The following is a 57671-nucleotide window of genomic DNA, read 5'->3' on the forward strand; positions in this document are numbered from 1 at the left end:
CGCGTCAGGGCGACGGCCACCAGCACTTGCACCAAAAGGGCGATACCAAGGGTAACGAACACGGGCCGCAACAGACGGCTTTGTAACAGTGAGAGAACGGCTGACACTGTGAATCCCTCTACTTCTGACGCCATTAATTTGATGGCACTCTTGTAGGCAGAATCACAGCAAAGGTCATGCCGTCCAACAGGCATAAACGACAAAGGCCCCGATGAAGGGGCCTTTGTGTTTTTACATCAACGACTTATCAAGCGAACGGATGACGCAGAACGATGGTTTCGTTGCGGTCCGGGCCCGTCGAAATAATGTCGATCGGCGCGCCGATCAACTCTTCAACGCGTTTGATGTAGGCACGAGCGTTAGCCGGCAGCTCTTCCAGGGTCTTGGCACCCACGGTCGATTCGGTCCAGCCCGGCACTTCTTCGTACACAGGCTGCAGACCTACGTAGCTGTCAGCGTCAGTCGGAGCAACGGCGTTGCCTTGCGCGTCTTTGTAGCCGGTGCAGATGTTGATGGTTTCCAGGCCGTCGAGTACATCCAGCTTGGTCAGGCAGATGCCGGAGATGCTGTTCACATCGATAGCGCGACGCAGGATAACGGCGTCGAACCAGCCGCAACGACGGGCACGGCCGGTGGTAGCGCCGAACTCGTGACCTTGCTTGGCCAGGTGCGCACCGACTTCGTCGAACAGCTCGGTCGGGAACGGGCCCGAACCCACGCGAGTGGTGTAAGCCTTGGTGATGCCCAGGATGTAGTCCAGGAACATCGGGCCAACGCCCGAACCGGTCGCCACGCCACCCGCAGTGGTGTTGGAGCTGGTCACGTACGGGTAGGTGCCGTGGTCGATGTCGAGCAACGAGCCCTGGGCGCCTTCAAACATGATGTCTTTGCCGGCGCGACGCAGCTCGTGCAGCTCGGCAGTCACGTCCAGCATCAGCGGCTTGAGCAGCTCGGCGTATTCCTTGCACTCGGCCAGAGTCTTTTCGTACTCGATGGCAGGCTCTTTGTAGTAACCGACCAGCATGAAGTTGTGGTAGTCCACCAGCTCACGCAGCTTGTCTTCAAAGCGCGGCATGTTGAGCAGGTCGCCAACACGCAGGCCGCGACGTGCAACCTTGTCTTCGTAAGCCGGGCCGATGCCGCGACCGGTCGTACCGATCTTCAGCTCGCCGCGGGCCTTTTCACGGGCCTGGTCCAGCGCCACGTGGAAGGACAGGATCAGCGGACAGGAAGGGCTGATGCGCAGGCGCTCGCGCACCGGTACGCCTTTCTCTTCCAGCTTGGTGATCTCGCGCAGCAGGGCGTCAGGTGCAACCACCACGCCGTTGCCGATCAGGCACTGCACGCCTTCGCGCAGCACGCCCGACGGGATCAGGTGCAGGACGGTTTTTTCACCGTCGATCACCAGTGTGTGGCCAGCGTTGTGGCCACCTTGGTAGCGCACTACGGCGGCAGCATGTTCGGTCAGCAGATCAACGATCTTGCCTTTGCCCTCATCACCCCATTGGGTGCCCAGGACTACGACATTCTTACCCATAACACTTGTCCTCATTCGCGCAAACTTGGTGCCGGCGTCAGCCGGCAGGAAAACTCAAGAAGCCAGTGGCGATACTTGCCAAAGCCCGTTCTGCTGGATCAATTGCCGGTCGCAGTCCGCATCACGGGCGGCGGCCAAAGGTTGTCCAGGCAATGCCTGAACGACACGCTGACCCTCACTGCGCAACTGGCAAACCTGCTGCCAGAGTGCCGCGTCCGTACTGTCAGGCATCCAGATACCGCCAGACGGTAGCTCGATCTCAGCACGCCCCAGGGTCACCAGGGTTTTCAAATCGGTGGAGAAGCCGGTGGCCGGACGGGCGCGACCGAAGTCGGCGCCGATGTCGTCGTATCGACCGCCCTGGGCGATGGACTGACCAACACCCGGCACGAATACCGCGAACACCACACCGGTGTGGTAGTGATAACCGCGCAGCTCGCCCAGGTCGAAATACAGCGGCAGCTCCGGGAAACGCACCGACAGACGCTCGGCGATCGCCAGCAAATCTTCCAGCGCCGCCAGTACCGGGGCCGGCGCATTGGCCAGGCGCTCGCGGGCAGCGGTCAGGACTTCACGGCCACCGCACAGATCGACCAGCGCACGCAACATGCCGGACAGATCGGCCGGCAGGCCTTCGGTCAAGGTAATGACCTCGTCGATGGCCTTGCGTTGCAACGCATCGAACAGTTGCTGCTCGACTTCACCCGACAGACCGGCCGCCTGGGCCAGACCGCGGTAGATGCCGACATGTCCCAGGTCCATGTGCACGTCCGGCACATCGGCCAGTTGCAGCATGGCCAGCATCAGGCTGATGACTTCAACGTCGCTGCTCGGGCTCGCATCACCGTACAACTCGGCGCCCAACTGGATCGGGCTGCGCGAGGACGACAAGGCACGCGGCTGGGCATGCAGCACGCTGCCGGCGTAGCACAGACGGCTCGGGCCTTCGCGACGCAGGGTGTGCGCATCGATGCGCGCCACTTGCGGCGTGATGTCAGCACGGAAACCCATCTGCCGGCCCGATTGCGGGTCGATGACCTTGAAGGTACGCAGATCCAGGTCCTGGCCCGCGCCGGTCAGCAGGGATTCCAGGTACTCGATATGGGGAGTCACGACAAACTCGTAACCCCAGCTCTGGAACAGATCCAACACCTGACGACGCGCGACTTCAATGCGCGCCGCTTCCGGTGGCAGTACTTCTTCGATGCCATCTGGCAGCAGCCAGCGGTCTACCGTTGCCATTACGCCATTCCCCTTAGATCCGGGCGGCCTGCCCGAGGGCGAGCCTTGAGTGAAGCAGAAAATGACCGGTCCGTTCAAAACGCACGCGCATGAACGACACGGCGAAAGGCCTGTTACCGGCTTCGCCCGTCACTTTCCTCGAAAAACTGTCGGGCCATTCAACCCGATCCTCTGCAACAAAAACAGCAATCAAACGTGCAGACGCAAAAAAGCCGGGAATTTCCCGGCTGCCGCATCATACACACGTTTTCCCAAAGGATCACCCCGCCCGAGGTTTTAGCCGCCGGGCGGAATGATTCAGGTCAACGTGATATCAAGGCTTGGACTTTTCCAGGTAACGGAAGAAATCGCTGCTTGGGTCGAGGACCAGGACGTCGGATTTGTTCGCGAAGCTTTCACGGTAGGCACGCAGGCTACGGTAGAAACCGTAAAACTCCTGATCCTGGCCGTAGGCCTTGGAGTAGATCGCAGCGGCCTGGGCGTCGCCGTCACCGCGAATCTCTTCGGATTCACGATAGGCTTCAGCCAGCAACACGCGGCGTTGACGATCAGCGTCGGCACGGATGCCTTCGGCCAGCTCGTTACCCTTGGCGCGGTGCTCGCGAGCTTCACGCTCACGCTCGGTGCTCATACGCTCGAACACGCTACGGTTCACTTCTTTCGGCAGATCGATAGCCTTGACCCGGACATCGACCACTTCGATACCCAGCTCTTTTTCCGCCATCTTGTTCAGCGACGCGGTGATGTCAGCCATCAGCGCATCACGCTCACCGGACACTACCTCGTGCAAAGTGCGCTTACCGAACTGGTCACGCAGGCCCGATTCCAGACGACGGGACAGACGCTCGTCGGCAATCTGCTTGAGGCCGGACGTTGCGGTGTAGAAGCGCTCGGCATCTTTCACGCGCCACTTGGCGTAGGCATCGACCATCACGGCTTTCTTTTCCAGCGTCAGGAAGCGTTGTGTCGGTGCATCCAGCGTCATCAGACGTGCGTCGAATTTACGCACCTGGTTAACGTAAGGAACCTTCACATGCAGACCCGGCTGAACGTCAGCCTGAACCACGCGACCGAATTGCAGCAACACCGCGCGCTCGGTCTGAGCAACGATGTAGAAGCAGTTCCAGCCAACCAGTACCACAACAACGCCAACGATCAGGGCGATCAGCGATTTATTGCTCATCAGCGGGTCTCCCTTGTACGCGACTGCGGCAGGTCAGTGACATGCGGCGTGACGTCCGTGTTGTTGCTGGCGGCAGCCGAACCGGTGACCGGCGCATTGCTGCCCGAACTGTTCTGAATCATCTTGTCCAACGGCAGGTAAAGCAGGTTGCTCTGGCCGTTCTTGTTGCCGGTCACGAGTACCTTGCTGGTGCTGCTGAAGACTTCCTGCATGGTGTCCAGGTACAGACGCTGACGAGTGACCTCGGGCGCCTTGCGATACTCGGCAACCAGCTTGGTGAAGCGATCCGCCTCACCCTTGGCGCGCGAGACCGTTTCGTCACGGTAGCCATTGGCATCTTCAAGGATACGTTGGGCCTGACCACGGGCTTCCGGCACCACGCCGTTGGCGTAGGTTTCAGCCTGGTTGCGCGAACGCTGCTCGTCTTCACGGGCACGGATCACGTCATCGAAGGCTTCCTGCACTTCACGCGGTGCCGCTGCGCTCTGTACGTTGACCTGGGTGACGGTGATACCGGTGCGATAGGTATCGAGGAAGCGTTGCAGACGCTCCTTGATCTCGCTGGCCATCAGCTCACGACCTTCGGTCAGCACCTGGTCCATCGCGGTGGAACCCACCACATGGCGCAGCGCACTGTCGGTCGCATGTTGCAGGCTGATTTCCGGCTGGTCGACGTTCAGCACGAAGTCCTGCAGGTTGCTGATCTTGTACTGCACGGTCAGCGGCACTTCGACGATGTTCTCGTCTTCGGTCAGCATCTGGCCCTGCTTGGTGTAGGCACGCTCACGCGTGACGTTCTCCATGTACTTCTTGTCGATCGGCGGGAAGTAGATGTTCAGGCCGGGACCGACAGTCTCGTAGTACTTGCCGAAGCGCAGCACCACGGCTTGCTCCTGCTCGTCCACGACGTAGACCGCGCTGTACAGCCAGACGGCCGCCAGCACGACAAGGCCGATGCCGAGCAGGCCGCCGAAGCCGCCGCTCTTGCCCGAGCCACCACCGTCATCACCGCGTTTTTTTCCACCACCGAACAACCCGTTCAGGCTTTCCTGCAGCTTTCGGAAGGCCTCGTCGAGATCCGGCGGTCCCTTGCGGTCGCCGTTGTTGCGACGCTTGCCACCCCAAGGATCCTGATTGTTCGAGTTGCCACCCGGCTCATTCCAAGCCATAGCGCTCTCCATCTGATAAAGCAAAGACGCACCCACGGCGCGCCGACCAATGCTACAGAATGCCTGCCGTTGCGGCACAACCGCTTTGCCAGGCTTTTATTGCAAAGTGTGTTGCTCGATGAACTCCGTCGGCACAACGCCTTCACGACTGACCAGTCGATTGAGCTCCGAGCGTGGCAATCGAACGGCCAGCAAGCTGACCCCTTCTTCGTCGTGTTCTTCTTTCTGCACCGCGCCCAGTTCGAAGAACTGCGCACGCAGACGCGCGAACCGCTGAGGCAGGCGCAGGGTTCCCACGAACAGGTCACTGCCCAACAACTCGGCAATCGCCTGCTCGAGCAATTCCAGACCGGTGCCATCACGCGCCGACAGCCAGACCCGCTGGGGCTTGCCGTTTTCATCGCGCTGGATTTGTGGCTCAACGCCTTCAAGCAAATCGAGTTTGTTATAGACCTCGAGGATCGGCAAGTCCTGGGCACCGATCTCGCCCAGCACCACCATCACCTGCTCGATCTGCAACATGCGATCCGGTTCGGCCGCATCGATCACGTGCAGCAGCAGATCGGAGTTGCTCGACTCTTCGAGCGTAGACCGAAATGCCTCGACCAGTTTGTGCGGCAAGTGGCGGATGAAACCCACCGTGTCGGCCAGGACAATCGGCCCCAGGTCGTCCAGATCCAGACGGCGCAGGGTCGGGTCGAGCGTGGCGAACAGCTGGTCGGCCGCGTACACCTCGGACTTGGTCACGTTATTGAACAGCGTGGACTTGCCGGCGTTGGTGTATCCCACCAGAGACACAGTTGGGATATCCGCACGCGAGCGGCCGCGACGCGACTGTTCACGCTGGCTGCGCACTTTTTCCAGCCGGCCCTTGATCTGACGTAGGCGAACCCGCAGCAGTCGCCGGTCGGTTTCGAGCTGGGTTTCACCCGGGCCGCGCATGCCGATGCCGCCACCCTGACGCTCAAGGTGAGTCCAGCCGCGAACCAGCCGGGTGCTCATGTGGTCAAGCTGGGCCAGTTCTACCTGGAGCTTGCCCTCATGGGTACGGGCGCGTTGGGCGAAAATATCGAGAATCAGACCGGTACGGTCAATCACGCGACACTCGAAAACACGTTCGAGGTTACGTTCCTGACTGGGCGTAAGGGTGTGATTGAAAATGACCAGATCGGCTTCTTCGGCGTGGACCAGGTCGCGCAGTTCCTCGACCTTGCCGCTGCCAATCAGGTATTTGGCGGTTGGCCGATGACGCGGCACGTTAAAAAACGCAACGGTCTCGGCGCCAGCCGAATTTGCCAGTTCCTGAAACTCCTGCGGATCTTCGCGCGCCTCAGGGTCCTGTCCATCCAAGTGAACGAGGATGACTCGTTCACCACCACCGTGGCGCTCAAAGAACAAAGGAGACTCCTATCAGGCGTTACCTGGCTCAGCGTCACCTGCTTCGGATTCGGTTGCGCTTGGCAGACGAATTGGACGAACCGGCACGACTGTAGAGATAGCGTGTTTGTAAACCATCTGGCTGACGGTGTTCTTCAGCAGGATAACGAACTGGTCGAACGACTCGATCGTGCCTTGCAGTTTGATCCCGTTCACCAGGTAGATGGAAACCCCCACTTTCTCTTTACGTAAAGTATTCAAGTAAGGGTCTTGTAGCGAATGCCCTTTTGACATGTGCCGCACTCCTTTAAGGATTCAATATAAAAAATAGGTAAACAGATGGCTTTTGCCGCCACACCCCCAAGGATAGACGGCAATTGCAAGGACTCAGCTCAATATGGAGATCGTCCCAAGGTATTTCAAGGCGCGTGGCAGATTGTCGCAATCCAGACTGTCGAGCCAGTGTAAATCTTTCCAGCTGCGCAGCCAGGTGAACTGGCGTTTGGCCAATTGGCGCGTGGCGATGATGCCCCGTTCCTGCATCTCGGCCGACGTCAGCTTGCCATCCAGGAAGTCCCAGACCTGGCGGTAGCCTACCGCACGTATAGACGGCAACCCGGCATGCAGGTCACTTCTATTACGCAGGGCTACGACCTCGTCGATGAATCCCTGTTCCAGCATATTTGTGAATCTTTGTTTAATGCGCTCGTGCAGTACCTGCCGATTAGTTGGAGCAATCGCCAGGTTCGCGACAGTATAGGGCAATTGTTGCAGTCCCGATGCGGCCGCTTCAGCACTTTGCGCAGATTGTTGCAGGCGCAGCGCAGTCATGCTCTGACCGCTGACCCGGTAAACTTCCAGCGCACGACTCAGTCGTTGTGGATCGTTCGGATGGATGCGTGCCGCCGACTCCGGATCGATGACCGCCAGTTGCTCGTGCAGGGCTTGCCAGCCAAGGCGTGCAGCCTCTTCTTCAATCTGCGCGCGAACCTCGGGATCGGCCGCCGGCATGTCCGCCAGACCTTCGATCAAAGCCTTGTAATAGAGCATCGTGCCGCCCACCAGCAGCGGAATTTTTCCGCGTGCGGTGATCTCGGCCATGGCCTCCAGCGCATCGCGACGGAAATCTGCGGCCGAATAGGCTTCGGCCGGGTCGAGAATGTCGATCAGCCGGTGGGGAAACTCGGCCAGCAGCTCTTTGGACGGTTTGGCGGTGCCGATGTCCATGCCGCGATAGACCAGCGCCGAATCGACGCTGATCAGCTCGCACGGCAGCACCTTGGTCAGCTCGATGGCCAGGTCGGTCTTGCCCGCAGCGGTCGGGCCCATCAGGAAAATCGCTGGAGGAAGCTGGCTCATCAACGACCGCGCAGGAACAGTTTGTCCAGATCGTCCAGGCCCAGTTGGGTCCAGGTCGGTCGGCCATGGTTGCATTGACCGCTGCGCTCGGTGTTTTCCATGTCACGCAGCAGGCCGTTCATTTCCGGCAGGGCCAGGCGCCGGTTGGCGCGGATCGCGCCGTGGCAGGCCATGGTGCCGAGCAGTTCGTTCAGATGCGCCTGGATCCGGTCGCTGGTGCCGTATTCCATCAAATCCGACAGGACATCGCCCACCAGACGGTTGGCTTCGGCCTGCTTGAGCAGGGCCGGGATCTGCCGGATGGCCAGGGTTTCCGGGCCAAGGCGCTGCAATTCAAAACCGAGGCGCTGGAACCACGCCGCATGTTCTTCGGCGCAATCGGCCTCGCGCTGACTGACCGCCAGCGATTCCGGCACCAGCAGCGGCTGACCGCTCAGGCCTTCGCTGGCCATAGCGATCTTCAAACGTTCATACATGATCCGCTCGTGCGCGGCGTGCATGTCCACCAAAACCAGGCCCTGGGCGTTCTCGGACAGAATGTAGATTCCCTTGAGCTGCGCCAGCGCGTAACCCAGCGGCGGAATGTCTTCCTGACCGGCCGGCAGCGCGTTGGCATTCGCTTCAGGCAGCGGTGCGAAAAACTCGCGGTACGCGGCCTGTGCCTCGGCAACTGGTACGGTAGATTGCGGACGCGGCGTGTATTGATACTGATAAGCGCCGCCAGCGCTGGCACCCGACGAGGTATTGAAGGCCGGTTGCGCCTGCGGTTGTTCCAGTAACGCGTTGGCCGCCAGACGCATTTCGCCCTGCGGCCCGAACTCACCGGCTTCAAGACCGGTTGGCCGGACGATCGCGGTAGTGACCGAACCGGCAAGCTGATCTTCCGGCCGCACATCGCCGAGGGCACGGTGCAAGGTGCCATACAGGAAGTCATGCACCATACGCCCGTCACGGAAGCGCACTTCGTGTTTGGTCGGATGCACGTTGACGTCGACCGCTGCCGGATCGACCTCGAAAAACAGCGCGAACGTCGGGTGCCGGCCATTGAACAGCACATCGCGATAAGCCTGACGCACCGCGTGGGCCACCAGTTTGTCGCGCACCGCACGGCCGTTGACGAAGAAATACTGCAAGTCCGCCTGACTGCGGTTGAAGGTCGGCAGACCGACCCAGCCCCACAAATGCAGGCCATTGCGCTCGATTTCGATCGGCAGCGCCTGCTCAAGGAAGCCCGAACCGCAAATCGCCGCCACACGCCGGGCACGGGCCGCATCATCGTGGGCTTCGTGCAGACTGAGGATGGTCTTGCCGTTGTGGCGCAAGTGGAAGGCCACGTCGAAACGCGCCAGTGCCAGACGCTTGATCACTTCCTGCAGGTGATCGAATTCGGTTTTTTCGGTCTTGAGGAATTTGCGTCGCGCCGGGGTGTTGAAGAACAGGTCACGGACTTCCACCGAAGTGCCGACCGGGTGCGCCGCTGGCTGCACGCGGGGCGCCATGTCACGGCCTTCGGTCTCGACCTGCCAGGCCTGATCGGCGTCGCGGGTACGCGAGGTCAGGGTCAGACGCGCCACGGAGCTGATCGAAGCCAAAGCCTCGCCCCGGAAACCCAGGCTCATCACCTGTTCGAGGTCTTCCAGATTACGGATCTTGCTGGTGGCGTGACGAGCCAGTGCCAGCGGCAGATCATCGGCAGAGATGCCGCTGCCATCGTCGCGCACCCGCAGCAGTTTGACGCCGCCCTGCTCGACATCGACGTCGATACGTCTGGCGCCGGAGTCGAGGCTGTTTTCCAGCAACTCCTTGATCACCGAAGCCGGGCGTTCGACCACCTCACCGGCGGCAATCTGGTTCGCCAGCCGCGGGCTGAGCAGTTCGATGCGGGCAGCGTTCAGGACCTGATTCATTCTTTGGACGCCAGTTCGGTGCCAGGAATGGTCAGGTGCTGACCGACCTTCAGATCATCGCTTTTCAGATTGTTGGCGCTGCGCAGCGTGGCCGGCGAAATCTGATACCGCACGGCAATCATCGCCACGGTTTCACCCGGGCCGACCCGGTGATCACGCGGTCCTTGAGCGATCTTGCCCGAATCACGCAGCCAGGCGATGTAGGTGCCCGGTGGCGGATTCTGCTGGAAGAACTGGCGTACGCCACTGCTGATCGAGCGCGCCAGCGCCTGCTGGTGGCTCGCGGCCGAGAGCTTGTTCGCTTCGTTGGCGTTGGAGATGAAGCCGGTTTCCACCAGGATCGACGGGATGTCTGGCGATTTCAGCACCATGAACCCGGCCTGTTCCACGCGCTGTTTGTGCAGCGGGGTGACCCGGCCAATGTTGGTCAGGACTTTCTGACCGACGTTGAGGCTGGAGGTCAGCGAGGCGGTCATCGACAGGTCGAGCAGAACGCCGGCCAGCATGCGGTCCTTGTCGTCGAGGCTGACGTTGCCGGCACCGCCGATCAGGTCGGAACGGTTTTCGCTGTCGGCCAGCCAACGGGCGGTTTCCGAAGTGGCACCACGGTCGGACAGGGCGAATACCGACGCCCCGAATGCCGCCGCAGACGGCGCGGCGTCGGCGTGGATCGAGACGAACAGGTCGGCGCCCTTCTTGCGGGCGATTTCGGTACGGCCACGCAGCGGGATGAAGTAGTCGCCGGTACGGGTCAGTTCGGCGCGGAAGCCTTTCATGCCGTTGACCTGACGCTGCAACTCGCGGGCGATCTGCAGTACCACGTCTTTTTCGCGCTGACCGCGAGAACCCGATGCACCCGGGTCTTCACCGCCGTGACCGGCGTCGATCACCACGATGATGTCGCGCTTGCCGGCTGGAGCCGGAGGCAACTTGATCGCAGGTTCGGCCGGGGTGACCGGTACCGCAGGAACGGTCGCAACCGTCGGGGTCGGGGCAGGTGTAGGCGGCGCGGCGTCAGCCGGGTTGTCGAACAGGTCGACCACCAGACGGTTGCCGTACTGCGCATTCGGCGCCAGCGAGAAGCTTTTCGGGGTGACGGCTTTTTTCAGGTCGATGACCACCCGCAGGTCGGTCGGCGTGCGCTGAGCCGAGCGCATGGCGGTGATCGGCGTGTTGGCGGTTTGCACGTTCAGCGGCGCGCCCAGAGTGGCGCCGTTGATATCGATCACCAGACGATCCGGCGCGGTCAGCGTGAAGACGCTGTGCTGCACCGGGCCTGTCAGGTCGAACACCAGTCGCGTGTTGTCCGGCGCCCGCCACAGGCGCACGCTGTTGACCTTCGTCTCGGCCACAGCGTTGACGGTTACTGCCATCAACATCAGTCCAGCGGCAGCCACCAACGCGCGAAAGCGCATACCTAACCCCATCATTCAATTGGTTTCCAATGCCAAAGCGGCACACCAGGCCTCGCCGCGCGAGCCCTGGGATAAAATGGTCAGCGAACGTCCGCTGTCTTGCGGGCTAATGGTAATGGTCAGGTCAGGCTTTGGCAAAAAGCCTGCACCTTTATCGGGCCATTCGATCAGGCACAGGGCGTCGTCTTCGAAATAGTCGCGAATCCCGAGAAACTCCAGCTCCTCCGGATCGACCAGGCGATACAGGTCGAAGTGAAACGCCCGGACGTCACCGATCTCGTAGGGCTCGACCAGCGTGAAGGTAGGACTTTTCACCGCCCCGACGTGCCCCAGACCGCGGATGATGCCCCGCGACAGCGTGGTTTTGCCCATCCCGAGGTTGCCTTCGAGAAAGATCAGGCCATGGCCCTGGGTGATACGGGCGATGCGTGCGCCAAAGTCGCTCATGGCCTGTTCATCGGCCAGGTACAGGGTTACTTCAGACACGGTGCATGCTCCTCCAACAACTGACGAATGGCTGGAATCAGATCACTGGCCGCCAGCCCACGGCCGAATTTACCTTGTTGCAGACCGGCGTTGGCGTGCAGCCAGACCGCCAGACACGCGGCATCAAAACCGCTCATGCCCTGAGCCAGCATCGCGCCGATCAGACCGGCCAATACATCGCCGAGACCGGCAGTGGCCATGGCCGGATGGCCTTGATGACACAGCGCCAGACGCCCGTCGGGATGGGCGATCAGACTGCCTGCGCCCTTGAGCACCACTACCGCTGTATATTTTTTGCTCAATGCCAGCGCCGCCGCCGGACGATCGGCCTGTACCTCGGCGGTGCTGATCCCCAGCAAACGCGCCGCCTCCCCCGGATGCGGCGTCATCACGCAATCCTTGGGCAGACAGACGAAACCGCAGGCCAACAGGTTCAACGCGTCGGCATCCCACACCTGCGGCAGCGAGGCATTGGCAGCAGCCGACAACAGCGCCCGCCCCCAACTCGCCTGCCCAAGCCCCGGCCCGACCACCAGCACGGACACCTTTTCCAGCAGCCCCATCAATTGATTGGCCGAAGAAGTGCCCAGCACCATAGCTTCCGGCACCCGGCTCAACGCCGCCGGCACATGTTCCGGCCGGGTCGCGACCGAGACCATCCCGGCACCACTGCGCAACGCGCTTTCGGTACTGAGCAGAATCGCCCCGCCAAAGCCGTGATCGCCGCCGAGCAGCAGCACATGGCCGAAACGCCCCTTGTGCGCAGCCGGCGCGCGGGCCGCCAGACGCGGCAGGTTAACCGCGTCGAGCCGTTGAGCGGCGGCAGGAATGTCAGTGAAGTTTTCGGCCGAGGCCTGCAGATCGTTAAACAGCAGTTCGCCGACATGATCCGCCGCCGCGCCCGTGAACAGCCCGAGTTTCAGGCCGATGAAGGTTACAGTGAGGTCGGCGTGCACCGCCTCACCCAGCGCATGACCGGTGTCGGCGCACAACCCGGAAGGGATATCGACCGCCACCACCGGCAGTCCGCTGGCATTGATCGCCGCAATCGCAGCGGCGTAAGGCTCACGCACTTCGCCGCTCAGGCCGGTGCCGAGCAACGCGTCAACGACGATACCGCGCAACTCGCAGGACAGATCCCATGGGGCAATCGAGACACCATCGGCCACGGCTTCGGCGTGCGCCACGGCGGCATCGCCCTTCAAACGCTGCGGGTCGCGGACAGCCAGCACCTGAACCTGCCAACCCGCCCGATGCGCGAGCGCCGCCACCAGATAACCATCGCCAGCGTTGTTGCCGTGTCCGGCCAGCACCGTCATTTCATTGGCAGCCGGCCATTGGCGCACCAGCGCGCGCCACGTGGCATGGGCGGCACGCTGCATCAATTCGAAGCCCGGCGTGCCGGCGGCGATCAGCCGTGCGTCGAGTTCGCGCACCTGCGCGGCACGGTACAGCGCGTCGGGTAATTGATCTTTAGTGTGCGGCATGCGTCTTCGGGCTCCGATGTCTGGCAGAATTATACGCACCTCAGCTCCGGTTTCTCTCGCCTCATGTCCGCCATCACCACAGATCTGCCTGCCCTCGCCCAATCCATCAAGGACTGGGGCCGCGAGCTGGGCTTCCAGCAAGTCGGCATCAGCGGTCTGGACCTGGCCGAGCACGAGCAGCACCTGCAACGCTGGCTCGAGGCCGGCTACCACGGCGAAATGGATTACATGGGCGCCCATGGCAGCAAACGCTCGCACCCCGAAGAGCTGGTACCGGGCACCTTGCGCGTGGTGTCGCTGCGCATGGACTACTTGCCGGGCGACACGCAAATGGCGCAATTGCTGGCGAAACCGGAAAAGGCCTACATCTCGCGTTATGCCTTGGGCCGCGATTATCACAAGTTGATCCGTAAACGCGTTCAACAATTGGCGGACAAGATTCAATCCGAAATCGGCCCCTTCGGCTTCCGCGCCTTCGTCGATAGCGCCCCGGTGCTGGAAAAAGCCATTGCCGAACAGGCGGGCCTGGGCTGGATCGGCAAAAATACCCTGGTGCTGAACCGCAAGGCCGGCAGTTATTTCTTTCTCAGCGAACTGTTCGTCGACCTGCCATTGCCGGTGGATGCCCCCCACAGCACCGAACATTGCGGACGCTGCACCGCGTGCCTCGACATCTGCCCGACCAACGCTTTCGTCGGCCCGTATGTGCTGGACGCGCGACGCTGCATTTCCTACCTGACCATCGAACTGAAGAACGCCATCCCCGAAGACCTGCGACCGCTGATCGGCAACCGGGTGTTCGGCTGCGACGATTGCCAGATCTGCTGCCCGTGGAACCGCTTCGCCCGCCCGTCCGGTGAAAGCGACTTCAAGCCACGGCACAATCTGGACAACGCCGAACTGGCCGAACTGTTTTTGTGGGACGAAGACAAGTTTTTAAGCAGCACCGAGGGTTCGCCGTTGCGCCGGGCAGGTTACGAGCGCTGGCTGCGCAACTTGGCAGTAGGACTGGGGAATGCACCTTCAACGATTCCGGTGCTGGAAGCGTTGAAGGCGCGACGGGATTATCCGTCAGAGCTGGTTAGAGAGCATGTGGAGTGGGCGTTGAACCGGCATTCAGAGCGCGCAAAACTGAACCCGGAGTAACCCGCCTCATGCGCCCTCATTGCCTCAGTTACCACGCAGGGTCGTGCGCCCCTACCTGCTTGATGATGACATGCCGGGTGTCCTTGTTTGTCAGGAAGAACACACGATGTTCCTGTGTCAAACGCAGGTGAGCATGCTCGTAGTCCTTATAGTGCTTGGCATTGGCATAGTTCGGATAAGGGTCGTACTTGCTCCCGGGATAATTTCTCGCGGCGTCGATTGGCGATTTATTGTTCGTCGCGATGTCGGTTCTGAACTCCTGGTATTTACCCCTTGAAACATTGCCCAGCTTGCCGTTGGGTAGGTAATCGTTCGCAACGAAATCCTCGGTCAAGGACCAGGCTGGAGGTGGCGCCGTGTCCTGAGCCGCCATTGCCTTGGCTGCCTTTTTTGCGCCCTTGCCGGCAAGCCCCGGCCGGAATGCCGACTCGAGTTGTCGTCCGGCCTTAATCGCTGCCTTTGCCCCGGCAGCGAGCCCGGCGCCCAGTGACGCGATCCCCAGCCCAAGACTCACCCAGCCAAGTATTGATCCCGCTTCAGATTGGGGCGCCAACTCATTGGCCAGTTCACTGCCGATGGCAGCCACTCCCGAAGTAATGCCCAACCCCATGGCAAACAGCGCCAACGGTGTGGCCGCACCCAAGGTCACGATGCTGGCGACAATCCCGATAAACCCCAATGCAATCCCGGCAATCGGCTGCCAGGAAACATGCCCCGTAGGATCAACGCGATTGACCGGATCGCCAATGCAGTAAGCGTATGTATTCAAACCGCCCTCACCGAACGGGCTCATGCTGTCGGGGCTGGTGAACCGCATCAGGGTCGGACTGTAGGCTCGGTAGCCATTGCCCAGCAGGTACAGGCCAGTGACGGCATCCAGTTGCTCGCCGTTGAAGCCCGCCAGGCTGAAGAAACCGCCTTCGACCGGGCGATGACCGTAGGGACTGTAAGCGCTGTTTCCCCACTGCTCGCCATGCGGTTGAGTCAACACACTTTGCTGCTGATCCGTGCCGAAGATCCGGCTGCCTGTATCGGCGCCTGATTGTTGCTGCCCCAACACCAGACCGCCGTTGCGCACAATACTGCGTGAATCCTGATCGCGGATTTCGTTGCTGACTCTGGCGTTGTGATAGTAGCGCTGCACATCCAGCATCCTTGGCTGCGAAAGCTCGACCAGCCGATCAAAGCCGTCGTAATGGTAACCACGCACCACCTCGCCTTGTGCATTGCTCACCTGAATAAGGCGTCCGAAGGCGTCATACGCCAGCGTGCGCGCCTGATCATCCTTGATCATCCGGCCGTCGGCGTCGTACTCCAGCGTAACCGGCGCGGGATAGTCGGCATGGGAATGAGTAACCCCGACGAGCTGCGCCGGATCGATCAGGCTGAAACTGAAGGTCGTTACGTTGACACCCTGCGGGAAGGTGGTTTGCAGGGAGAGAATGTTGTCCAGCGCATCGAAGGTGAACTTTTGCTGAACGATCTCTTTGCCGTAAGGATCCTTCGGCCGTTGGCTGCCGTCGCAGTCGTACTGACTGAGTCGCCCGCGCACGTCGTAGGTGAATCGTTCATCGCGCAGCACGAAACTGCCACGCTTCAGGACTTTCTGCGCCAGTTTGCCGGCCACGGTGTAGCTGGAGGTCAGTGTCTGGGTGGGTAAACCATTGGTCTCGTAACTGCGGGAAACTTCACGCCCGATATCGTCGTAGGCCAGGTGCGTCGTCAACAGGCGTCCGGAGGAGGTATCGCGAGTTTCGATTTTTTCCAGCAAACCGCGCCTGTCATAGAAAAATCCAGCCTGCACCGAACCCTGCCTGAACGAGGTTCTGCGCCCCCACGTGTCGTACTCGGTCGTGTGCTTTGTGCCCAGCACATCCACGTACGTCAGAGGCAGGCCTGCGAAAGAATAGGTATGGGAAACGGTCTTGCGTTTTTCGCCATATCGGGTGGTTTCCGACTTCAGGCGCCCGGAAGGAAAGTATTCGAAATGACGCTCGCGACCTTGTCCGATGCAGCTTTTGGTTTTCCCGTTCAGGCCATCGTAGGTGAAGCGGCTGACCAAACCTTCGTCGTCTCCCTTGGTCACGGCTTTTCGCTCAGTCAGTTGCCCCCCCTGTTCAGGCGCATGGATGAACTCGATCTCCTGACCTGCTGGGTTCGTGTGTGATTTGGGCTGACTGCGTCCCGCGTCGTAACGGATGACCGATTTACGTCCTCCCACTGAACTCTCGATCACACGGTTCAAACCATCGAACACCTGCTGCCCCAGTGACAGGCCGGCCACTATGATTTCCACAGCCAGCTCATCGGTGCTGTGAGCCGCAAATTCAGTCTCCACGACATGGCCGTCCGGCAGAGTAGAGCGAACCATGCGGTCGAAAACATCGTATTCATAACGGGTCGTGTTGCCTGCCGGATCGGTTTGACTGAGAGCACGACCCAACCCGTCATATTCATTGACGGTCTTGCCCAGGCTCTGATCTTTCAGATCGAATAACTCGGCGCTGTCAGGCTTGCCGAAAGCATTGACGACCGTGACGGTTTTACCCATGCCCTGCAGCCAGCTCTTTTGCTGGCGACTGATCGGATCAAATTCGCTGTGCTCGATTCGCCCGTCGCCATGGCGGGTTTCCTTGACCTGTCCCCAGTCATCGTAAATAAATTCCGATTTGACCTCCCGCGCAGTCCCTTCCCACCAGTCGCGGTAAATCTCCTCAAACGGCCGACCCGTGTTGTCATGAGCGGTGGTATAGATGGCGCGCATCGGACATTCACCCTGAGAGTCCGGATTGTCACAGTCTTTTTCCTGAACCTCGGTGATACGCCCCAGTGCGTCGTAAGTAATTTTTTGCATACCGCCTGACGAATCTGACGTGTTCACCGTCGCTGGATCGTTCCCCTTGGCGGCCTCATAACTCCAATGAGTAGAGGAGGCATGCGCCGTACCGGGCGCAAGGGTCTTGCGCAGACGTCGGGCAAGCTTGTCGTATTCGTATTCGATAACACCGTCGTCTGCATCGCGCTCGGACAGCATCAATCCGTTCAAGGTCGAGAGCGTTTGCTCGGACGAACGGGTCGTACCGTCAAAACCGTGCACGGTTTTCTTCAGCACCCGCGTGTGGGCGCCAAGCACATACACGTATTCGATGCGTGTCGCCTTGCCATTTCGGGTGACGCTTTGCTGTTTTAAAAGGCCGTGCGTGGAAGGGTCTCCGGGAGTATCCAGGTAGGTCAGATCAACCTTTGAACGCAAGACCTCACTGCTCTCAACCTGCTCGAAAAAACTTTCCTGGACAGGCACAACGCTGGCCAGCGTTGCACCTTCGAGGGCGGGGTGAAGTGCATAGCGATAGCGTGTGATGGTGGAAGCACCACCGCCATCCGCTGGCACCACGGTTTTACTTTTCAAAAAGCGTACAAAACCCAAAGGATCCTTCGGGCAGTCCACTGAAGCGATGTCTGGATAATATTCATACTGCGTGGTAACTCCACTGGTTTGCACCTGCTTCACCAGATTGCCGGCGGAATCGAACTCAGTAGTGGACATTTCAGTGCGCTTGTTCTTGCTGACGCTGTTTCCATAACTGCGAGTCTGAGCTTTCGGCATCTGGAATTGCGCCGGCTGTTCAGTAAATGGCTTGTTGACGTCACCATGGTACTCACTGGAAACCGAAGTCACCGACTCACCGCTGATGGTCACTTCAGAAATCAACAGATGAAATTTGTTGTAAGTGCGTTCGATCCGCGTATGCGTTTTCTCTCCCACAATCAATCGCTCGGTGGACTTGTACTGATAGCTCCCGGGTGCGCGATAAAGCGGGTCACCGTCATCAACGGGATCTGACGGCACGCCATGCCCCAAGTAATTGTGGTCTGAATACGCGTAGGTCTTGACGACCTTCGGTTGCCCTTGCCTGGCGAAAATATCGTGGGCTATCACATATGGCAGACTCTTTAAGCCCTCAAGTGAGGGAAGCAGATGTCCGACCTGTTTATAGCGAATGATTTCCACCGCGCCGAGTGGCGAATCCACTCGCTTCAGATAGCTGATGCCATCAATGACTTCGTACTGCAGATCCCAGCCCCTGCCGATCGGCAAACCTATAGCAGTGACTCGATCGTTCTTGAACGTCATCGAGAACTCGGCACTGGATGGGGTGCCCGGATTCTGAGTCATCGTGAGACGACCCACCGTACGACTGACGTTGAGCAGAACTCTTTTTGCATCCGCGATTTCAATCAGCATGGGTTGCTCATTGAACGTAGCGTACTTCAGGGTAATGCTCGCCCCGTTTGCCGCGATGATCCGTATGGGCACTGCGACATTGGTGGCACCGTGAACTTTAAGCTCTTCTCGCCGACCATCTTTGTAACGGACTTCATAATGCCCGGTACCGACCTTCAGGACTTTGGCACTCTCCAGCTTCATTTCCCTGAACAACAGAGCACTGCCGGTTTCAGAAGCCTTGTAGATTTCACCGGTGGCCAAGGTCATGAATTTGCTGCGCAAGTCATAGCGACTGGTAGATAACGACCATCCGGTACCGTAGCCGGCGTTACGTGTATTGAGTGGATTGAAGCCAAGTGAAAGATTGAATGAAGGCCCATTGAGTTCCGCGGACCGAACAGCTCCAAGTGTCAAGGCACAGGTATACACGCCTGTTCGAGGGTCCACTCCACCGGAAACAAAATCACTAAAATTGAATGCGTTGGAGCTCACGAAATTCAGTGCTTTATAACTCATGAAATAATATCCAGAGATCTGCTAAACAAAATATGAAATGGAGGACTCCGCTGACTTGACCGGGAGAGCAAGCACAGCAATGCCCCCCCAAAAAACTCGCATTAATTTATTTTATAAGAGCGATTGGCAACGTCAGGACTGACAAGAACCCTATGTTCTGTACCGAACTCATCAAAAACCTGCAAATTCACCTGTTCCGCTCGTTTGGGCCTGTCAGGATATTCAGCTGTTAAATGGCTGAGTATCGATATTGTTCCGGGTTCTTGAGGAACGGTTCGATAGCCTTGAGGGGTTCGCGCCGTCACTTGCGCACCATAAATCGGGGCAATGTAGCCGACATAGCTTCTTAGCCCTTCCGAGACCTTTGTGGCATCACCAGAAGAAAAGAATTCGGTTGCATAATCTGCGTCATGTTTAACCTGCAGACTTTTCCAATCAAGCAGATTGATCTGCCGTCCTTCACCAAACAAGAACAGACTGTATTGCTCTACCTTTTCAAAGAGGCTGGGCAAATCCAAGGTTCTGATTCTGTTCAGCATGAAATTTGCTTTCGGATACAGCTTGGGTGCAATCGCCTGCAGCGAAATGCTGCTGTCATGGCCTCCGAACCCATTGCTACGATATTTTTTACCTTCAAGGATGACTTCAGCGGCAATCTGGATCGAGCCCGGGCGGCGGCAAGTTACCCAGAACTCGAAAACCTGAACACTTTCCGAGGGATCGGAAAGTCGATTGCCGACTTCAGGTACCAACGGCGTAATGCGAGCCGTTCCTCCTGCCATGTCGTGGGCATAACGGTTTTCCTGTGCGTCGACGCTCCAGTCACCGCTGAGCGGAGCAGAGGTGTTATAGCTGATCAACTTCAACGTCTGCAGGGCGGGATGCCCGTAGAGCGAAACCTCCTCTGCCTGAGCGTTTTCTCCCGAAACCAGCACCAGCACCCGAACTTGCATGCGGCCGTTGGCATAAAGTACTTTTTGGCGTTCGGTGGATGAGTCAAATTTCACCTCGAGGCGCTGAACACTCAGATCACTCTCAAACATATAAACATTCTCCGGGACAAATAGTTGGGCAAGCGCTTTATCGCATCGACCAATTAGTACATATCCCAGAGACAGAAAAACAGAACTACCCTATATCAAAATATGATCAAACGAGAGCAGATGTTAAACACTGAAAAATCTGAAGAACTAACAACTCCCAACCATTGAAACCCTCACCAAAAAGCACTTCAGCCCTTTGGAAACAAACTTTCACCCCCCTCAATCAAGACACATTTTTTCACCCACAAAAAAGCCACCTTCACACACTCGCCTGAAAACGAGGGAACAGGTGGCCATAACAAAAACCGCTCACCAGGCAAAAAGTCACATCACTCGCAACGCCCCAAAGCCATCAATCACTTTCAGACTCCACACCACTATCAGACGACTCGGAAAGATCTGAAACATCATCAAACACAGGTTCCCGGGTTCTAATAACGATCTTGCAATCCATACTCGCATTCTGAAGATATTCGTTGATACGAAACCTGGCAGATTCCCCCAGTGGGTTATCGATCAAATTGACAAACAAATTCTGCGTATCCGGAATTTCAAACAGTTCCTCCCCGACATCGACAATATTGTTATCGTGCAAATCAAGCAGCTTCAGGCTTTCCAGTTGCTCCACTCCGGAAGGAATACGGACAAGGCCGGTATCACTCAAGTAAACCTCTTCCAACTGGCGCATGAATCCCAGATGAGGAACAGCACCCAACGGATTTTCGTCAAGCCTCAATAGTGTCAGGGTTTCAATTCTGGCCAGACCTTGCACGTCGTTGTCAGACAGCCGAAGTGAACAATCCCTCAGAACCAGATGCCGCAGGTTGCGCATCTGAAAAATACCCGGAGCGAATTCCTCCATCCGCACCTTCTCAAGGATCAGGTAGCGAACGTTGGGAAAGCTGTCGAGCAACCTGCCCAGGTTTACATACGGGTTGCGCGCCTCCAGTACCAGCTCTGTCACGTACTCAAATCTGGCGGCGATGTGCGGCAGTTCGCCATTGAAGTCGATGAACGCCGAAAAGCTTTCACCATCGGAGTCAAAGGCTGCTATCGGGTTTCGTTGCCAGATGGCTTGCAGATTTTCACTGAACTTTTGGCGCAACTGCTGTTGATCGACCCATGCCTCGCCCCCCCATTGCAGCCCCTCTCCAGGAGGTGGGACTGCATCGGCGCACCATACTTTCAAATCCTGGCGCAACGTTTCGAACTCTTTTTCCAGTCGGGTCAACACCCCACCTGGATCACTCTTCAAACGATCGTTGATAAATGCCGTCTGCTCCCCATCCGAGAGCTCCGGATAAAGCTCTCGTACGCGGTCTGCAACCGACTTTGCCAACATCGGGTTGTTATCGCCCCCCCCTCGCAGCCCTCCCGCCTGTCTATATTGCACGGCGGCGGGATCGACAGAAACCGGAAGTGATGCCAGCCCCAACGCTTCACTCACAGCCTGGCGCGATGGCAACGGTTGCGCACGAATCAGATGCTGCAGCGCTTGTCCTTCCCCATCCGTCACACCGAGCGTCTGGCGCTGTTCGGGCAGCAACAGCCACCAGACTGTCGAATACAGATCGCCCTGCCCCATTGACGACAAGCCCTCCGGGCTGTGGATGACATAGCCTGCGTCCTGGCGAATCAGGACATGATGGAGTGCAGTCCCGAAATCGCCGATATCAGCAGCTCCCCAACCCTGTCGGATCTCGATACGAACGTTTTGTGGCCACTTCGACAGACGCACGATCATATGCAACGCCAGTCGGTCACTGTCCAGGCTGGATACCGAATCCAGATACAGACCTTCACAGGCTCTGGCCAGACGAAAATCGCGCAGGGCCACCAGCGCGTCCTTTGCCATTTGCCGCGGCATTCCCCATTTGTGATACATGTGTAGACGATCGGCTGCGCTTGCATCGCGCCACAACGCCTGGGCCAATGCCTTGGGCAAGTCAGGAAAAACCCGCCGCATCTGCAACGTATTTTCATCACAGTCGAGTTCGAATGCGTGCTCATGATCCCGAAAGAGGGCTACCTGGTCTCGGCGGGCGTTTCGTGCGAGAGGATCGCCTTCGCGCAACCGCACAAGAGCCTGAAGTTGCGGATCGATCTGGGCGCGCACCAAAAGATCGGGGTGTTGTATATGTGTGAAGCGTGTCCGGATTGTTTGATCGAGGCTGAAGCGCCTCACGGTGTCATGCAACAAGTCCAGTGACCAGGGATACATGCGGGGATCGCGTGCCAGCGCTTCACTCATTCCACTTACTGCAAGGATGCGTGCAATCGTGACATCGAAAAAGTCGTCGACGGGATGTCCCATGGAGCGAAACAGTTCAGCCGTTCGCCCCCGCACCGAATTGAGCCTCGCCACGTGATCACGCGAATCGCTGTTGTCCAGCGGATGCCATAGCCGGCCTTCGCTGTCCGGTTTCAGTAGTGGGCCGGAAGGGTTGAATTCTCTGGCGAGTGTGGCGCGAAAAAGGCCACTCTCGGTATCGAGTGCCACTTGCACAAAATGGACATCGTCGACAGCGACATACTGACGCTGCCTGAACGTGCGGATGCCCCGTGCATCAGCCTCGCTGAGGTTTTTGGGTGTGGGTATCCAATAATCTGCCAGCGAGGGCGCAGCATGAGGCACTCCAATCCCGTCGATGACAGAAAACATCGGGCTCACCTTCACATCGATCGACGGTATCAGTGTGCTCGGCACGGTCGCACGGTTGAACGGTTGCAATGATTCCAGGTGATGCGACAGGGGTAGCTGCGGCTTCAATGGAAGGGGAGACGGTGGCCGATATGAGCCCACCGTGCTGGAGTCGGATGTTTTGTTTGGGTCGGGTACAGGTTTGACCTTCGGCGGTTTGCCAGCCATGAATGTTCATCCTTGAAGTACAGTAGCGCAGACCCTGCATGATTGAAGGGTCAACGCCAGAAAGAGGTAATAACACTTCCATGCGATTACCGGACGATTGAACATTTACAGCTTATTGGCAGACGCCGGTAAAACAGCATAGATATCTACTACATTCACAGACGTGTATCAGCGAAGCCTGGAATCAGCCTCGCTCCAGATAAATATTGCGCTCGTAGAAGTTCATGCGAATTGCCAGCCTGTGTTCCGTACCGTGTTGATCAATGGCTCGAAAGTGAAACACATCGCCGTACCTGGCTGCTGGCGCAAGTGACGAATACTCGGACAGTGCTTGCACGGCGGTCAGTTCTCCGTCGTGATCATTGACTCTGACTGAGTAATGCTTGTCTTGGCTTGTAATAGCGTCAGAATAAAAAGCGAATGCAACTGAATCGCCATTGAAGGGCAATTTAACTCTCAGCGCACTTCGTTCTGGCCGGACAAGCGTGGCTTGTATGTAGTTGGTTTTTGATTCATGAAGTTTATTACCCCCTGCAAAATCATGGTCAGCGCCAGCTTCTACTCCATCGGCGACCCAATCGACCAATTTGATCTGCTGCCCCTGCGGATATAGCCCAAGGTAATAGTTCAAGATGCGATTGCCGGGCTCCTCATTGCCGCGCCGGGTTTGATACCAGCGGAATTGTTCAATGGCGTAGGTCTGAGGCAATTGTGCTTCGAGAGTGACACTGCTGTCATGGACGCTGGACAACGTGGTGCCGTTACTCAGAACCCGCTGCCCGTTCAGATTAAGGCGCGCGGCGATCTGGGTCGTTCCGGCGACCGACGAAGATACCCAGAAGGTGCGCACCTGCGGATGGGCGCTGTCAGCTTCCACATCGTCGTCATTAACGTCTACGGTTGTGAGCGAAGTTTTTGCCTCAAGGGTATACCGCCCTTGTTCAGTACTCGCGGCCCAGCCATCGCGCAACGTTTTTCCAGTGCCGTAATGAATAAGCTCGATGCTGTCCATCACTTCCGCCGGTACGTGCATGGTGTTTCCGGTGGCGTCTACCCCGGAAACCAGAATTTGCACTTTCACCTGCATGCGGCTATTACCGTACAACGACTTACTGCGGGTGCTATCGCTGGCATCAAACTTTACTTTGAAACTCGCAAGACCCTGGAGGGCGGGAGGAATAGTTTGCTGACTCGGCGTTGCTTCCATGTTTTCACTCATGATGCATATCCTTTGAAGAGCTTTTTAATTGAAGATGGACATCGAACATTCCTTCAACAAAACAAATAACATGCCCTTCAAAAAACCGGCAAAGCGAAATATGTAAGAAACATACACTTGCAAGTCCTAAGCGACTTACAAACCCGTTACCCAACAAACAAATACCTGAACACAACAAATATCAATGTTCATCGTTATACACAAACTTCGGCATTTCCCAGTGAAAACGGATCGCCAGCAGACGCAAAAGGAAACCACCGAACAGCGTGATCAGTATCGCCTGCTCACTCGGCACGTTCAGGAACAGACAGAGCATGTAGCACCACGCGGCAGCGAACGAGACGCTGGCGTACAGCTCACGGCGGAAGATCAGCGGGATGTCGTTGCAGAAGATGTCACGCAGGATGCCGCCGAATACCCCGGTGATCACGCCGCTGACCGAGGCCACCAGCATGCCGTGGCCCATTTCCAGGGCGGTCATGCAGCCGATCAGGGTGAATGCCACCAGACCGACCGCATCGAGCACCAGAAACAGCGAACGCAGGTGACGCATCCAGCGTGCGGTGAACACGGTAATCATCGCCGCAACCGTCGTCAGCACCAGATATTCCGGATGTTTGACCCAGGTCAGCGGGTAATGCCCGAGCAGCACGTCGCGCACCGAACCGCCACCCAAGGCCGTGACGCAGGCGATCAGCACCACGCCGAACCAGTCCATGCCGCGACGGCCCGCAGACAGCGCGCCGGTCATGGCTTCGGCAGTAATGGCAACGAGGTAGAGCATCAGCAACATGGTGGCGATCCTGGCAGGAAGGCGCGCAGTCTACTCACTTCGCCGAGGCACCAAAAGAGGGCGCCTCGGCGTGGGTGCCGATCTCAGAACTTGATGAAATGCTTGCGGTAGTGCTGCAGTTCCGCGATGGATTCGCGGATGTCGTCCAGCGCCAGGTGAGTGCTGCCTTTCTTGAAGCTGTCCCGCACGTCCGGCGCCCAGCGCGCGGCCAGTTCCTTGAGCGTGGAGACGTCGAGGTTGCGGTAGTGGAAGTAGCTTTCCAGCGACTTCATGTGGGTATAAAGGAAGCGGCGATCCTGGCAGATGCTGTTGCCACAGATCGGCGACTTGCCCTTCGGCACCCACTTTTCAAGGAAGGCGATGGTTTCGGCTTCAGCCTCGGCCATGCTTACGCGGCTGTCGCGCACGCGCTGGGTCAGGCCGGAGTTGCCGTGAGTGCGAGTGTTCCACTCGTCCATGCGGGCGAGGACTTCGTCGCTGTGGTGAATGGCGATCACCGGGCCTTCGGCCAAGGTGTTCAGGTCACTGTCGGTGACGATGGTGGCCATTTCGATGATGACGTCGTTTTCCGGATCCAGACCGGTCATTTCGAGGTCGATCCAGATCAGATTCTGCGGGTTTTGCATATTTCGGCTCCTGAGCAATGCTGCGCAGTTTAGCCTAGGCAGCCTGCCGGGCGTGCTAAACTCGCGGCCGTTTTACCTAATCGCTGCATTCTTCAGACGGAACACCCATGGCCAAACGCCAACTCAATCGTCGTCAAAACTGGCGCATCGAAAAGATTCAGGGCGAGCGCGCCGCCCGCGCCGCCAAACGCGAGTCCTCGGCTGTCGAGGCGCTCGAAGGCGGCGATCTGGGCCCCGAACAGCACGGCCTGGTGATCGCCCACTTCGGTGTGCAGGTCGAGGTCGAGGCCGTCGACGGCGAGCTGGCCGGCCAGGTTTTCCGCTGCCACTTGCGGGCCAACCTGCCCGCGCTGGTGACGGGCGACCAGGTGGTCTGGCGCGCCGGCAACCAGGGCATCGGCGTGATCGTCGCGCAACTGCCGCGCACCACCGAGCTGTGCCGTCCGGACAGCCGTGGCCAGCTCAAACCGGTGGCCGCCAACGTCGACATGATCGTCATTGTCTTCGCCCCGCTGCCCGAGCCCCATGCGAACCTGATCGACCGCTATCTGGTCGCCGCAGAGCACGCGGGCATCCGCCCGTTGCTGCTGTTGAACAAATTCGACCTGATCGACGAGCAGAACGCCCCGGCGCTCAATGCTTTGCTCGCGGTCTATCGCACGTTGGGTTATCCGGTGCTGGAAGTCTCGGCGCACCACGGCAACGGCATGGAGCAATTGCAGAAACAGCTCGACGGACGCATCAGCGTGTTCGTCGGCCAGTCAGGTGTGGGCAAATCGTCGCTGGTCAACAGCCTGTTGCCGGACGTCGAAACACGCGTCGGCCCGTTGTCCGAGCTGTCGGGTCAGGGCACGCACACCACGACCACCGCACGCCTGTTCCACTTCCCCGGCGGCGGCGAACTGATCGACTCCCCGGGCATCCGTGAATTCGGCCTCGGCCACGTCAGCCGCGCCGACGTCGAAGCCGGCTTCATCGAGTTCAACGACCTGCTCGGCACCTGCCGCTTCCGCGACTGCAAGCACGATCGCGAACCGGGATGCGCACTGCTCAAGGCCCTGGAAGACGGCCGCGTGCAGCAGCAGCGAATGAACAGCTACCGCTCGATCATCGCCAGTTTGCCGGAAAACGGCTACTAAACAGCCCTGTCGGCGGCCCTTCCCCAAGGGCTGCCGGTTGTCGGAACCTGCCGGCGTTCCCACCCTCTCCTTAAACACAAGCCCTTTCTGTAAGCCTGATTACTTCAGTTTGCAGGACATTTCTCTTTTCCCGCCCAGACCTTGTAGCGCCCTTCCAGAGGCCTAAATTGGGTTCTTCCTTCGCACCTATGCGATCTCCGAGGAACCCCATGCAGACCTATCATTTGTTCATCAGTCACTCGTGGAATCATCCGCACGCCCACGACAATCTGGTGCGCCTGCTCGGCGCTCAACCCGACTTCTGCTTCAAGAACTTTTCCGTGCCACCGCACAATCCGATCATGGGTGCACGCACCGACAAGCAGCTTGAAGAGGCGATCGAAAACAAGATCCGGCCGTGCTCGGCGGTATTGTTCATGGCCGGCATGTATTCGACCTACAGCAAGTGGATCAACAAGGAAATCGAGATCGCCAGACGCATGGGCAAGGTGATCATCGCGATCAAACCGTTCGGTGCCGAACGGATTTCCACCGTTGTACGCAATGCCGCACATGCCGAGTGTGCGTGGAACACCCAGAGCATCATCAAGGCCATCCGCCTGCACACGGCGGTGTAACCATGCGCAAGGGACTGTTTATCGGCATCAACCACTACCACCATGTCGCCCCTCTGAGCGGCTGTAACAACGATGCCATGGCCATGGCATCGGTACTGGAGCGCCACGCCAACGGGCGGCCGAACTTCAGCAGCAAGGTACTGACTTCAGCCGAGGAGAAACTGACACTCGACACGATGAAGCAACAGATCCGGGAGCTGTTTTCCGGCGACTGCGATGTGGCGCTGTTGTACTTCGCAGGCCATGGCCAGTTCGACATCAGCATCGACGAAGGACTGCTGATTCCTCAGGACTTCCGGCACGGCGGCGAAGGCATTCGCATCAGCGACATTCTGACGTGGGCCGATCAGGCACCGCACATCAAGAACAAGATCATCATCCTGGATTGCTGCCAGGCCGGCGCAGCAGGTGCCATGCGCAGTCTGCGCGGTGGCAGCAGCGTGATCGGCGAAGGCATGACCATCCTGACGGCCTGCAAGAAAGAACAATCGGCGCTGGAAAGCCGTGGCCACGGGGTGTTCACCGATCTGCTGTTGCAAGCCCTGCACGGCGGCGCAGCCAATGTATTGGGCAAGGTCACGCCGGGCAGTGTGTATTCGTTTGTCGACAATGCGCTGGGGGTATGGGAACAGCGGCCGGTGTTCAAGACCAACGTGTCGCAATTCGTACCGCTGCGCGAAGTCGCGCCGCTGATTGCCGAAGAAACACTGCGCAAGCTCAAGGACTGGTTTCCCGAGCCGAGCTTCGTCTTCCGGCTCGATCCCAGCTACGAACCCACCGAAGCGGCATTCGATCCCGATCACGGCGATGTCTTCAAACAGTTGCAGATGTGCAACCGCCACAGCCTGATCGAACCGGTCGACGCCGAGCACATGTACTACGCCGCCCTCCACTCCACCGGCTGCCGCCTCACTGCACTCGGCGCCTATTATCGAGAGCTAGCGCTCAAAGGACATTTCTGATGCCCGTATTCATCAGCTACCGCCACGGCGATCGCGCTCAGGCGATTGCCATCAACAGCCGCCTGGTTCAGGCCAATATCAAGACCTACCTTGATGTGCTGGATCCTGAATCCCAGACCACCGACGACATCACGGGTGTCATCACCCGTAACATCACCGAGTGCAGCCACCTGCTGGCCGTGGTGTCGGAAAAGACCGCACTGTCGTGGTGGGTGCCGTTCGAAATCGGCGAGGCGACCATCAGCCACCGACGAATCTGCTCGTTCAGAACCGGGCCGGCGGAGCTTCCGCACTACCTGGACAAATGGCCGAAGCTGAGCACCGATCGGGATCTGGACTTCTTCATCGATGCTTACCGCACCGAAGGAAACGTCAAGCGCTCCATGACCCTGGATTCGGTCACGGCAAATCAGTCAACGCGAACCGCCAATCGACACAACGCCGAAGTGTTTCATGACGCGCTGAAAAACCGTATTCGACGCGGGTTTTAATCAGCCCGAGCGCCGCAGGGAATACGTCTGTGACCAGCCTTCCCGCCGGACACAAAAAAGCCGACATCGCTGTCGGCTTTTTTGTGGGTCACTGCTTCGGCGCGGGTGCCGGTGCAACAGGCGCCGGGGCTGGTGCCGCTGCGCCCGGCTCGGTCGGTTTCGGCAGCGGGTCGTCGAACAGGTTCAGCCGTTCGCGCAACTCGTGGGCCGGCACCGGTTGCTGATCCGCCGGCAAGGCGTTCGGGTCGACCGGTGTGGCCGGAGCCGCACCGTTCTGGCCTTGGTCTGCCGGTTTTGCGGCATCGGCACCTTGCGCACCTTCGATGGCCGCCTGGGCCTTCTTGGTCAGCACCACGATGTCGATGCGGCGGTTGACCGGGTTGAACGGGTTCTCCTTGTCGAACAGCGCTGACGAGGCGTAACCAACAACCCGCGCCACTTGAGCGTCCGGATAACTGCCCGCCACCAGTGCACGCCGAGCGGCGTTGGCACGGTTGGCCGAGAGCTCCCAGTTGCCGAAGTCGCCGTTGCCGACGTAAGGCTTGGCATCGGTGTGGCCGCTGATGCTGATCTTGTTCGGCACCGCTTTGATGGTGTCGGCCATGGCCAGCAGGATGTCTTCGAAGTACGGCTTCAGGCGTGCAGAACCGGAGTCGAACATCGGACGGTTCTCGGCGTCCATGATCTGGATGCGCAAGCCGTTCGGCGTGATCTCGAACAGGATCTGATCCTTGAATTTCTGCAGTTGCGGGTTCTCGTCGACCTTGTTCTGCAGTTCTTGCAGCAACAGTTCCAGACGTTCCTTCTCGACCTGCTCGGCCATGCCTTCAACCTGTTCGGTGTCGACCGTGACCTTGTCCGGCTGCGGCTGCGACTTCACTTCAGGGTTGAGGGTGTTTTCCGGCGCCAGGGTCGGCGTACCGCCCAGATCGATGATGTACGGCGTGCCGCTCTCGGAGAAACCGACCGGGTCCTTGAAGTAACCGGCGATGGCGATCTTCTGTTCCGGGGTCGCGGTGGACAGCAGCCACAACACCAGGAAGAACGCCATCATCGCCGTCGCGAAGTCGGCGAAGGCGATCTTCCACGCCCCGCCGTGATGCCCGCCGGCAATGCGTTTGACGCGCTTGACGATTATTGGCTGGTTATTTTCCATGACTTAACGACCGCGAACGGCTTGTTCCAGCTCGGCAAAGCTTGGACGGTGAGCCGGGTACAGAACCTTGCGACCGAACTCGACAGCCAGCGACGGCGGCATGCCGGAAGCCGAAGCCACCAGCGAGGCCTTGATGGCTTCGTAGACGTTCAGCTCTTCCTTGGCATCGTGCGCCAGGGAGTGCGCCAGCGGGCCGAAGAAACCGTATGCCGCGAGAATACCGAAGAAGGTACCTACCAGTGCCGCACCCACGTGCAGGCCGATGGACTTCTGATCACCGTCACCCAGCGAAGCCATGGTCACCACGATACCCAGTACCGCCGCGACGATACCGAAGCCGGGCATGCCGTCGGCAATGCCGTTGACGGCGTGCGAAGGATGTTCCAGTTCTTCCTTCAGGCTGTACAGCTCCATGTCGAACAGGCCTTCCAGCTCGTGGGGAGCCATGTTGCCGGACGACATGATGCGCAGGTAGTCACAGATGAACGCGGTCATGCGTTCGTCTTTCAGTACCGCCGGGTACTTGGCGAAGATCGGGCTCGCGGCGGCGTCTTCGATGTCGCCTTCGATGGCCATCATGCCTTCGCGGCGGCTCTTGTTGAGGATCTCGTAGATCAGGCCCAGCACTTCCAGATAGAACGTGTGGCTGAAACGCGAACTGAACATGCTCAGGGATTTCTTGAGCACGTGCATCGTCATGTAGCCGGGGTTGGCCTGCAGGAATGCACCGAGTGCAGCACCACCGATGATCATCACCTCGAAGGGCTGGATCAGGGCGGCAATCTTGCCGTGGGAGAGCACGTATCCGCCGAGCACGCTCGCGAATACGACGATGATGCCGATAATTTTAGCCATAGGTAGAAAGGTACTTGTTTAAGTCGGGTTCAAGGTCATATTCGGAAGTTAAAAAATCTCTTCTTCTACTTATCGGCAAAACTGCGCCAGACTATAGCCAGTTCAGGCGAAAAGCCAATTTAGCCCATGCCGGGCGCGTCTACCGTCAGTGAAGATCTCGTCCAGACATGGCTAATGAAACGAACGTCCCACACATAAACCCGACCACACTCGATGGCTGGGTGAAGCTGCTCGACAGCGTTCGCCTGCCGGTGCCGCAAGATGCCCATGACCGGGTCTGCCGGGCGATTCGCGATGACCGCAGCTCGCTGCGCGACATCGCCGACCTGATGCAGGACAGCCCGGCGCTGGCCCTGAGCATCATCCGCGAAGCCAACCGCCACACCCACGGCAACATGACCGCGCCGGCGGAAAACCTCGAAGTGGCGATCAATCGCCTCGGCCTTGCCCGCACTGAAGAGCTGCTCGCTCGCCTGCCTGCTGAACCCGCCGCACAAATCCCCCAGGCCCTGCGCCAGTTGCAGATGATCAGCCAGCACGCCACGCAACAGGCCAACGGTTTTTTCGCCAGCCGCCTCGCGCGTCTGTGGCAGGACATTCATTGGGGCAGCCTGCTGTTTCTGTCGCCGCTATGGCCGTTGGCGCTGACCTTTCCCAAACTGCTTGAAGAGTGGGAAGTGCGGGTTATCCACAAGGGCGAATCGGCCCGTGCAGTAGAGAAGCAATTGTTCGGTGTGCGCCTGCTGAAAATCGGCGAAGCGCTGGTGGAAGCCTGGCGTCTGCCGATCTGGGTGCAACAAGGTTACCGGCTGCTGCTGACCGAGCAGCGCGAACTGGTCAAAGTCCTGCGCATTGCCCGCGACGTCGATCATCCGCTGCGCCAGCAAAATCGCCTCGATGACGACCCGACCCTGCGCCGCTGGCTCAATCAGCCGGCCAACACCGTGTTGCTCGCCAACGGCCTGGCCCTCTCGGCGCAACAGGCCTGGGACAGTCCGCACAGCGAGCGCTGGCAATACCTGACCAGCCTCTACCTGCAAATCTCGATGGACGAGGTGCAACAGCAGTTGCACCAACAGGCTGCCGTCAGCGCTCGCCATCATTCCATGCCGGACCTTTGGCACCCGGCGGTTTCGCTGCTGTGGCCTTGGGGCACCCGTCGTCTGCCCGCTGGAATGCTCCCGGCTGCGGCGCCGTCCGCTGAAGACCTGACCCAGTGGCGCCGCCAATGCGCGGAGCTGCTGGCCGTGCCAAGCCGCTTCACCAACGCCATGAGCCTGACCGTCGCCGCCCGCGATGCGATGGTCGCCAGCGGCATGCGTCGGGTGATGATCCTGATGGCCGACCGCAGCCACGCCAATCTGCGCGTCCATCAAACCTCGGGGTTGCCGAAGGAAGCCGCTGCGCTCAACTTCGTCGTCAGCCAGAGTTCGGTGCTGCAACGCTTGCTCGCGCAGCAAGCGCAAGTGCGGATCACCCCGGACAACAACGCCCAGTTTTCCGCCCTGCTGCCGCCCTCGCTGCGCGCCCTGTTCCGTGGCGAACATCTATTCCTGCGCTCGTTGGTGAACAACGGTCGGGTGATCATGATCGTGGTCGCCGACCAGGGTGGCGGGCCGTTCGCCGACATCACCGTGCAGGCCTTCGGCAAAACCGCGCAGTGCATCGAGAAAGCCCTGCACAGTTTTAGCCAGCGCGGCCGATGACAGCTACAATCCTTCCCCTTTGTGCTCTGGAGACCTCACATGTCTGATTTCTCTGGCCTGGCCTTGGTGATCGAGCCGAGCGACCTGCTGCCGCGCCTCGAATACCGCGATCTGATTCTGGTGGATCTGACCAGTGCCGCCCGCTACGCCGAGGGACATATTCCCGGCGCACGTTTTGTCGATCCGAAACGCACTCAGCTGGGTCAGGCGCCGGCTCCGGGCCTGTTGCCGAGCAAAGAAAAACTCGAAGAACTGTTCGGTGAGCTCGGCCATCGCAAGGACGCGGTCTACGTGGTCTATGACGACGAAGGCGGCGGCTGGGCCGGGCGTTTCATCTGGCTGCTCGACGTGATCGGTCACGACAAATACCACTACCTCGACGGCGGTCTGCCGGCGTGGCTGGCGGAAGGTTCGCCGATGTCGATCCAGATTCCTCCGGCGGTGGGCGGCCCGGTTGCCCTGACCCTGCACGAGGAACCGACCGCCACCCGCGAATACCTGCAAAGCCGTCTCGGCGCCGCTGACCTGGCAATCTGGGACGCCCGCGGGCCGCTGGAATACTCCGGCGAGAAAGTCCTCGCAGCCAAGGGTGGACACATCCCCGGCGCGGTCAATTTCGAATGGACGGCGGGCATGGATCAGGCGCGCCAGTTGCGCATCCGTACCGACATGCCGCAGATCCTCGAAAACCTGGGGATCACCCAGGACAAAGAAATCATTACCCACTGCCAGACCCATCACCGGTCCGGTTTCACTTATCTGGTGGCCAAGGCCCTCGGTTATCCGCGGGTCAAGGGCTACGCCGGTTCCTGGGGCGAATGGGGCAACCACCCCGACACCCCCGTCGAGCTTTAAGGATTTTTAAGGACAGTCATGAAAGAGCGTTTGTTTATCATCAGCCAATACCTGCTGCCGCATCACTTGCTGTCGCGCCTGGCCGGCTGCATTGCCGAGTGCCGCGTGCGCTGGTTCAAGAATGCCTTCACCACCTGGTTCGCCAAGCGTTATCAGGTCGACATGTCCCAGGCGCTGGTTGAAGACGTGACCGCTTACGAGCACTTCAACGCCTTCTTCACCCGCGCCCTGAAAGACGGCGCACGCCCACTGGACCAGACCCCGGGCGCGATCCTCAGCCCGGCCGACGGCGCGATCAGCCAGCTCGGCCCGATCGAGCACGGTCGCATCTTCCAGGCCAAGGGCCACAGCTTCAGCGTGCTGGAACTGCTGGGCGGCGATGCAGCCAATGCGGCGCCGTTCATGGGCGGTGAATTCGCGACTGTTTACCTGTCGCCGAAGGACTACCACCGCGTGCACATGCCGCTGGCCGGCACCCTGCGCGAAATGGTCTACATCCCGGGTCGGATCTTCTCGGTCAACCAGACCACCGCGGAAAACGTTCCGGAACTGTTCGCCCGCAACGAGCGCGTGGCGTGCATTTTCGACACCGAGCGCGGGCCGATGGCCGTGGTGCTGGTGGGCGCGATGATCGTGGCATCGATCGAAACCGTGTGGGCCGGCCTGGTCACGCCGCCGAAGCGCGAACTGAAAACCTTCCGCTACGACGAAGCCGCCCGGGCGCCGATTCATCTGGAAAAAGGTGCGGAACTGGGTCGATTCAAGCTGGGTTCGACCGCGATCGTGCTGTTTGGGCCGGGTCAGGTGAAATGGGTTGAAGAATTGAAAGCCGGCTCGCCGGTACAGATGGGTCAGGCTCTGGCACAGTCGAACGCCTGAACCTGTTGATCCGCCCTTTCGCACGTCTGCGAAGGGGCGGACACGACCTGAGTGGCGCCGTTACTCTATCTGCCCACGGAAGCCGATCGGCCCTTCGTTGGCGTAGGTATTGGTGCCGCTGAGGTTTTTCCCTCCGTCACTGGACGTGACGCTCAACGCGATAACGTTCTGGTTATCCCGCCCGCCGATCACCCATTTGCCACCCGGATGCCAGGGGGCATCGTTGCCGCCCCACTGGTTTTCGACGTTGTACTGGTTCTGGCCAGTGCGCTGAGCCTTGAAGCCAATAGGGCCTTCGCCGGCGTAGGTCATGGTGCCGGTGAAGCTTTTGCCGCCGTCGCCGGACTTGATCTCGATCGCGACGACGTTCTGGTTGTCCCGCGCGCCCAGCACCCAGGTTCCACCCGGATGCCAAGGTGCCGAACTACCGCCCCATTGATTTGCCACTGCGTATTTAGACATGAACCTCATCTCCTTGAAGTTTCGGGAGACCTGCCCGAGGTTGACGGCAGGCCGTGCAACCGTGCGTTTCCGATCGCACGTCTGAGAGACTAGTAGCGCCTGCGGGAATGGCACCAGGCCAGTAGACCAACGGTAAAAAACCCTGACAAACACCTGCGAAACAGACCACAACTGCTAGAGTTTTGGGCATTGCCCTATTCGCCGCCGGAGCTTGTCACGGCATGAGTGAGCCACGATCCCGACCTCAGCTGAGCGCCCCGACGCCCACGCAGTTGCGCCTGTCCTTCTGTGAAGCCACCCCGCGCGACCTCAAACGCTGGATCGCCGGCCTGCCCAAGGCCAACATCGGCGAAACCGCGCGCCTGCTGTATCAAGGCCTCGGTGAACTCAATCAACTGCTGACCCCCAGCGACAACCGTCTGCATCTGCTGGAACTGCTGCGGCCGGAGGTGTATTTCGTCTGCCAGCACCTGGAACGGCACTTTCTGCATCAGGCGATCATGCTCGATGAGCGTTCACGCAAGATCAGCAACCTGTGCCAGGCCCTGCAAAGCCATCTGGCTATCGGTTACAAACAGATCGTCCTGCGCATAGCACCGAAGTACAGCAAGGATCGCGCGGCACTGGTGAGCGAAGCGTTGCAACGGGCAACTCATGCCTTGAACGGGCAACTGGTTCGCGCCACTCAGCTGTACAGCCCTGCGCCGGAAAACCTGTGGTTTGAATTGCATCAGTTGTTTCGCTGCGCCTGCGATCTGCAACTGCAACATCGCCGGGTTCGCGACGACCTCGCCAGCCTGACCGGTGAGTTGAGCGTCGAACAGACCTACCTCGCTGCCCTGCTGCTGGGCAGCGCCCGCTGCAATCAGTTGCGGCAAAATCAGATCGCCCGCCTGGCTCAGGTGGTGGAGCCCTGGAGTGCCTGGCTGAAGCTTCACCCTGCCAATCCGGGCGAGGGCTTGTTCGCGATTTCCGCAGACATCGATACCGGCCCCCGCTACCGCAGCAATTTTCGCAGCGAACAACAGTCCGGCCTGCTCGGGTTTGACCCGCAACCGCTGGTGAACGCCATCGAAGCCCACTTACTGCACAAGGACGCTGCAACGCCTCTACCCGTGCCGGCGGGATTGAGCCTGGACACCCTGCAACATCTGCATGCAACTTGGGGTCAGGCCGCCGAACGCAGTTTCAAGCGCACTGTCGGCCAGGGCAGCCTGACCATTTGCGTCGGCATGAGCGCGCTGCATTTCTACCTCGGCGGTGAACGCACTTTCAGCGAACTGCTCAAGCACCCCGGCACGCGCGCTGCGAATTTCAGCCAGGTGGTCGCCCAAGGCGAAAAGGACAGCTGGAGCCAGGCATTCGATGCCGCCCCGCAGAGCAAGTCCGACGAATTCCTGCCTTACGAAGAAATTCGCTACGAACCACTGGCCGATGACGAGGGCGACGCCGACAGCCCACCGCATTACCCGACCTACGCGTTGCCGGTGATCAACCACAGCCCCGGCGGTTATTGCCTGGCCTGGCCAAAAGAGGTGCCCGCCGAATTGCAGGCCGGGGAAATGGTCGGCATCCAGGACACCACGAATCAGGGCTGGAGCATTGCCGTGGTGCGTTGGATCCGCCAGGTACGTGGCGCCGGGACACAGATGGGCATCGAACTGGTGGCGCCACACGCCCAGCCCTGCGGCTTGCAACTGGTGCGTTCGCGGGATGATCACAGCCATTATCTGCGCGGTTTGCTGTTGCCGGAGATCAGCGCAATCGACTTGCCGGCGACGCTACTGGCGCCGCGACTGCCGTTTCAGGAAGGCAATAAAGTGCTGATCAACACCCAGGGCGAAGAGCACCGCGCCGGACTGGATCGGCGGGTGGCCAGCACTCACAGTTTCAATCAGTTTGCCTATCGCTCGCTGGAGGGCGCGCAGAATGGTGGGGGCGAAGAGGATTTCGACTCGTTGTGGAAATCCCTTTGAGTGGAATCGGATAATCCTGGGCGCCCCTTTCGCGAGCAAGCCCGCTCCCACAGTGGAATGCATTTCAATTGTGGGAGCGGGCTTGCTCGCGAACGGGCCAGCTCAGGCGACAGAGCTTTCAGAGCTGCCCGTCGCGATCCCGGAAGCCCAGCAGGTACAACACGCCATCCAGACCGAGGGTCGAGATCGCCTGCTTCGCCGACTGCTTGACCAGCGGCTTGGCGCGGAACGCCACGCCCAGACCGGCGATGGCCAGCATCGGCAGGTCGTTGGCGCCGTCACCCACGGCGATGGTCTGCTCCAGGCGCAAACCTTCCTTTTCAGCCAGCTGCTTCAGCAGATCGGCCTTGCGCTGGGCATCGACGATCGGCTCGATCGCCACGCCGGTGCACTTGCCGTCGACCACTTCCAGTTCGTTGGCGAACACGTAGTCGATGCCGAGTCTAGCCTGCAATTGCTTGGCGAAGTAGGTGAAGCCGCCCGACAGGATCGCGGTCTTGTAGCCCAGGCGCTTGAGTTCGGCGAACAGGGTTTCGGCGCCCTCGGTCAGGCGCAGCGAGGCGCCGATCGAATCGAGCACGCTGACATCCAGACCCTTGAGCAGCGCCAGACGCTCCTTGAAGCTGGCGCGGAAGTCCAGCTCGCCGGCCATGGCCCGCTCGGTGATTGCCGAAACCTGGTCGCCGACGCCGGCGGCTTTGGCCAGCTCGTCGATGACTTCGGCTTCGATCAGGGTCGAGTCCATGTCGAACACCGCCAGACGACGGTTGCGACGGAACAGCGAATCTTCCTGAAAGGCGATGTCGACGTTCAGCTCCTGGGCCACGCTGAGGAATTCGGCGCGCAAGGCCTGCGGGTCGGCCGCTTCGCCCCGCACAGAGAACTCGATGCAACCCTTGCCCTTGTCCGCCGGAGTGTCCAGCGGCATGCGACCCGACAGACGGTCGATATGGTCGATGTTCAGGCCGTATTTGGCGGTGATGGAACTCACGGCCTGCAACTGGCCGGCGGTGACCTTGCGGGTCAGCAGGGTAACGATGTGGCGTTTCTTGCCCTGATTGCCCACCCATTGCTGGTAATCCTCTTCGGATACCGGGGTGAAGCGCACCTGCTGGTCGAGCTCATAGCCTTTGAACAGGATGTCCTTGAGCACTGACTTGCCTTGCAAGGAGTCGGGAATTTCCACGAGGATGCCGAACGACAGCATGTCGTGAATCACCGCCTGACCGATGTCGAGGATATTCACACCACCCTGCGCCAGTACACCGGTAATGGCCGCCGTCAGACCCGGACGGTCGACTCCCGTGATGTTAATCAGGACGATTTCGCGCAACGCGCACCCCCGCAACTGGAAAAAAACCGCATTCTACCCACTTTCAGTGACCATCGGGCACCGCCAGCGCTTTGCCGGTCTAGGGCCTGTCGCTATACTGCGCGTCAACTTCACGGACAAAAGAGCCGAGCTCAGTGAACCGGCCCACGCCAGTTAAAACCGATAACTTCTTTCTGCTGATCTTCCGTGCACTGCGCCACCGCCGTGTACCGATTGCATTGCGCATTGCCAGCCATAACGTGATCCTGGTCGCCCTGGCCCTGGTGATCTATGCCTGCGTGATGGGCCTGCAGTTCAAGCAGGCTATGCACGAGCAGGCCGATGCGCTGGGCGAAAGCCTGACCACGCAGACCGCCACCTCCGCCACCGAGCTGCTGGTGTCCAACGACATCCTCAGCCTCAACGTGCTGCTCAACAACCTGACCAAGAACAAGCTGGTGGCCCACGCCGCCATCTACAGCGTGGACAACCGCATCCTCGCCGAGTCCGGTCAGCGGCCCAAGCACGGCCTGCTCGGCGAAGCCGAGGGCATGTACGAGAGCAAGATCACCTTCCAGGACGTGACCGCCGGGCAACTGCGCATCAGCCTGGACATGGATCAGTTCCAGCAGCCGATGACCATCAGCCTGCAAAGCATGGGCATCCTGAGTGCGATCCTGCTGGCACTGTCCCTGGCCCTGAGCCTGCGTCTGGGCCGGCACATCTCCACGCCGCTGCTGCAATTGCGCGTGTGGTTGCGCCGGATCGACGAATACACGCCGGGTATCGAGCGTCAGGACGAGATCGGCGATCTTGCCCGCCAGTTGCACGCCAGCTATGCCCCGGAACCGGCCGAACCGGAGCCCGAGCCAGAACCCGAGTTCGAGGACGACGAGCCGGAATTCGAAGTGCGCAACCTGCGTGATCCGAGCTTCGACGAAAGCCGCCCGATGGCTGCGCAGAAGCCTGCGCCACGCCATGTGGTCAGCACCGTTGAAGACGACGATGACGAAGATCCGTTCGCCGATCTGCGTGACGAGTCGCTGAGCGATGCCGCACAACCGGCGGTACGCCGGCCGACCCCGAGCGTGCCGCAACATACGGCGGTACTTGCGGTGCAACTGGGTTCGCAGGAACAACTGCGCCGTTTGCCGCGTGCACGTCTGGAAGAGTTGCAGGATCGCTATCGCGACTGCCTGGAGCAGGCTGCTTCGCTGTATCAGGGCGAAATCGAAACCCTGAACGACGGCAGCACGCTGATGCTGTTCCACACCGAAGACAGCGGCGACGATTACTTGACCAACGCCATCTGCTGCGGCGAGCTGCTGCGGGCGCTGGGCCACCAGTTGCAGATCGAAGTCGCCGACAGCGGCATCACCCTGCAATTGCAGCTGGGCCTGACCCTTGGCGACGAGCTGTTCGGCCTGAGCCAGATCGACCTGTTGCTGACCGACTCCGCCCAGGACGCCCTGGCCCTGTCGCAACACAGCCGCAACCTGCTGCTGGTGGAGCGCAAGATCGGTGACGACGCGCTGATCCGCCAGCGTGCACGGATCCGCCCGATCGCCAGCCCTGAGGGTGCCTGCTGCGTGGAGCGGTTGATGGAGCCTTATCCGTCGATGCTTGAACGGCAACTGGCGCGGATGCATGAGCGCCGGGTATAAGCGTTAGCCCAGAAACGATGAAGCCCGCAGACACGCGATTGTCTGCGGGCTTTTTGCTGCCTGTGCCAATCCCTTCGCGAGCAGGCTCGCTCCCACACTTGATCAGCGGCGCCCACACTTCCTGTGGGAGCGAGCCTGCTCGCGAAGAGGCCAGCTGCCATACCGTAGAGATCCCGCCACCAGACACAACAAAGCCCGCACAAGGCGGGCTTTGTCTTGACTCAAGCCAGACTCAGAAGCGAAACACTTCCATATCCGTACGAATCGGTGAAGCCATCGGGATCTTCGGCTGCTTCTCGGCTTCAGCCGCCGGCGCGGCTGGTTTCGGTGCCGGTTTGCGCGGCGCCTCGGCGACCGGCGGCTGGTTGGCCAGCGGCTTGAGCGCGACCGAGAGCTGTTCGGCAAGGCGTTGCAGCAAGATGCCCTGGGCCTGAACCTGCGAAGCCGTCCCGCCGCTGTGCAGTTCTTGCAGATGGACGATGCGGTTGTCCCGCACCTGGCCACGACGGTCGATCAGACGCCATTGTGCATCGAGAATTGCCGGTTGCTTGGCACCGGAGTCCAGACGCGTGATGGTCAACAGCACCTGCACATCCGGGGTGAACCCGGCGGTGGCCGGTGCCAGCACTACGCGTTGACTGTCCAGATGACCGGCAACCTGACGCAGCAGCAATTGATCGATATCCGACGAAAGGCTGCCAGCCCAGCGGCCATCGACCGCTGCCTGCAGGCTGCCGTCCGGCTGACGCTGCAACAGGGTTTCACGTTGCAGGTAATCAGCAACGATCACAGGTCCCAGTAAAACTGCCATGCCCGCGCTTTGCGCAGGCTGAGCCGGACTTCCGCTGTCCAGCTGATACAGCGACACCGGCTGGTGAACGCTGCAACCCGCCAGACCAAGAACGCCGGCGAGCAGGAAAATAAGGGGGCGCAGAGAAGTCATCATCCCGTCCAGGTGGCCGCCACAAGGCTGACCACAGTGAAAATACTCAATAAATATAAATAACGCTCGGCCACGCCGGCGCTTGGAAAGGCCATATCATCCGTGAATATGCGTTCCGACTCCAGCGCCAAAGCGCCGATCTACGGGTTAAATCCTAGATCGGAGCGTCTAGGACGCCTAATTGAGGTTTTCGACGAGCAGCGCATCCACTCGCTGGAAGCCCCGCGGCAGTTTATTGCCACGGCGACCACGCTCACCCTTGTAGTGTTCGAGGTCGTCGGCTTTCAGCGACAGGGTACGTTTTCCGGCCTGCAGCACCAAGGTGGCGCCTTCCGGTAAAACGGCGATGTCCGTGACATATTCTTCGCGGCTGGCAACACGTTCGCCGGAAATCCCGATGATCTTGTTGCCTTTGCCCTTACCTAATTGTGGCAGATCGCTGATCTTGAAGATCAGCAAGCGACCCTCGGTCGTCACCGAGGCCAGCCAGTTCTGCTCACGGTCGGCCACTGGGCGCGGCGCGATCACCTTGGCGTTGTTCGGGAGGCTCAACAGGGCCTTGCCGGCCTTGTTCTTGGCTTGCAGGTCTTCACCCTTGACCACAAAACCGTAGCCGGCGTCAGAGGCGATCACGTACAGCGAGTCCTCCTCAGGCATCAGCACACATTCGAACGTTGCGCCCGGCGGTGGCGTCAGACGGCCGGTCAACGGCTCGCCCTGGCCCCGTGCCGATGGCAAGGTATGGGTGGCCAGCGAGTAACTGCGGCCGGTGGAGTCAATGACCACGGCCGACTGGTTCGAACGCCCCGCCGCCGAGGTCTTGAAGCCGTCCCCAGCCTTGTACGACAGGCCGGTGGCATCGATCTCGTGGCCCTTGGCCGATCGGATCCAGCCTTTTTCCGACAGCACGACGGTGACTTTCTCGTTCGGCAGCAGATCGTGCTCGGTCAGTGCCTTGGCTTCGGCGCGCTCGACGATTGGCGACCGACGGTCGTCGCCGTAGGTTTCGGCGTCTTTCAACAGCTCGCTGCGCACCAGTTTCTTCAGCTTGGCTTCGCTGCTCAGCAGCGCTTGCAGCTTGGCTTGTTCCTTGAGCAGTTCGTCCTGTTCGTCGCGCAGCTTCATCTCTTCCAGTCGCGCCAACTGACGCAGGCGGGTGTCGAGGATGTAGTCGGCCTGGATTTCGCTCAGGGCAAAACGCTCGATCAGCTTGGCCTTCGGCTGATCCTCGGTGCGGATGATGTGGATCACTTCATCCAGGTTGAGGTATGCAATCAGCAAACCATCCAACAGGTGCAGACGACGCTCGACCTTGTCGAGGCGGAATTGCAGGCGGCGACGCACGGTCAGCACGCGGAATTCCAGCCACTCCACCAGCAACGCACGGAGGTTTTTCAGCTGCGGCTTGCCGTCCAGACCGATGATGTTGACGTTGACCCGGTACGTCGACTCCAGCTCGGTGCTGGCAAACAGGTGCTGCATCAGCGCTTCATGATCGACACGGCTGTTGACCGGGATGATCACGATGCGGCAAGGGTTTTCGTGATCGGATTCGTCGCGAAGATCGGCGATCTGCGGCGCTTTCGACGGCTTGGCCTGCATCAGCGCGGCGATCTGTTCCAGCACCTTGGCCCCGGAGACCTGGTGCGGCAGCGCGGTGACGATGATGTCGCCGTCCTCGACGTGATACACGGCGCGCATGCGCACCGAACCCTTGCCGGTTTCGTACATTTTCAGCAGGTCGGCGCGCGGCGTGATGATTTCCGCTTCGGTCGGGTAGTCCGGACCCTGAATGTGTTCGCAGAGCTGTTCGACCGTGGCTTTCGGCTCATCGAGCAGACGCACGCACGCGGTGGCGACTTCGCGCAGGTTGTGCGGCGGCACGTCGGTGGCCATGCCCACGGCGATACCGGTGGTGCCGTTGAGCAGGATGTTCGGCAAACGTGCCGGCAACACCAGCGGTTCCTGCAGGGTGCCGTCGAAGTTCGGGCCCCAGTCTGCAGTGCCCTGGCCCAGTTCGCTGAGCAGCACTTCGGAATAACGCGACAGCCGCGCTTCGGTGTAACGCATGGCGGCGAAGGATTTCGGATCGTCCGGCGCACCCCAGTTACCCTGGCCGTCCACCAGCGTGTAGCGATAGCTGAACGGCTGGGCCATCAGCACCATCGCCTCGTAGCACGCCGAGTCGCCGTGCGGGTGGAACTTGCCGAGCACGTCGCCGACGGTACGCGCCGACTTCTTGTGCTTGGAATCGGCGTCCAGCCCCAGCTCGCTCATGGCGTAGACGATACGCCGCTGTACCGGTTTCAGACCGTCGCCGATATGCGGCAGGGCACGGTCCATGATCACGTACATGGAGTAGTTGAGGTAGGCATTTTCGGTGAAGTCAGCCAGCGACCGGCGTTCTACACCGTCCAGGCTGAGATCAAGGGAGTCGCTCATGCGGGCCTCATCGGTTCGTTGTCTGGCGCAGCAGCATGGTGCCACCGCGCTGGGTAAATTCAAGTTTGTTCAGGGCGCTCATGCCGAGCAGCACCTGATCGCCATGCAGGCCGGGCGCCACCAGTGCGCGGACATCCCGCAGCACGATGTCGCCCAGTTGCAGGCGGTCGATCCGGGTGCGATAGCCCTGGCTCAGGCCATTGGCCGTGCTCAGGGTCACACCGAAACCTTCTTCCAGCCGGAGGTTTTTCGCCACCTCGGCCGGGATTGCCACGTCGGTCGCTCCGGTGTCGAGCATGAACTCCACCGGCCGACCGTTGATCAGGCCGCTGGCGACAAAATGTCCTTGGGCGTTGCCGATCAGTTTCACTTCGATAAAGCCGTTGCCCTGCTGCGAAGCCACTTCCACATTGGGATTACGCTGGCGTTCTTCCCACTGGCCGAAAAACCGCGTGGCCAGAAACAGCGCCGCGCACCACGCCAGAATCATCAGCACCCGACCGGCGCGCTTGCCCGGCGGTTGCTGGCTCACGGCTTGGCGCTCCAGCCACCCTCAGGCGCGGCGAAACGCCAGATGATCGGGCGAACCTCGCCATCGGCGCGCGGGCCGAAATTGTTGTCGACGCCGATCCACGCACCTTGAGCATCGACCACCAGCGCCTCTTCCAGCCCGAAGTTCTGCGAATAACGACGATTGGCCTGCAACAACTCGGCCGCATACGACCAGCAAAGCTCGACCTTGGCCGTCAGCGCATCGCGACGACAGATCTGGTACGCGTTGCGCTCAAGGGTAAACAGTTTGCCGTTGAACAGGGACACGTCGGAAAAATCCCGATTGACCGGCCGGGCTTTCGGGAACTGCGGCGGTTGCATTTCCATCCCGCCCTCGCTGAGCAGCACGCAGCGCCCGTCACAATCCCACACCGTCTGCTGACGCTTGATCATCAGCAAGCCACGGCTTTGCCGCTCCGCAGCCAGCCACATCTGATCGCCCGCCGGATTGATCGCCAGGCCTTCGAATATCGCGTTGAACTGCAGCAGCATCCCGCTGGCCCGGGCCTCGCGAACCATCATCGGCGAGATTTTCAGCCACGACGACGGCCCCTGAGGCGGCACTTGCAGCACCGCTGCGTGGGCTTCGCTGACAATGTAGCGGTTGCCGGCGCTGTCGCAGGTGATGCCTTCGAAATCCAGATCGCCGCCCCGAATGAACGAAGCCGCCCAGGTGCGCGAGCTGATGCCCCACGGCAAGCCGCTGTCCGGCACTTTTGGCGGATCGATGCGCACGGCCGTGGCCTGCCAGACCCGGTCGCGGATATCGAGACGGTAGATCTGATCATCGTCGCGGTCCGAAACGGTCCACAGATCATTGCCACACAAGGCCAGCCCCGACAGGTTGCCGCCGCGCATGCCTTCGACCGGGTGCTCGGCGAGCACGCGCAGCTCTTGCGCAGGCTCTGCCGACACCGTCATCGAACCCAGCAGCAACGCACCCGCCAAGGCCCAGCCAAACCGCATCAGGCCAGAACCTCGGCGAGGTTGCCCTTGGATTCGAGCCAGGTCTTGCGGTCGCCGGCGCGTTTCTTCGCCAGCAGCATGTCCATTATTTCCGAGGTCTGGGCGAAGTCGTCCCCGAGGGTCAACTGCACCAGGCGCCGAGTGTTCGGGTCCATGGTGGTTTCACGCAGTTGCGGCGGGTTCATTTCACCCAGACCCTTGAATCGGGTGACCTGCGGCTTGCCGCGTTTCTTCTCGGCCACCAGACGGTCGAGGATCCCGTCGCGCTCGGCCTCGTCGAGGGCGTAGTAGATTTCTTTGCCCAGGTCGATGCGGTACAGCGGCGGCATCGCGACGTAGACGTGCCCAGCGTCCACCAGCGGGCGGAAATGCTGGACGAACAAGGCGCAGAGCAAGGTCGCGATGTGCAGACCGTCGGAGTCGGCGTCAGCGAGGATGCAGATCTTGCCGTAGCGCAGCTGGCTCATGTCCTCGGCGCCCGGATCGACACCGATGGCCACGGCGATGTTGTGCACTTCCTGGCTGGCCAGCACTTCGCTGCCGTCGACTTCCCAGGTGTTGAGGATCTTGCCGCGCAACGGCAGGATCGCCTGGAATTCCTTGTCCCGCGCTTGTTTGGCCGAACCGCCGGCGGAATCACCTTCCACCAGGAACAGCTCGGAACGCATCGGGTCCTGCCCGGCACAATCGGCCAGTTTGCCCGGCAATGCCGGGCCCTGGGTGATGCGTTTGCGCTCGACCTTTTTGCTCGCTTTCAGGCGACGGCCGGCGTTGCTGATTGCCAGTTCGGCCAGCGCCAGACCGGTTTCCGGGTTGGCGTTGAGCCACAGGCTGAACGCGTCCTTGACCACACCGGAGACGAACGCCGCCGCTTCACGGGACGACAGGCGCTCCTTGGTCTGCCCGGAGAATTGCGGTTCCTGCATCTTCATCGACAGGACGAAAGCGATGCGCTCCCAGACGTCTTCCGGCGCCAGCTTCACGCCGCGCGGCAGCAGGCTGCGGAATTCGCAAAACTCGCGCATCGCATCGAGCAAGCCCTGACGCAAGCCGTTGACGTGGGTGCCGCCCTGCTCCGTCGGGATCAGGTTGACGTAGCTTTCAGTGACCGAGGTGCCGCCCTCAGGCAGCCACAGCAGGGCCCACTCGACCGCTTCCTTGGTGCCCGCCAGGTTGCCGCAGAACGGCGCGTCCGGCAGACGCTCGAATTCGCTGACCGCGTCTACCAGATAGGAGCGCAGGCCATCCTCGTAATGCCACTCGACCTTTTCGCCGGTGCCTTTGTCTTCGAAGCTGATCAGCAGCCCCGGGCACAGAACGGCCTTGGCCTTGAGCACGTGTTTGAGGCGGCTGATGGAGAATTTTGGCGAATCGAAGTATTTCGGGTCCGGCGCAAAATACACGCTGGTCCCGGTATTGCGCTTGCCGACGGTGCCGATCACTTGCAGATCGGTGGCCTTGAAGCCATCGGCGAAGGTCATCTCGTATTCGTTGCCGTCACGCTTGACCCGCACCCGCACCTGGGTCGACAAGGCGTTGACCACGGAAATACCCACCCCGTGCAGACCGCCGGAGAACTGGTAATTCTTGTTGGAAAACTTGCCGCCCGCATGGAGCTTGGTGAGGATCAGTTCAACGCCCGACACCCCCTCTTCCGGGTGGATGTCGACCGGCATGCCACGGCCGTCGTCGCAGACTTCCAGCGAGTGATCGGCGTGGAGGATGACCTGAATCGATTTGGCGTGGCCGGCCAGGGCTTCGTCGACGCTGTTGTCGATGACTTCCTGGGCAAGGTGGTTCGGCCGACTGGTGTCGGTGTACATGCCGGGGCGCTTGCGCACCGGGTCGAGGCCCGAGAGGACTTCGATGGCGTCGGCGTTATAGGAGCTAGCGCTGGGAGTGGCCATAGGGTCTCGTCGTCAGTGATTCAATGAAAATGGGGCAAGACTTCACAGTAAGGTGAAATCGATTGCCTGATAGGTATCGGCGCCAATCCCGGCAAAGCTGAGCAATGCCGGCAATTGTGTAACAAATCCTTGGAAACTGTGGTCGCCGCCGGCCTGAATGCGCAGGGCACAGGCCCGGTAATACTGCTGGGCAAGGCGATAATCCAGCGTTTCATCCCCGGTCTGCAACCATACCTGATAACGCTGCGGATCCTGCGGCGCCGGCACTTCCAGCTCGGCGAGGGCCGTCACGTGGTCGTGGGTCAGTTCCCAGGTTTCGTCGGTGTACAGGTTTTTCTGCGTTCCCAGGTATCCGTCGAACATCCGGTGCGGACTGACGGCCGGGTTGACCAGCAAGGCTTTCAGGCCATGGCGCTCGGCCAGGTGAGTCGCATAGTAGCCGCCGAGCGAGCTTCCCACCAGCAACGGCTGGCCGAGTTCAGCGATTGCCTGCTCCAGCTGACCGATGGCTTCGCGCGGGTGATGGTGCAGCGCCGGCACACGCAGTTGATCGCTCAAACCCAGCTGCTCCATCACCTCGACCAGCTGACAGGCCTTCTTCGAGGCCGGCGCGCTGTTGAAACCATGGATATAGAGAATCGAACCGGACATTTGAGCTCCCTGGGCGTCGGCTGAAGAAAGCGGAGTTTACAGGGAGTCAGGGGGTCGTGGGTGTCTGTAAAGACGCCTTCGCGAGCAGGCTCGCTGCCACAAGGGATCTGTGCCGTTGGCAAATCCATTGTGGGAGCGAGCTTGCTCGCGAAGGACGCGGCTCGGTTTTCAGTAGCCTTCAGAGCCGTAATCGACGGTGAACTCGAAGTCGGTGACGCGCTCGACGCCAGTCTCCAGACGTCCATCCGGCAACAAGCGCAACCAGCGATATCCCGGCGCCTGCTCGCCGACCTTGAAGTCGACACTGCCCGGCTCGAACTGAATGCAGGTCGATGGCGAGGCGATCAGCCTTACGCCGTTGCGTTCGCGGTCGATTTCCTGATGCACATGCCCCCACAGCACGGCGCGGGCCTGCGGGAAACGGTCGAGCACTTCGAAAAACGCTTCCGGGTTACGCAAACCGATCGGCTCCATCCAGGCGCAACCGATCGACACCGGATGATGGTGGAAGCACACCAGATGATGGCGATCCGGCGCTTCGCTCAGGGAGCGGGCGAGCAATTGCAGTTGGTCATCCTGCAAATACCCCGGCACCGATCCGGGTACCGCCGAATCGAGCAGGGTCACGCGCCAGTTGCCGACATCCACCACGGACTCCAGCAGCGCGCTCTTCACAGTCGCCTGAGCCATGATCTGCGGTTCGTCGTGGTTGCCGGGGATCCAGCGGGCCGGCGCGTCGATCTGCGCCGTCATCTGCCGGAATTGTTGGTAAGACTCCAGCGTACCGTCCTGGGACAGGTCGCCGCTGGCAACGATCAGGTCGATCCGCGGTTGCTGTTCGAGCACCAGCTCGATGACTTTTTGCAGGCTCTCGCGGGTGTTCATGCCCAGCAGCGTTCTGTCCGCCTCGGCGAACAGATGGCTGTCAGAGAGTTGCACCAGCAACGCCGTGTTGGCGGTGGTCAAAGTCGATACGCTCGGCAAGGCGTTCTCCCCCGGGATCGCGGGACTGGATAGTGCGGCAATTATGCGGGGGGACAACGCAAAGAGAAACCGGCGAACCGGACGCAGTTCACAACTTGCGGTGGTTATCGGACCGCCGCGTATTCGTGTCCGCACGCCAGGCAATGACTCAGCCATTCGCCCAGGAACAGATTGAGCTGAGCCTTCTCGTCCGGCTGATGCATGGCCGCATTCGGGTAAGGATAGACGCCGCGAAAACGTCGCGCATGCTCGGCGCTGATCACCTCGGCCATGCGCGCGTCGTGATAGACCTGCACTTCCAGTTGCGGCACCGGCAGCCACGGCAGGCTATGTTCCTGACGCACTTGCAGGGTCGTGGTGTATGGACAGGCCTGTAGCACTTCCAGGGTCAGTACGCCGAGCATCTGGTCGCCCTGGGTCACGGCGATGCGCCGTGCCTCGGGGTCGCTGCGCATGTCCGGCAACAATCGCATCAGGCGCGCGTAGTTCGCCTCGCAGGCGGCCTGCAGCCCCACGAGGTCGACGCGGTAGCGATCGCGCAACTTGTTTACGACCATAGCCCCCTCACTTCGGCGCGATTGAGCGCCAGCCACTGCAAGGCGATGATGCTCGCCGCATTGGCAATCCGTCCGTCACGTACGGCCTGCAGGGCATCTTCAAAGGCCCAGACCGTGACGCGAATATCTTCAGCTTCTTCCTCCAGCCCATGCAGGCCGCCCACGCCTTCGGTGCTGCAACGCCCCAGATACAAATGCACGAATTCGTTGCTGCCACCCGGCGATGGAAAGTATTTGGTCATCGGCCACAGGGCCTTGATGTCCAGCCCAGCTTCCTCCTGTGCCTCGCGGTGAGCAACTTCTTCCGGCTGTTCGTCCTTGTCGATCAGACCGGCGACCAGTTCAACCAGCCACGGGTTGTCCGCCTTGCCCATGGCGCCGACGCGAAACTGCTCGATCAGCACCACTTCATCGCGCTGCGGATCGTAGGGCAGCATGCACACGGCATCATGACGCACGAACACTTCACGATTGATTTCGCGGCTCATGCCACCGGCGAACAGTTCGTGGCGCAAGTGCACACGGTCGAGCTTGTAGAAGCCCTTGTAGCACTGCTCGCGTCGCACGATATCGACGGCGGTGGGAATGGCTTTGGCAAAATCGGTCATGAGCATCCTCTTTACTGCAAATCCAATACGAGGCTCCTGACTTGCCACCTCGACTTCGCGCCATCCTAACGCGCCCGTGACGTTTGATGCAGCCCCTTTACTGTCAGCGGGATGGACGGTGGAGGCGAAACCCACTCTAATTAGCTTAGTGGCGAACTGACCGCTTCGTTGAGAGTCGAAGCCGTAACTTTTTGCCTTCCCCTGCTTCAGAAAGGACGCCCATGTCGCTTTTCAAAATTGCCTCCGTGGCAGCCATCGCCCTGACCCTGGGCGCCTGCGCCAGCCTGTTCCAGCCCAACTACCGCACGCCGCTGGAAACCACCCGCGACGCGTCGGAAACGCTGAAACCGGGTTGTTCCAACCCGGACTGCCCGCTGGTGAATATCGATACATTGCGCTTCCCGTCAGAACCGGCGCTGGACGGCATCATCGAAAAACGCCTGCTGCAAATGACCCGCTCCGCCCCGAACGCCCCGGTGGCGCCGACGCTGGCGGCGTATCGCGAGCAGTTCCTGGCCAACGCCGGCCCGCGCAACAGCAGCTATTTGCAGGCGAAAGTACGCGAGCAGCATGACGGTCTGGTGATCATCGAAACATCGAGCTACCTGGACACCGGCGGCGCCCACGGTACGCCGGGACGCGGCTTCATCAACTATTCGCGTCAGCAGCACAAAGTGCTGACCCTGGCGGACATGCTGCTGCCAGGTCAGGAAGAGGCGTTCTGGAAAGCGGCCCAAGTAGCGCACAACAGCTGGCTGATCAGCACCAAGCTCGATCAGGAACCGGAATTCGTGAAGAGCTGGCCGTTCGTCAAAACCCCGAACGTGGCGCTGACCTACGGTGGCGTGATCCTCAAGTACGACGTGACCACCATCGCGCCTTACGCGTTGGGCCACGTCGAACTGAAGATCCCTTACCCGCGCCTGAACGGCATTCTCAAGCCCGAGCTGTTTCCCGGCCGTAACTGAAAGCCCGGCCGAGCACGAGTTGCAGCAGCCCTGCCAGCACCAGCGCCGGCAGGGTCGCGCCGACATCCGGATACAGATTGGCCAGCAAGTGATAGGTGCTGATGCCACCCAGCCAGGCCAATAGCGCCGGCCAGCGCAACGCGGCCGACGCCACCTGGGCACTGCGCTTGCGCAGGATGAAGTGATCCACCAGCACCACGCCGAACAGCGGTGCAAACACCGAACCGATCAACAGCAGGAAGTTCTGGTACTGCGCCAACGGCGCGAGCAAGGCAATCAGGGTGCAGATCACACCGATGGCCAGCGCCAGATGCTCGACTTTCAGACGCAACAGAATCCCGCTGGAAACCGCTGCCGAGTGAATGTCGGCGAAAGCGTTTTCTGACTCGTCCAGCAGAATCAGCAACAGTGGAATGCCCAGACCCGCACCGGCCAGTGCCAGCAGCAGCGCGTTGACTTCACCGCTCGGCGCGAATGCCAGGGTGTAGGCCACGCCCAGGCTCATCAGCCAGAAGTTGCCGATGAAGAAACCGATCGCCGTGCCACCGAATACGTTCTTCGCCCGCTTTCCGAAACGCGAGTAGTCGGCGATCAGCGGCAGCCACGACAGCGGCATCGCAATCGCAATGTCGAAGCCCACGGCGAGCGGCATCGAGCCATCCCCGGCCTGCGCCCACAAGGCGGCGAGATCGGCCTTGGCGAACAGGTTCCAGGTCAGCCAGATGCACGCGGCCAGAATCAGCCAGATGCCCCACTTGCGCAGGATCTTGCGCACGAACGTCAACGGACCGCTGACCGCAAGCAACGTCGCCAGCGCACCGAAGCACAAAGTCCACAACATCGGACTGGCCCACAGCGAACCCTCGCTGAACGCACGGCTGCCGAGCAGGCTGGCCGCATCGCGCATGACGATGATTTCGAACGAACCCCAACCGATCAATTGCAGCAGGTTGAGCAGCGCCGGCAGGCTCGCGCCTTTGCTGCCGAGGCTGAGTTTCAGCGCGGCCATCGACGACAGGCCGGTGTCGCTGCCGATCACGCCGACGGCGGCCAGCAACAGGACGCCAACCAGGGTGCCGAGGAAGATCGCCAGCAGCGATCCCGACAGACCCAGCCCCGGCGCCAGCAGCGCGCCGGTCTGCAACACCATCAGGCCGATGCCGAGGGAAAACCACAGGGAAAACAGATCGCGACCACCGAATACACGCTGGTTGGCGGGCACGGCGAGGTCGGGGGAATAAGTACCGGGTTGAATGCTCAAGGGTGTTATCTCAGAGGGACATTTGTTGTTGTGTCGACCGTATTCGCGAGCAAGCTCGCTCCCACTTTGGAATGCATTCAAATGTGGGAGCGAGCTTGCTCGCGAAGGGGCCATTACAGGCCCCACCCTTTCAGGTCAGATCAAACCTTCTTGTACAGCTGACTGCCTTCCTTCTTGAACCGCTCGGCCTGTTCCGCCAGGCCCTGGGCGACGTCCACGTCGACCGCGTCGATCCGCTGGTTGGCCGCGTATTCACGGACTTCCTGAGTGATCTTCATCGAGCAGAATTTCGGCCCGCACATCGAACAGAAATGCGCGACCTTCGCCGAGTCCTTCGGCAGGGTTTCATCGTGATACGAACGGGCGGTGTCCGGATCCAGACCGAGGTTGAACTGGTCTTCCCAACGGAATTCGAAACGCGCCTTGCTCAAGGCGTTGTCGCGGATCTGCGCGCCCGGATGTCCTTTAGCCAAGTCCGCTGCGTGGGCGGCGATCTTGTAGGTGATGATCCCGGTCTTCACGTCATCCTTGTTCGGCAGACCCAGGTGTTCCTTCGGCGTCACGTAGCAGAGCATCGCGCAACCGAACCAGCCGATCATCGCCGCACCGATGCCGGAGGTGATGTGGTCGTAGCCCGGCGCAATGTCGGTGGTCAGCGGGCCGAGGGTGTAGAACGGCGCCTCGTCGCAGCACTCCAGTTGCTTGTCCATGTTCTCTTTGATCAACTGCATCGGCACGTGGCCCGGGCCTTCGATCATGCATTGCACGTCGTGCTTCCAGGCGATCTTGGTCAGCTCACCGAGGGTTTCCAGTTCGCCGAATTGCGCTTCGTCATTGGCGTCGGCAATCGAGCCCGGACGCAGGCCGTCGCCCAGCGAGAAGCTGACGTCGTAGGCCTTCATGATTTCGCAGATTTCGTCGAAGTGGGTGTAGAGGAAGTTCTCTTTGTGGTGCGCCAGGCACCACTTGGCCATGATCGAACCGCCACGAGACACGATGCCGGTCACACGCTTGGCGGTCAGCGGCACGTAGCGCAGCAACACGCCGGCGTGGATGGTGAAGTAGTCGACGCCCTGCTCCGCCTGCTCGATCAGCGTGTCGCGGAACAGCTCCCAGGTCAGGTCTTCGGCGACACCGTTGACCTTTTCCAGCGCCTGATAAATCGGCACGGTGCCGATCGGAACCGGCGAGTTGCGGATGATCCACTCGCGGGTTTCGTGGATGTGCTTGCCGGTGGACAAGTCCATCACGGTGTCCGAGCCCCAGCGAATGCCCCAGGTCAGTTTCGCCACTTCTTCTTCGATGGACGAACCCAGCGCACTGTTGCCGATGTTGCCGTTGATCTTCACCAGGAAGTTGCGGCCAATGATCATCGGTTCCAGTTCGACGTGGTTGATGTTGGCCGGAATGATCGCGCGGCCACGGGCGATTTCTTCGCGCACGAATTCAGGAGTGATTTCTTTCGGGATGCTCGCGCCGAAGCTGTGACCGGCGTGTTGCTGGTTCAGCAGACCGGCAGCGCGGGCTTCTTGCAGCTTCATGTTTTCGCGGATGGCGACGTATTCCATCTCCGCGGTGATGATGCCTTTGCGCGCGTAGTGCATCTGACTGACGTTGGCCCCGGCTTTGGCGCGACGCGGGTTATTGACGTGGGCGAAACGCAGCTTGGTCAGTTCGGCGTCGGCAAGACGTTGCTGGCCGAAATTCGAGCTCAGGCCTGGCAGGCGCTCGGTGTCGCCACGATCGTCGATCCACGCCGAACGCACGTCCCCCAGACCTTTGCGCACGTCGATCACCACGTTCGGATCGGTGTACGGGCCGGAGGTGTCGTAGACGGTGACCGGTGCGTTGATTTCGCCGCCGAAGTCGGTCGGGGTCACATCGAGGGTGATTTCGCGCATCGGCACGCGGATGTCCGGGCGGGAGCCCTGAACGTAGACTTTTTGCGAACGGGTGAACGGTTGAACCGACTGCTCGTCGACCTTGGCCGAGTCACTCAGGTTGATCGCGTTTTTAGATTTTGTAGTCATCACGGGCTCTCCAGACAGCATCCAGGCAGTGGATTGTCGGAGCAGAACCTGAAAGGCACGGACGCACCAGGAATGGTGCTGTGCATCGTCGTCGAGCGTTCGATTGTCGAACAATATCCCGGACGAAGCACAAGAGGACTCGCCGGGTGACGAGAAATCTTGTTCCCTACGCAGGCGCTAACCTGATCAGGTTCAACGGGATCCGAAATTATTCGATCTCAGCCTCATAGCAAGGCACCCCGACAAGAACCCGGCCAGTCTAGACACAACCGGCAAAGAACGCCAACACCGTGGCAAACACCATGATGAATGGCGCAATTGCGGCGGCTTGCAGGATTGTGAGCGCCTCAATGCGCATCTACACTCGCTTTGCCCCGCCTCGCCTTGACGCCATGCCTTGACGACGCCGCGCCCGCGCCCTACCTTGGCGCCCGGATTATTTCCATAATATTCATGCTAGGGATCGCCTCATGCTGCGCAAACTCTCACTGGCTGTTGCCGTGTCTTGTGCGTCCAACACAATGGTCTGGGCAGCCGAAGCGCCCTTGTCGACCAAAACCGATCTGGTCAGCGTCTATCAGGAAGCCGTCGACAACAACGCCGATCTGGCGGCGGCCCGCGCTCAATATGGCGCACAGAAAGAAGTGGTGCCCCAGGCCCGCGCCGGGCTGCTGCCGAACCTTTCAGGCGGTGCTGAAACAGCCAATGTGCGCACCTCGATCGATCAGCCATCGGCCATCGCCAACCGCAGCGCCCATTCATACCAGGCGACCCTGGCCCAGCCGCTGTTCCGCGCCGATCGCTGGTTCCAGTACCAGGCCGCCAAGGACGTCAACGAGCAGGCCGCGCTGCAACTCTCGGCCACCGAACAGAACCTGATCCTGCAATCAGCCGAAAGCTATTTCAACGTGCTGCGCAGCCAGGACAACCTGGCCTCGACCAAGGCAGAAGAAGCCGCGTTCAAGCGCCAGCTCGACCAGTCCAACGAGCGCTTCGACGTGGGCCTCTCGGACAAGACCGACGTGCTGCAATCGCAAGCCAGTTACGACACCGCACGGGCCAACCGGATCGTCGCCCAGCGTCAGGTCGATGATGCGTTCGAAGCGCTGATTACCCTGACCAATCGTCAGTACAACTCGATTCAGGGGATTGTCCACACGCTGCCGATCCTGCCGCCGGCACCGAACGACGCCAAGTCGTGGGTCGATACCGCCGCCCGACAGAACCTCAATCTGTTGGCCAGCAACTACGCGGTGAGCTCCGCCGAGCAGACTCTGAAGCAGCGCAAGGCCGGTCACTTGCCAACCCTCGATGCTGTGGCCAAATACGAAAAAGGCGATAACGATGCGCTTGGGTTCGCCAACCCGAATGCCTTCGGCCAACCTTATGGAGGAAACGTCGAGCAGAGTACGCTGGGCCTGCAACTGAACATTCCGATCTACAGCGGCGGCCTGACTAGCTCGCAAGTGCGCCAGTCGTATGCGCAACTGGATCAGAGCGAACAGCAACGCGAAAGCCTGCGTCGACAGATCGTGGAGAACACCCGCAATCTGCATCGCGCGGTGAACACCGACGTCGAGCAGGTACAGGCACGCCGCCAGTCGATCATCTCCAACCAGAGCGCGGTGGAAGCCACGGAAATCGGTTACCAGGTGGGGACGCGCAACATCGTCGACGTGCTCGACGCCCAGCGTCAGCTGTACACCTCGGTGCGCAACTACAACAACACCCGCTACGACTACATCCTCGACAACCTGCGCCTGAAGCAGGCGGCGGGGACGTTGAACCCGGGTGATTTGCAGGATCTGACGCGTTATCTGAAAGCCGACTACAACCCGGACAAGGATTTCCTGCCGCCAGATCTGGCCAAGGCTGCCGAGGCCCAGCTCAAGGCCCGGCCTTAAACAAAAAACGCAGCCCTGAGGCTGCGTTTTTTTATGGGCGGTCGATCAACCTTCCCAGTCCATCGAGCAAGCGCTGCAACGCGCCCTGATTGCGGCGCATCACGCTCAGCCCGGCTTCCGCCATGCGCTGTGCGTCGCGCGGCAGTTCAAACAGGCGCTGCACTTCTGTCGCCAGACCTTCGGCGTCATCCACCTCGGCCAATGCCCCGGCGCTGCGCAGTTGCGCGGCGATGTCGAGAAAGTTGAACAGATGCGGGCCGCTGATCACCGGTTTCGCCAGCGCTGCCGGCTCCAGCAAGTTGTGCCCGCCATTGGGCACCAGACTGCCGCCGACGAACGCGCTGTCCGCTAACGCATAGAGAAACAGCAACTCGCCCATCGTGTCACCAAGCAGCACCGAGGTTTGTGCATCGACATTCGCGCCGGTGGAACGGCGCACCGTGGCAAAGCCTTCACGCTGGCACAACTCGAACACCGAGTTGAAACGCTCCGGGTGACGCGGCACCAGAATCAGCAGCGCATCGGGATGGTTGGCCAGCAGGCGACGATGGGCGTTCAGCACCACGTCATCTTCGCCTTCATGGGTACTGGCGGCGATCCACACCGGCCGCTCCTGCGCCTGCCACTGGCCGCGCAGTTCAGCGGCACGTTGCAACAGTTGCGGGTCGATGGTCAGGTCGAACTTGATCGAGCCGGTGACCTCGACTGTTTCCGGGCGCGCACCGAGATCGCGAAAACGCTGCGCTTCGGCTTCGGTCTGCACGGCGAACAGGCTCATCTCGGCGAGCATCGGTGCGGTCAGTTTGCTGAACCGGCCATAACCCTTGGCCGAACGCTCGGACAGGCGCCCGTTGGCCAGCGCCACAGGAATTGCGCGTTTGGCGCATTGGTGAATGTGATTCGGCCACAGTTCGGTTTCCATGATCACTGCCAGTTTCGGCTGCACGCGATCCAGAAAACGCGCGGCTGCGCAGGGCAAGTCATACGGCAAATAGCAATGCTGGATGCGCGGCTCGTCTGCGAACATCGCGTGAATGCGCTCCGAACCGGTCGGCGTCATGCAGGTCACGGTGATCGGCAGCTGTGGATAACGTTGCAGCAGTGCGCGAATCATCGGCGCGGCCGCGATGCTTTCGCCCACCGACACGGCGTGAACCCAGATGCCGCCCGGTTGCAGGGCCGGCATGCCGTAGGAGAAACGTTCGCCAATCCGCTTGGCATACGCCGGTGCCTTGCGCGAACGCAGCCACAGCCGAATCGCCACCAATGGCAGCCCCAGGTAAAACAGCGCGGTGTAGAGAGTTCTATTCATGGCGGCGGAGTTTATCGGCTTTTGCCGCCGATCGCCCGCAGGTGTATGGCAAATCGCTCCGCCAGCCAACGGGCGGCCGGGCCAAGCGGTTCATCGCGACGCCAGACCAGTTCCACCACCAGTGCCGGCGGCGTCCATTCGCTGTCGAGTTCCACCATCAGGCCCTGATACGCCGAATACTGCACCACATGCCGCGGCAACCAAGCCCAACCGAGGTCACGCACCAGCCATTCGGCCATCACGTAGAAGCTGTCGGCGCGCCAGACCTGTGGACTGGCTGGTTCGCTGCCGGGATAGACACTGGTCTGGGTCGACATCAGCAATTGTCGATGCTGAGCAAGCTGCTGGCAGTTGACCCGGGATTGCGCCGCCAGCGGATGATTGACGCCACAAACCGTTACCATTTCCACGCTGCCCAACACTCGACGCTCCAGCGCTTCGGGGATTTCGTCGTGATAGAACAACAGCCCGAGATCAGCCCGGCGCTCCACCAGTTTGCGTGAAACTTCGCCTTGGGCGGCGCTGGTCAGCTGTACTTCAAGACTGGGAAACTGTTCCGCCAGCGCACCGAAGCTTTCCACCAGTGCCTGATAGGGCATCGCCTCATCCTGAGCCACCCGCAGTTGCGCTTCCTGCCCGCGCATCATGGCCACGGCCCGTCCGTTCAGACGCTCGCACTGGCGCAACACTTCCCGCGCCTCTTCCAGCAACGCCTCCCCCGCTTCGGTAAGACTCGGCTGACGACCGCTGCTACGCTCGAACAGGCTGATACCGAGATCGTCCTCGAGCATGGCAATCGCGCTGCTTATCGCCGACTGTGCCTTACGTTGCTGACGTGCCACGGCAGAAAACGAACGCTGTTCGGCGACGCCGACAAACACCCGCAACTGCTCCAGATTCCACTGCATGC

Annotated in this window: 47 protein-coding genes and 1 riboswitch (2 of these 48 running past the window's edge); of the genes, 12 read left to right on the plus strand and 35 right to left on the minus strand. The window is 60.3% G+C overall.

What is annotated here, in order from left to right; genetic code table 11:
* From CAF63_RS12750 to CAF63_RS12805, 12 genes are all read right to left on the minus strand, one after another.
* Positions 1-107 carry the start of a methyl-accepting chemotaxis protein gene (locus tag CAF63_RS12750; RefSeq protein ID WP_085685158.1) on the minus strand. Its footprint begins 1828 nt before the window's first position, so 107 of the gene's 1935 nt are visible here — the first part of the coding sequence; it begins with the start codon at positions 105-107; the stop codon falls past the left edge of the window.
* 140 nt (positions 108-247) lie between these two features.
* Positions 248-1537: an adenylosuccinate synthase gene (locus CAF63_RS12755; protein ID WP_085685161.1), complete on the minus strand. Its 1290-nt coding sequence runs from the start codon at positions 1535-1537 to the stop codon at positions 248-250.
* 54 nt (positions 1538-1591) lie between these two features.
* Positions 1592-2779 carry an ATP phosphoribosyltransferase regulatory subunit gene (locus CAF63_RS12760; protein ID WP_007950716.1) on the minus strand — a complete coding sequence of 396 codons (1188 nt, stop codon included), beginning with the start codon at positions 2777-2779 and terminating at the stop codon, positions 1592-1594.
* Between the two features lie 313 nt (positions 2780-3092).
* Positions 3093-3962, minus strand: coding sequence for a protease modulator HflC (gene hflC, locus CAF63_RS12765; RefSeq protein WP_007950723.1), 870 nt, complete (start codon positions 3960-3962; stop codon positions 3093-3095).
* A complete protein-coding gene (hflK, locus tag CAF63_RS12770; protein ID WP_085685164.1) occupies positions 3962-5131 on the minus strand; it encodes an FtsH protease activity modulator HflK in 1170 nt (389 codons plus the stop codon). The genes hflC and hflK overlap by 1 nt, the downstream gene beginning before the upstream one ends.
* Positions 5132-5227: 96 nt before the next feature.
* Positions 5228-6529, minus strand: a complete 1302-nt coding sequence (gene hflX, locus CAF63_RS12775) for a ribosome rescue GTPase HflX (protein WP_085685167.1) — start codon at positions 6527-6529, stop codon at positions 5228-5230.
* A 12-nt stretch (positions 6530-6541) separates the two neighbouring features.
* On the minus strand, positions 6542-6802 hold the full coding sequence (gene hfq / locus CAF63_RS12780) for an RNA chaperone Hfq (protein ID WP_007902656.1): 261 nt from the start codon (positions 6800-6802) through the stop codon (positions 6542-6544).
* Between the two features lie 93 nt (positions 6803-6895).
* The gene (miaA, locus tag CAF63_RS12785) at positions 6896-7867 is read right to left on the minus strand and encodes a tRNA (adenosine(37)-N6)-dimethylallyltransferase MiaA (RefSeq protein WP_085685170.1); all 972 of its coding nucleotides are present in this window, start codon (positions 7865-7867) and stop codon (positions 6896-6898) included.
* On the minus strand, positions 7867-9774 hold the full coding sequence (gene mutL / locus CAF63_RS12790) for a DNA mismatch repair endonuclease MutL (RefSeq protein WP_085655751.1): 1908 nt from the start codon (positions 9772-9774) through the stop codon (positions 7867-7869). Before mutL ends, miaA begins: the two co-directional genes overlap by 1 nt.
* Entirely contained in the window at positions 9771-11153 is a 1383-nt protein-coding gene (locus CAF63_RS12795; RefSeq protein WP_371807404.1) for an N-acetylmuramoyl-L-alanine amidase, read from the minus strand. The genes mutL and CAF63_RS12795 overlap by 4 nt, the downstream gene beginning before the upstream one ends.
* 51 nt (positions 11154-11204) lie before the next feature.
* Complete coding sequence (gene tsaE / locus CAF63_RS12800) at positions 11205-11675, minus strand: tRNA (adenosine(37)-N6)-threonylcarbamoyltransferase complex ATPase subunit type 1 TsaE (protein WP_007950729.1); 471 nt, start codon at positions 11673-11675, stop codon at positions 11205-11207.
* A complete protein-coding gene (locus tag CAF63_RS12805) occupies positions 11663-13162 on the minus strand; it encodes an NAD(P)H-hydrate dehydratase (protein WP_085685176.1) in 1500 nt (499 codons plus the stop codon). The genes tsaE and CAF63_RS12805 overlap by 13 nt, the downstream gene beginning before the upstream one ends.
* Positions 13163-13225: 63 nt before the next feature.
* Between CAF63_RS12805 and queG the strand changes: the two genes are divergently transcribed.
* Positions 13226-14308, plus strand: a complete 1083-nt coding sequence (gene queG / locus CAF63_RS12810; RefSeq protein ID WP_085685179.1) for a tRNA epoxyqueuosine(34) reductase QueG — start codon at positions 13226-13228, stop codon at positions 14306-14308.
* A gap of 28 nt (positions 14309-14336) precedes the next feature.
* Here the strand turns inward: queG and CAF63_RS12815 are convergent, their stop codons facing one another.
* The 6 genes from CAF63_RS12815 to orn all read right to left on the minus strand — a co-directional run bounded on the left by CAF63_RS12815 (position 14337) and on the right by orn (position 25602).
* Positions 14337-19052 carry an RHS repeat domain-containing protein gene (locus tag CAF63_RS12815; RefSeq protein WP_256574511.1) on the minus strand — a complete coding sequence of 1572 codons (4716 nt, stop codon included), beginning with the start codon at positions 19050-19052 and terminating at the stop codon, positions 14337-14339.
* A 101-nt stretch (positions 19053-19153) separates the two neighbouring features.
* A complete protein-coding gene (locus tag CAF63_RS12820) occupies positions 19154-20095 on the minus strand; it encodes a hypothetical protein (RefSeq protein ID WP_085685182.1) in 942 nt (313 codons plus the stop codon).
* A gap of 352 nt (positions 20096-20447) precedes the next feature.
* Positions 20448-22964, minus strand: coding sequence for a leucine-rich repeat domain-containing protein (locus tag CAF63_RS12825; RefSeq protein WP_143492451.1), 2517 nt, complete (start codon positions 22962-22964; stop codon positions 20448-20450).
* Positions 22965-23148: 184 nt separating this feature from the next.
* A complete protein-coding gene (locus CAF63_RS12830; RefSeq protein ID WP_085685189.1) occupies positions 23149-24183 on the minus strand; it encodes a hypothetical protein in 1035 nt (344 codons plus the stop codon).
* Positions 24184-24364: 181 nt separating this feature from the next.
* Entirely contained in the window at positions 24365-24976 is a 612-nt protein-coding gene (locus CAF63_RS12835) for a trimeric intracellular cation channel family protein (RefSeq protein ID WP_064593093.1), read from the minus strand.
* A gap of 83 nt (positions 24977-25059) precedes the next feature.
* Positions 25060-25602, minus strand: coding sequence for an oligoribonuclease (gene orn / locus CAF63_RS12840; RefSeq protein WP_007950739.1), 543 nt, complete (start codon positions 25600-25602; stop codon positions 25060-25062).
* A 107-nt stretch (positions 25603-25709) separates the two neighbouring features.
* On the opposite strand from orn, the gene rsgA reads away from it, so the two are divergent.
* From rsgA to CAF63_RS12860, 4 genes are all read left to right on the plus strand, one after another.
* On the plus strand, positions 25710-26741 hold the full coding sequence (gene rsgA / locus CAF63_RS12845) for a small ribosomal subunit biogenesis GTPase RsgA (RefSeq protein ID WP_085685192.1): 1032 nt from the start codon (positions 25710-25712) through the stop codon (positions 26739-26741).
* 209 nt (positions 26742-26950) lie between these two features.
* The gene (locus tag CAF63_RS12850) at positions 26951-27358 is read left to right on the plus strand and encodes a TIR domain-containing protein (protein WP_085685195.1); all 408 of its coding nucleotides are present in this window, start codon (positions 26951-26953) and stop codon (positions 27356-27358) included.
* 2 nt (positions 27359-27360) lie between these two features.
* A complete protein-coding gene (locus CAF63_RS12855) occupies positions 27361-28320 on the plus strand; it encodes a caspase family protein (RefSeq protein ID WP_085685198.1) in 960 nt (319 codons plus the stop codon).
* Positions 28320-28811: a toll/interleukin-1 receptor domain-containing protein gene (locus CAF63_RS12860; protein ID WP_085685200.1), complete on the plus strand. Its 492-nt coding sequence runs from the start codon at positions 28320-28322 to the stop codon at positions 28809-28811. The genes CAF63_RS12855 and CAF63_RS12860 overlap by 1 nt, the downstream gene beginning before the upstream one ends.
* Before the next feature lie 88 nt (positions 28812-28899).
* Here CAF63_RS12860 and motB read toward each other — a convergent pair whose 3' ends face one another.
* Together motB and motA are read right to left on the minus strand one after the other, a co-directional pair.
* Positions 28900-29967, minus strand: coding sequence for a flagellar motor protein MotB (gene motB / locus CAF63_RS12865; protein WP_085685203.1), 1068 nt, complete (start codon positions 29965-29967; stop codon positions 28900-28902).
* A 3-nt stretch (positions 29968-29970) separates the two neighbouring features.
* Positions 29971-30822, minus strand: coding sequence for a flagellar motor stator protein MotA (gene motA / locus CAF63_RS12870; protein ID WP_085685206.1), 852 nt, complete (start codon positions 30820-30822; stop codon positions 29971-29973).
* 167 nt (positions 30823-30989) lie between these two features.
* Between motA and CAF63_RS12875 the strand changes: the two genes are divergently transcribed.
* The 3 genes from CAF63_RS12875 to asd are packed head-to-tail and all read left to right on the plus strand — an operon-like array spanning position 30990 to position 34262.
* Positions 30990-32528 carry an HDOD domain-containing protein gene (locus tag CAF63_RS12875; protein ID WP_085685209.1) on the plus strand — a complete coding sequence of 513 codons (1539 nt, stop codon included), beginning with the start codon at positions 30990-30992 and terminating at the stop codon, positions 32526-32528.
* A 39-nt stretch (positions 32529-32567) separates the two neighbouring features.
* On the plus strand, positions 32568-33383 hold the full coding sequence (locus CAF63_RS12880; protein WP_085685212.1) for a rhodanese-like domain-containing protein: 816 nt from the start codon (positions 32568-32570) through the stop codon (positions 33381-33383).
* Between the two features lie 18 nt (positions 33384-33401).
* Positions 33402-34262, plus strand: a complete 861-nt coding sequence (gene asd / locus CAF63_RS12885) for an archaetidylserine decarboxylase (protein WP_085685216.1) — start codon at positions 33402-33404, stop codon at positions 34260-34262.
* Between the two features lie 60 nt (positions 34263-34322).
* Here the strand turns inward: asd and CAF63_RS12890 are convergent, their stop codons facing one another.
* Positions 34323-34724, minus strand: a complete 402-nt coding sequence (locus CAF63_RS12890) for a hypothetical protein (RefSeq protein WP_011332171.1) — start codon at positions 34722-34724, stop codon at positions 34323-34325.
* Positions 34725-34945: 221 nt separating this feature from the next.
* On the opposite strand from CAF63_RS12890, the gene CAF63_RS12895 reads away from it, so the two are divergent.
* Complete coding sequence (locus tag CAF63_RS12895; protein WP_085685219.1) at positions 34946-36700, plus strand: molecular chaperone; 1755 nt, start codon at positions 34946-34948, stop codon at positions 36698-36700.
* Between the two features lie 118 nt (positions 36701-36818).
* Here the strand turns inward: CAF63_RS12895 and serB are convergent, their stop codons facing one another.
* The gene (gene serB, locus CAF63_RS12900; protein ID WP_085685222.1) at positions 36819-38033 is read right to left on the minus strand and encodes a phosphoserine phosphatase SerB; all 1215 of its coding nucleotides are present in this window, start codon (positions 38031-38033) and stop codon (positions 36819-36821) included.
* A 134-nt stretch (positions 38034-38167) separates the two neighbouring features.
* Between serB and CAF63_RS12905 the strand changes: the two genes are divergently transcribed.
* Positions 38168-39676, plus strand: a complete 1509-nt coding sequence (locus CAF63_RS12905) for an AhpA/YtjB family protein (RefSeq protein WP_085685225.1) — start codon at positions 38168-38170, stop codon at positions 39674-39676.
* Positions 39677-39908: 232 nt separating this feature from the next.
* Here the strand turns inward: CAF63_RS12905 and CAF63_RS12910 are convergent, their stop codons facing one another.
* The 9 genes from CAF63_RS12910 to CAF63_RS12950 all read right to left on the minus strand — a co-directional run bounded on the left by CAF63_RS12910 (position 39909) and on the right by CAF63_RS12950 (position 49286).
* The gene (locus CAF63_RS12910) at positions 39909-40619 is read right to left on the minus strand and encodes a membrane integrity-associated transporter subunit PqiC (protein WP_085685228.1); all 711 of its coding nucleotides are present in this window, start codon (positions 40617-40619) and stop codon (positions 39909-39911) included.
* Between the two features lie 177 nt (positions 40620-40796).
* Positions 40797-43061 (minus strand): DNA topoisomerase IV subunit A, encoded by a 2265-nt coding sequence (gene parC, locus CAF63_RS12915; RefSeq protein ID WP_085685231.1) that lies wholly within the window; start codon positions 43059-43061, stop codon positions 40797-40799.
* A gap of 7 nt (positions 43062-43068) precedes the next feature.
* Positions 43069-43593, minus strand: a complete 525-nt coding sequence (locus tag CAF63_RS12920; RefSeq protein WP_007952204.1) for a TIGR02281 family clan AA aspartic protease — start codon at positions 43591-43593, stop codon at positions 43069-43071.
* Positions 43590-44579, minus strand: a complete 990-nt coding sequence (locus CAF63_RS12925; RefSeq protein ID WP_085685234.1) for an esterase-like activity of phytase family protein — start codon at positions 44577-44579, stop codon at positions 43590-43592. The genes CAF63_RS12920 and CAF63_RS12925 overlap by 4 nt, the downstream gene beginning before the upstream one ends.
* Positions 44579-46486, minus strand: a complete 1908-nt coding sequence (gene parE, locus CAF63_RS12930) for a DNA topoisomerase IV subunit B (protein ID WP_085685238.1) — start codon at positions 46484-46486, stop codon at positions 44579-44581. The genes CAF63_RS12925 and parE overlap by 1 nt, the downstream gene beginning before the upstream one ends.
* A gap of 42 nt (positions 46487-46528) precedes the next feature.
* On the minus strand, positions 46529-47137 hold the full coding sequence (locus CAF63_RS12935; protein WP_085685241.1) for a YqiA/YcfP family alpha/beta fold hydrolase: 609 nt from the start codon (positions 47135-47137) through the stop codon (positions 46529-46531).
* Between the two features lie 168 nt (positions 47138-47305).
* On the minus strand, positions 47306-48121 hold the full coding sequence (cpdA, locus tag CAF63_RS12940) for a 3',5'-cyclic-AMP phosphodiesterase (RefSeq protein ID WP_085685244.1): 816 nt from the start codon (positions 48119-48121) through the stop codon (positions 47306-47308).
* A gap of 104 nt (positions 48122-48225) precedes the next feature.
* Positions 48226-48678, minus strand: coding sequence for a DUF1249 domain-containing protein (locus CAF63_RS12945; protein ID WP_007952222.1), 453 nt, complete (start codon positions 48676-48678; stop codon positions 48226-48228).
* Positions 48669-49286 (minus strand): NUDIX domain-containing protein, encoded by a 618-nt coding sequence (locus CAF63_RS12950; protein WP_085685247.1) that lies wholly within the window; start codon positions 49284-49286, stop codon positions 48669-48671. Before CAF63_RS12950 ends, CAF63_RS12945 begins: the two co-directional genes overlap by 10 nt.
* 221 nt (positions 49287-49507) lie before the next feature.
* On the opposite strand from CAF63_RS12950, the gene CAF63_RS12955 reads away from it, so the two are divergent.
* The gene (locus CAF63_RS12955; RefSeq protein ID WP_085685250.1) at positions 49508-50254 is read left to right on the plus strand and encodes an RsiV family protein; all 747 of its coding nucleotides are present in this window, start codon (positions 49508-49510) and stop codon (positions 50252-50254) included.
* Here CAF63_RS12955 and cytX read toward each other — a convergent pair.
* Together cytX and thiC are read right to left on the minus strand one after the other, a co-directional pair.
* Entirely contained in the window at positions 50223-51515 is a 1293-nt protein-coding gene (gene cytX / locus CAF63_RS12960) for a putative hydroxymethylpyrimidine transporter CytX (protein WP_085685253.1), read from the minus strand. The genes CAF63_RS12955 and cytX overlap by 32 nt on opposite strands.
* Before the next feature lie 140 nt (positions 51516-51655).
* Positions 51656-53545: a phosphomethylpyrimidine synthase ThiC gene (gene thiC, locus CAF63_RS12965; protein ID WP_085685256.1), complete on the minus strand. Its 1890-nt coding sequence runs from the start codon at positions 53543-53545 to the stop codon at positions 51656-51658.
* A 146-nt stretch (positions 53546-53691) separates the two neighbouring features.
* A riboswitch (TPP riboswitch) is annotated at positions 53692-53797 on the minus strand.
* Positions 53798-54015: 218 nt separating this feature from the next.
* Here thiC and CAF63_RS12970 point away from each other — a divergent pair.
* On the plus strand, positions 54016-55449 hold the full coding sequence (locus tag CAF63_RS12970; protein WP_085685259.1) for a TolC family outer membrane protein: 1434 nt from the start codon (positions 54016-54018) through the stop codon (positions 55447-55449).
* Positions 55450-55480: 31 nt separating this feature from the next.
* Here CAF63_RS12970 and waaA read toward each other — a convergent pair whose 3' ends face one another.
* Positions 55481-56761 (minus strand): lipid IV(A) 3-deoxy-D-manno-octulosonic acid transferase, encoded by a 1281-nt coding sequence (gene waaA / locus CAF63_RS12975; RefSeq protein WP_085685262.1) that lies wholly within the window; start codon positions 56759-56761, stop codon positions 55481-55483.
* 11 nt (positions 56762-56772) lie between these two features.
* Positions 56773-57671, minus strand: the 3' portion of a protein-coding gene (locus CAF63_RS12980; RefSeq protein ID WP_085685266.1) for a LysR family transcriptional regulator. 4 nt of this gene lie beyond the right edge of the window; 899 of the gene's 903 nt are visible here — the last part of the coding sequence; the start codon falls outside the window, past its right edge; its stop codon occupies positions 56773-56775.

It is taken from the genome of Pseudomonas sp. B20(2017) (assembly GCF_002113125.1).
GTDB lineage: Bacteria > Pseudomonadota > Gammaproteobacteria > Pseudomonadales > Pseudomonadaceae > Aquipseudomonas.

What these genes read in the sequence shown, in the direction of transcription:
- CAF63_RS12820 (WP_085685182.1), bottom strand. Translation starts at nt 20,095, where the DNA reads ATGTTTGAGAGTGATCTGAGTGTTCAGCGCCTCGAGGTGAAATTTGAC.
- CAF63_RS12860 (WP_085685200.1), top strand. Translation starts at nt 28,320, where the DNA reads ATGCCCGTATTCATCAGCTACCGCCACGGCGATCGCGCTCAGGCGATT.
- CAF63_RS12875 (WP_085685209.1), top strand. Translation starts at nt 30,990, where the DNA reads ATGGCTAATGAAACGAACGTCCCACACATAAACCCGACCACACTCGAT.
- CAF63_RS12755 (WP_085685161.1), bottom strand. Translation starts at nt 1,537, where the DNA reads ATGGGTAAGAATGTCGTAGTCCTGGGCACCCAATGGGGTGATGAGGGC.
- CAF63_RS12880 (WP_085685212.1), top strand. Translation starts at nt 32,568, where the DNA reads ATGTCTGATTTCTCTGGCCTGGCCTTGGTGATCGAGCCGAGCGACCTG.
- thiC (WP_085685256.1), bottom strand. Translation starts at nt 53,545, where the DNA reads ATGACTACAAAATCTAAAAACGCGATCAACCTGAGTGACTCGGCCAAG.
- CAF63_RS12970 (WP_085685259.1), top strand. Translation starts at nt 54,016, where the DNA reads ATGCTGCGCAAACTCTCACTGGCTGTTGCCGTGTCTTGTGCGTCCAAC.
- CAF63_RS12955 (WP_085685250.1), top strand. Translation starts at nt 49,508, where the DNA reads ATGTCGCTTTTCAAAATTGCCTCCGTGGCAGCCATCGCCCTGACCCTG.
- CAF63_RS12825 (WP_143492451.1), bottom strand. Translation starts at nt 22,964, where the DNA reads ATGGCTGGCAAACCGCCGAAGGTCAAACCTGTACCCGACCCAAACAAA.
- orn (WP_007950739.1), bottom strand. Translation starts at nt 25,602, where the DNA reads ATGCAAAACCCGCAGAATCTGATCTGGATCGACCTCGAAATGACCGGT.
- CAF63_RS12895 (WP_085685219.1), top strand. Translation starts at nt 34,946, where the DNA reads ATGAGTGAGCCACGATCCCGACCTCAGCTGAGCGCCCCGACGCCCACG.
- motB (WP_085685203.1), bottom strand. Translation starts at nt 29,967, where the DNA reads ATGGAAAATAACCAGCCAATAATCGTCAAGCGCGTCAAACGCATTGCC.
- CAF63_RS12925 (WP_085685234.1), bottom strand. Translation starts at nt 44,579, where the DNA reads ATGCGGTTTGGCTGGGCCTTGGCGGGTGCGTTGCTGCTGGGTTCGATG.
- asd (WP_085685216.1), top strand. Translation starts at nt 33,402, where the DNA reads ATGAAAGAGCGTTTGTTTATCATCAGCCAATACCTGCTGCCGCATCAC.
- hflK (WP_085685164.1), bottom strand. Translation starts at nt 5,131, where the DNA reads ATGGCTTGGAATGAGCCGGGTGGCAACTCGAACAATCAGGATCCTTGG.
- CAF63_RS12935 (WP_085685241.1), bottom strand. Translation starts at nt 47,137, where the DNA reads ATGTCCGGTTCGATTCTCTATATCCATGGTTTCAACAGCGCGCCGGCC.
- CAF63_RS12815 (WP_256574511.1), bottom strand. Translation starts at nt 19,052, where the DNA reads ATGAGTTATAAAGCACTGAATTTCGTGAGCTCCAACGCATTCAATTTT.
- hfq (WP_007902656.1), bottom strand. Translation starts at nt 6,802, where the DNA reads ATGTCAAAAGGGCATTCGCTACAAGACCCTTACTTGAATACTTTACGT.
- CAF63_RS12805 (WP_085685176.1), bottom strand. Translation starts at nt 13,162, where the DNA reads ATGCCGCACACTAAAGATCAATTACCCGACGCGCTGTACCGTGCCGCG.
- CAF63_RS12910 (WP_085685228.1), bottom strand. Translation starts at nt 40,619, where the DNA reads ATGACTTCTCTGCGCCCCCTTATTTTCCTGCTCGCCGGCGTTCTTGGT.
- CAF63_RS12950 (WP_085685247.1), bottom strand. Translation starts at nt 49,286, where the DNA reads ATGACCGATTTTGCCAAAGCCATTCCCACCGCCGTCGATATCGTGCGA.
- miaA (WP_085685170.1), bottom strand. Translation starts at nt 7,867, where the DNA reads ATGAGCCAGCTTCCTCCAGCGATTTTCCTGATGGGCCCGACCGCTGCG.
- CAF63_RS12855 (WP_085685198.1), top strand. Translation starts at nt 27,361, where the DNA reads ATGCGCAAGGGACTGTTTATCGGCATCAACCACTACCACCATGTCGCC.
- queG (WP_085685179.1), top strand. Translation starts at nt 13,226, where the DNA reads ATGTCCGCCATCACCACAGATCTGCCTGCCCTCGCCCAATCCATCAAG.
- parC (WP_085685231.1), bottom strand. Translation starts at nt 43,061, where the DNA reads ATGAGCGACTCCCTTGATCTCAGCCTGGACGGTGTAGAACGCCGGTCG.
- parE (WP_085685238.1), bottom strand. Translation starts at nt 46,486, where the DNA reads ATGGCCACTCCCAGCGCTAGCTCCTATAACGCCGACGCCATCGAAGTC.
- waaA (WP_085685262.1), bottom strand. Translation starts at nt 56,761, where the DNA reads ATGAATAGAACTCTCTACACCGCGCTGTTTTACCTGGGGCTGCCATTG.
- CAF63_RS12890 (WP_011332171.1), bottom strand. Translation starts at nt 34,724, where the DNA reads ATGTCTAAATACGCAGTGGCAAATCAATGGGGCGGTAGTTCGGCACCT.
- mutL (WP_085655751.1), bottom strand. Translation starts at nt 9,774, where the DNA reads ATGAATCAGGTCCTGAACGCTGCCCGCATCGAACTGCTCAGCCCGCGG.
- CAF63_RS12830 (WP_085685189.1), bottom strand. Translation starts at nt 24,183, where the DNA reads ATGAGTGAAAACATGGAAGCAACGCCGAGTCAGCAAACTATTCCTCCC.
- CAF63_RS12835 (WP_064593093.1), bottom strand. Translation starts at nt 24,976, where the DNA reads ATGTTGCTGATGCTCTACCTCGTTGCCATTACTGCCGAAGCCATGACC.
- CAF63_RS12760 (WP_007950716.1), bottom strand. Translation starts at nt 2,779, where the DNA reads ATGGCAACGGTAGACCGCTGGCTGCTGCCAGATGGCATCGAAGAAGTA.
- CAF63_RS12850 (WP_085685195.1), top strand. Translation starts at nt 26,951, where the DNA reads ATGCAGACCTATCATTTGTTCATCAGTCACTCGTGGAATCATCCGCAC.
- rsgA (WP_085685192.1), top strand. Translation starts at nt 25,710, where the DNA reads ATGGCCAAACGCCAACTCAATCGTCGTCAAAACTGGCGCATCGAAAAG.
- hflC (WP_007950723.1), bottom strand. Translation starts at nt 3,962, where the DNA reads ATGAGCAATAAATCGCTGATCGCCCTGATCGTTGGCGTTGTTGTGGTA.
- motA (WP_085685206.1), bottom strand. Translation starts at nt 30,822, where the DNA reads ATGGCTAAAATTATCGGCATCATCGTCGTATTCGCGAGCGTGCTCGGC.
- CAF63_RS12795 (WP_371807404.1), bottom strand. Translation starts at nt 11,153, where the DNA reads ATGTTGATGGCAGTAACCGTCAACGCTGTGGCCGAGACGAAGGTCAAC.
- CAF63_RS12945 (WP_007952222.1), bottom strand. Translation starts at nt 48,678, where the DNA reads ATGGTCGTAAACAAGTTGCGCGATCGCTACCGCGTCGACCTCGTGGGG.